The following is a 45,604-nucleotide window of genomic DNA, read 5'->3' as shown; positions in this document are numbered from 1 at the left end:
GCAGTGTTGCAATGTGTTCACGGGCCAGGTTGTTTCAAGTGAAGGGTTCAATTTCGAAATGGCTGCGGGTGTAGCAATCAGAAACTGTCTCAGGAGCGGGGTTCACTCTACGTCGCTGTAGTCGATTCTGTGGCGGTGAAAGCTTCCAGAATCACTTAGATTCAACAGCCTTCAAACAGCGGCCCGCAACAAGTTCCACACCAATCAGTTACGGCCAGCAGAATTCAACAGATTTCAATAGACGATGGAATCTGGTTCGGGACCAGGGGGTCGGAGGTTCAAATCCTCTCTCCCCGACCAATTTTTTCAAGCACTTGCAAAGGTGCGGACAGCCATCTGGTATTGGCCCAGGTACTCTAGCGTTGTTCACGGCGCTAGCTATTGGCCGCCGTTACGAGGTGGTGGGAACCAGCATCTACAAAACCACATCTACGCTCGCCCAAACTCGGCGACTGTCATTTCAGCTCGCGGCAATAGCTGCATCTGATCGCCTGCCCCCGCCCAGCGCCAGTTTATGGCAGGGCGCCTGAAACGCCGCGCGGTACGCCGGCACAACGACCCCTACTTGCGAGTCAGCTCCATTGCCCACGTTTCCAAATGACAAAAAATCCGGGATATGTCAGGGCCGGGAAGCGGTGGCATACCCCGGAATTGCGGATTCAAATTGTAGGGCCTGGAGCTAATAACACCTGCTCCTACCGCACGTTTGTCACCAATCCGGATCCGCGAAGCGAGCTGATCTCGAACGGCGTTCCATCCATCACATTCAGGGAAGTACACGCGTGCAAAGGTGAAATGCCCTCTATACGGTCGCGCTCCTCGACCGCATGTCAGAAAATCCCCAATGTGTCAGGAAATAAGACATGAACAAGGTACCCGGGGCTAGGCCTCACAACAGGTTGTGACGGCTATCACTGACCCGTGAGACATGTTCGCGGTTCCATGCGCCACACGCCCTTCTGGCGTTGGGAGTGAGCCCGATGGGCCGTCCTACCCGGCAGCGCAATTGGTTCTGGGTAACGCTGACACTGTCCAGCATCACCGTCATCGCGCTCGTGCTGGCGGTCTGGGAACTCCTCGAGAACCGTTTCTTTCGAAATCTCGACTACGTTACGCTGCACTACCTCTACATCAGCCGCGGCATCGCCGTTTCACTCATCCTGGCGTTCTGGGCCGCATGGTTTGTCCTCCGAGAACGGAAGGAAAAAGAAGAACACTTGCGACGTTCCAGCGAGCGCTATCGCGCCATCCTGGATGGCTCGCCCAGTGCCATCCTGCTGTTGGACAGTGCATTGCGGATTTCGGAATGCAATGCGGCCGCGGAACGGCTGTATGGCTACTCCAAGGACGAACTGCTTGACGAAGTGCTGCCGACGGTGCCCGAAGATTGCAGGGCAGAGTTGGCGACGTTCATGCGGCAGGTGGAGAGCGGCCAACCGGTGCTCGACGTCGAAACGCGGCGGCAGACCAAGAGCGGCAGCCCGCTGGAGGTGCAAGTCAGCCTGCTGCCGTTCCGGGAACGAGCCAACGAGAACTACTTCCTTGAGATCACCGACGACATTCGAGAGCGCGTCCGCCTTCGCCAGACTCTCCTTCAGATCGAGAAACTCACGACCATGGGACAGATGGCGGCCGGCACCGCTCACCACCTGAATACGCCCTTGGCAGCCATGTTGCTCCGCATGCGAATGATGCGGGAGGGAAAGTTCGAAGGCACTCTAAGTGCGGACCTGGAGCGGCTGGAAACGAGCATGGTGTTTTGCCAGCACTTCGTCCAGCAGCTGCTGCGCTTCAGCCGCAGTTCGCCGTGGCAAAAGCAGCCGGAATCAATTGCGGCGACGCTGCAGGCGGTGGCGAGTTTTCTGTCGCCGCAACTGATGGCCAAGCGGGTGCGGCTGACGCTGGACGTGGACGGCGTGGACGGCACGCGCGTTCTGGCGGACCGCAATCAATTGGAGGCGCTGTTCCTCATCCTGCTGAGCAATGCGGCGGATGCCGTTGGCCCCGAGGGCAAAATCCGGATAACGTGCGCGCGGACCGCGCGCGATTCGGTCGAGGTGCGAGTCACCGACAATGGCTGCGGCATCGATCCCGAAACTCTGCCGCGCATCTTCGAACCGTTTTTTACCACCAAAGGGCCGGGCGTCGGCACCGGCCTGGGCCTGGCGATCGCCAACAACATCCTGCAGGCTCACGGAGGTACGGTGCGCCTCGATAGCGTCCCGCGCCAGGGGACCACGGCTATCGTGAATTTGCCCGTTTACAGCGAAGCAGCCGTAACTGGAGCCAGCGGATGAAACCTTGCATCGGCAAACCGGGCAAGATTCTCGTGGTTGATGACGACGCCAGCCTGGCCCATACTCTGCGGCACTTCCTGGAGCAGGAAGGATACTCTGTGGAGGTGGCGCTTTCGGCGGCCGAAGCGCTGGAACTGCAGCAGTCGACGCGCGATCTTTGCCTGGCGTTGGTGGATTTGCTGATGCCGATCAGCGACGGGTTGACGCTCATGGACCGATTGCGCCAGCACGATCCCGACCTGGCAGTGGTCATCATGACCGGATTCGCGACCATTGAGACGGCGGTCGAGTCGGTGAAGCGCGGCGCCGAGGATTACATCACCAAGCCGTTGGATCCGGATACGGTGCGGAAAAAAGTCGGGCGGCTGATGGAGATGATGCAGTTGCGGACCCGCGTGGCGGAGCTCGAGGCCAACCTGCAGGAGCACACAACCCCGTTTGAATCGCTGGTATTCGTGTCACCGATGATGCAGCGCGTGGTCGAAGTGGCGCGTACGGCGGCGCAGTCCGAAGCGTCGGTGCTGCTGCTGGGCGAAACCGGCACCGGCAAGGAGATGGTGGCGCGAGCTATCCATGGTGCAAGCAAGCGCGCATCGGCGCCGTTCGTCGCCGTTAATTGCGGCGCGCTGCCCAGGGAGCTGGTGGAGAGTGAGTTATTCGGCTTTCGGCGTGGCGCATTTACAGGCGCCTACGCCGATGCCCCCGGTTTGTTCGTCAGCGGCCATCACGGCACAGTGTTCCTCGACGAAGTAGGTGAAATGCCGAAGGACGCGCAGGTCAAGATGCTTCGCGTGCTGCAGGAGAAGGAACTACGTCCGGTGGGCAGCACGAAATCCGTGCCGGTGGATGTCCGGATCATCGCCGCGACCAACCGTCCGATCGGGGAACTGCGCTCCGAGTGCCTGCGCGAAGATCTGTATTTTCGGATTGCGACCGTGGTCATCGAAATTCCGCCGCTACGCGCGCGGCCCGAGGACACACTGGTGCTGGCCCAGCACTTCGTGCGCCGGCTGTCGGAACGGTATGACCGCGATATCGTGCTGAGCCGTGGCGCGATGGAGCTGCTGCTGGAGCAGTCGTTCCCTGGCAATGTGCGGGAATTAGAGAACATTCTGGAGGCAGTCGCGGCGGTGTCGCGCGAGGACCCGCAGCGAGTTACCGACAGGGACCTGGCGCAGCTGCTTCGTTCGTCGGCTGTTCCAGAGCCACGCGATCGAGGTCTGGACCAGCCGCTCGGCCTGGAACAACTGGAGCACATGGCCATCCAGCGCGCGCTGCGGATTACGCACGGTAATCGGCGCAAGGCGGCCTCGCTGCTGGGCATTTCGCGCGATACCTTGTATCGCAAGCTGCGCGAGATGGAGCCCGAAATCGACGAAAACGCTTTCAAGAGCAATAAATCGCCACGTGTACGAGAAGCGGACACTCACTGAGAGCTGCCCGCGACCTCTCGCCAACGCCGTCAATTGAAATCCTCTCGCGTGCACTATCGTGTGCATTTGTTGTGGGCACATTTTGTGCCCGTATCTAGCTGCGTTACAGAGTGGTTACCGGAAGTTGACGATTCGCAGAGCCCACCGATGTACCTGCGGAAGCCCTTCGCCTGGACTGATGGCCATGAAACTGCACACGCTGGGGCGGAGTGTGGATTGTCATGACGAATAATCCTCGGCGGCGACCGGCAGTCTGGCTGGCAGCAGCGGTGATTGCGCTGACGATCCTTGCAGGCGTGCTGGCGTGGCAGCGGAAGCGCATGCCGCAGCGCAGCGTCAGCTTTCTTTCGGGCGATCCCGCATCGGGCGGGATGTTGTTCCAATCGAAGCGCTGCTTGCATTGTCACGCGATCAACGGGTCGGGTGGAAAGCTCGCGCCGGACCTTGGCGCAGGACGAAATACGTCACGGGCGAACCTGGGACAGTTGGTCACGACCATGTGGAACCACGCGCCCGAGATGTGGAAGCGCATGCAGCAGGAAAACCTGCGCGTTTCGCCCATGAGTCAGTCCGAGGTCAGCGACCTGTTCGCGTTTCTGTACCTGGCGCGCTACCTGGACGAGGCCGGCGACGCCGCCAAGGGCCACAAGCTGTTTGAAGCCAAGGGATGCATTCAGTGCCACGCCATACGCGGCGAGGGCGGCAGCGTGGGTCCGGATCTGGCGAAAATTTCAGGCGTAGATACTCCAATCCAGTGGGCACAGACACTGTGGAACCACGCTCCGGAGATGGAGAAGCACTTCCCCGCGACCGGAATGCCGTGGCCGCGATTTGACAAATCGGAAATGAGCGACCTGCTGGCCTACGTGCGTGAGGTTTCGAGTTCGCCGCGCTCGGAGTTCCGGTTGCTGCCCGCCGATCCTGTGCACGGCTGGCAACTCTTCAAAACGAAGTCCTGCATTGCGTGTCATGCGGTGCAGGGCGAGGGCGGCCACATAGGTCCTGACCTCGGAGTCGGGCGTGAGGCACCGATGACGATGGTGGAATTTGCGGGAGCGATGTGGAACCACTCTCCGCAGATGTACCGCGAAATGAACAGCCGTGGCATTCAGCGGCCAACGTTCAACGGGCAGGAGATGGCGGACCTGATGGCGTTCTTCAACAGCCTCCGCTACTTCGAACCGAATGGTTCGGTGGAGGCGGGCCGCGGGGTTTTCGGCTCGCGCGGCTGCAGCCGATGTCATGGAGCGAACGGACAGGGAACTTCGCTCGGGCCGGGACTGCGCGGCAAGCGAGTGAACTCGGTTTCGCTGGCGACGGCGCTCTGGCGGCACGGGCCGGAAATGTACCGGCGAACTCAGAGCCTCGGAATCGCGTGGCCCAAGTTGAATGAAAACGATCTCGGCGACCTGTTCGCCTTCCTGAATTCGCCTCCCGAGGAGGGCCGGCATTGAAGCTGCTCGGTTCGCAATCGCTGCTGAGCCATATCCCGTACGCGGCGGGAGGCTTTGTTCTGTTCTTCGTCCTGGGTGGAGCGGGCTTCGTTGGTTTACAACACGCGGCGACGCCCAAACAGCCGATCGCGTTTAACCACGCCAAGCACGTCAGCAATGGCGTGACTTGCACGGACTGCCACGCCGGCGTGCAAACACAGGCGAAGGCGACTCTTCCATCGGTTGACGTTTGCATCGGTTGCCACCAGGTAGCACTCACCTCCAGCGCGGAGGAAGAACGGATTCGTACTGTCGCGGCGGCCGGCCAGGAGTTGAACTGGGTGCAGTTGACGCAGACGGCTCCGTACGTTTTCTTCTCTCATCGCCGACATGTCGCTGTAGCACACCTGCCGTGCGCCGAATGTCACGGCCCCATGGAACAAGCAACCAGGCCGCCGGAGCGCCCGTTTCGCGTCTTCAATATGGCGGCCTGTATCAGTTGTCACCAGCAGAATCGAGTTAATGCGGACTGCAATGATTGCCATCGTTAAAGGCCGATCGTCGTGTGTGTTCCTGCTTGCCGCCGTGGCGGCGGTGGCCGTTGCCTGCGTCCTGGTTGTTGTTCCGTTGAGGGCGCAGGGCGGAGGCGGAAATTTCATTCCGGGCGATCCGAAGGCGGGCATGCGCAGCTTTTTCGATAAGGGCTGCGCGCGCTGCCACTCGGCGCTGGGCGAGGGAGGCCACAGCGCTCCTGACCTGGCGCGCGCTCCGGCGGGACATCTCAGCTCCGCCGAACTGCTGGCCGCGATGTGGAACCATGCGCCGGCAATGTGGGAGAAGATGCGGATCGAGGGCGTGGCTCCGCCGAAGTTCGCCGAAAGCGACATGGCGAACCTCTTCGCATTTCTTTATTCCGTGCGATCGCTTGACGAGCCCGGCGACGCTGATCGTGGCCGCCGCCTGATGCAGGAAAAGAAATGTCTCGAGTGTCACGGCGTGGGGGCGGAGGGGAGACGTCAAGCGCCAGATCTGCTGAAGTGGGCTGTGTATCGCAACCCGGTAAGCTGGATCCAGGCGATGTGGAATCATGCGCCGGCCATGCAGTCCGCCATGGCGGCGCGCGGTGTGAAGTGGCCGGTCTTTGATGGCAACGATGTTCCCGACATGATCGCGTATATTCGGCAATCGGCTCCCAGCGCAGCGAAGCCAACCTACCTCCACCCGGCGGATCCCGAGGCCGGACGCAAAATCTTTCGCGAGAAGGGGTGTGCCGTCTGTCACGCTGTGGGCGGCAGCCACGGGGCGCCCGATCTTCGTTCCCGCGCACTGCCCCGCACGCTGGGCCAGTTCGCCGCGGACATGTGGAATCACGCGCCGGCGATGCGGGCCAGCATGCAGGCACGGAACATCGCTCGGCCACAGTTCACCAACAAAGAAATGGCGGACCTGATCGCGTATCTGTTTGCCGAGCGATATTTCGAGCCGGCCGGTAGCGCGGTGCGGGGCGCCAGATTGTTTGAGTCGAAAGGCTGTGCATCGTGCCATCGCAGCGGCGGCGCGGGGCCTGACCTCGCCGGCACCTCGGTTTCACCGATCCACATCGCGACATCCCTGTGGAACCACGGCCCGGTGATGTTTCAGAGCATGCAACAGCAGCAGATCGCGTGGCCGAGATTTCAGCCGGGCGAGGTGGTGGATTTGATTGAGTTCCTCGGTTCCAAACCGGCGCGTGGGCACAACTCGGGGGGACGGCAATGAGCTTCACTTTCGATCGCCGGAATTTCTTGCGATTCGCAGCCGGCGGCGCGGTTGGCGTGGCGGCGTCAGGCGTGAGCCTGAAAGGCATCAGCACGCTCAATGCCGCGCTTGACAGCGAGCTGGTGAGGGTTCCTTCAGGTCCGGAATCATGGGCGACCGGAGTTTGCAACATGTGTCCCGGGGGATGCGGCCTGCGCGTGCGCTTGATCGGAAATCGCGCGGTCAAAATCCAGGGAAACCCGCTTCACCCCGTGAATCGCGGCGGGCTGTGCCCGAAGGGGCTGGCCGGATTGCAGGAGCTGTATCACCCGGACCGGTTGCGAAAAGCACTCCGCAACACCGGCACGCGTGACAACCCGCGTTGGAAAGAAATCTCGTCGGACGAAGCGCTGGGTCTGTTGACGGAGCGCCTGCGCAAACTGCGTGATTCGGGCGAGGCGCGGTCTCTCGTTGTGGTTGATCGCCAAAGAAGCGGCTTGCTGCCGCGCCTGCAGTCCCGGTTCATGTCGGCCTACGGGTCGCCGAACTACGTCACGATGCCCAGCGGAATCGATACGCTCCAAGCGGCGGTTCACGCACAACAGGGCATCAGCGCACCCGTGGCGTACGACTTCGCGAATTCACGCTATGTGTTGAGTTTCGGCGTCAACCTGCTGGAAGGCTGGGGCGCGCCGGTGGCGATGATGCGCGCGTTTTCGCGGTGGCGCGATGTCACTTCAGGCCGAAGGGCAAAGTTCGTGCAAATCGAGCCGCGGTTGTCCATGACCGCAGCTCGCGCCGATGAATGGGTGCCGATCCGCCCTGGAACCGAAGCCACGCTTGCCCTGGGAATGGCCTACGTGCTGATTTCCGAGGGACTGTACGACGCCGACTTCGTTCGCGAGCACACCTTTGGATTCGAAGACTGGCGGGACGCCGAAGGCAACTCCCACACCGGCTTCAAGTCGCTGGTGAAATCCGAGTATCGGCTGAACGATGCGGCCACGGCGACCGGCGTTCCGGCCGATACCATCCTGCGGCTGGCTCGCGAAGCTGCGCAAAACCGTCCTGTTCTCGCCATCGGCGACCGGCACAACAGCTCGCTGTCGGGCAACGTGTACGCGGCCATGGCGGTGCACTCCCTCAACGGGCTGCTGGGAAGCATTGACGTTCCCGGTGGAGTGCTGGTCCAGCAGCAGCTACCGGGACAGGCTCTCGTCTCGAATGCTAAGGACCCGCTCCTGCCCTCGGCACAAACACACGTAGCAAACGCTGGCGAATTGCCGCAGGCCATCGTGTCGAAGCGGCCGTATCCGGTGCAGATGCTGTTGCTGAACCAGGTTAACCCGGTATTCGCACTTCCCAACGGCACTGCTTTCCGGAGTGCGATGAAGGATGTCCCTTTCATCGTCAGCTTCAGTTCCTTCCTCGACGACACCGCCGTGCTCGCCGATCTGGTGATCCCGGCGCCGACGGGACTGGAATCGTGGCAGGACGGCGGAACGCCGCCTACTGTGGCCAACGCCATGGTCTCAATCTCGCCGCCGGCGGTTCGCCCGCGCCAAGATGTCCGTCACCCCGGTGACGTGATGCTCAAGGTCGCGGGTTCCCTGGGAGGTTCGGTCGCGGCGGCGCTGCCGTTTGCAGGGTACGAAGAGTTTCTACGCAGCGAAGTAAACGGTCTGTATGCCGCACAGGCCGGCGCCGTGTTCGGCTCGACACTTGAAGACAGTTGGAACCGGCTGATGGAGCGTTCGGGGTGGTGGGCACCGAGTTATTCGAATGCAGATGAGCTGTGGCAGCAAATCAAGAAACAGGGCGGGTGGTGGGAGCCGGCGTATTCGCATGGCGAGTGGAGCCGCGTGTTGCGCACCAAGTCCGGGCGCTTCGAGTTCTATTCGCAGGTGCTGGCCGACACGGCAAAGCAGCGGCGGAGCACGGCAAAGATCGAGGATCGGGAATGCCTGCCGCACCAGCCCACGATTCCGGAAGCGACCACCAACTTCCCCTTGTTGTTGATGCCGGTCGAGCAACTTCCACTGGCCGGCGGCGAGGGGGCACACCTGCCGTACTTGCAGCAGATCGCCGGCGTGCACGTATTCGCGAACTGGGATAGCTGGCTGGAAATTCACCCGGAGACGGCGCGCACGTTCGGCATTGGCGATGGCGATTCGGTTTGGATTGAATCAGGCCGTGGACGCGTGCAGGCGCGCGCTCGTTTTTATGAAGGCGCGCGGCCCGGAGTGGTGCACTTGCCGCTCGGTTATGGCCATAAGTCAGGGGGCGAATGGGCGTGCCGGGGCGTCAATCCGCTGGAGATCGTAGAGGGGCAGCCGGACCAGGTTACTGGCCTGCCATCGGCCCATTGGACATACGTTAAGGTCTATCGCGCATAACGAGGACGCAGCATGCCACGTTGGGGAATGGTGATCGATCTTGCGAAGTGTACGGCTTGTCAGGCGTGCACGGTCGCCTGCCAGACGGAAAACAACGTTCCGTGCGTCCCGCCAAAAGAAGCCGCGCGCGGGCGCATCATCTCGTGGATGAGCGTGCTTCCACAACTCGAGGGCGAATACCCACGGCTGAGCATGCGACCGACGCCACTGCCGTGCGTCCACTGCGACAACCCACCATGCATCCGCGTCTGCCCGGTACAGGCGACCGCGATCAACCCGGAAGGCGTGGTGCGGCAGATTTATGCCCGATGCATCGGCTGCCGATATTGCACCAATGCGTGCCCGTACACGCGGCGCATGTTCAATTGGTACAAACCCGAGTTTCCCGGAGAGTTTGCCGAAGCGCTGAATCCGGATGTTTCCGTGCGGCCGAAGGGCGTGGTGGAAAAGTGCACGCTGTGTCATCACCGGCTGCAAAAAGCTCGCGACGAGGCGCGCGCCGCGAAACGTGAACTGGCCGAAGGCGACTATGTTCCGGCATGCGTCGAGATCTGTCCCGCGGGCGCCATGTACTTCGGCGATCTCGAAGACCATAACTCGACGGTAGCCACATTGGCCCGCAGCCGTCGTGCGTTCAGACCGCTGGAAGAACTCGGGGCGCATCCCAAGGTCATTTATCTGGCACAAGGAGAGTGGAGCGGTGGAGACGGGCAAGGACCACGCACATAACGAACAGGACTTGGTGCTGTTGCAACCTGTGATCGCGACGCGCAGGCCGTTTTACTACCTGGCGTTGTTCTTCCTGGGGTTCACCTCCATTGCATTCTTCGCCTGGATGTACCAGTTAAAGCAGGGCTTGGGCGTGACCGGCCTCAATGTGCCCGTGTACTGGGGCTTCTACATCACCAACTTCGTGTTCTTCATCGGCATCAGCCATGCGGGCACGCTGATCTCGGCCATCCTCCGCCTGTGTCACGCCGAATGGAGGCGCTCCATCACGCGCGCTGCCGAAGTCATCACCGTGCTGGTGCTGTTCTTCGGTGTAGGCAGCGTGATCATGGACCTGGGACGTCCGGAGCGCGCGCTGAACGTGCTACTCCATCCGAATTTCCACTCGCCGCTACTGTGGGACGTGTGCAGCATCAGCGTCTACCTGACCGCCAGCACGATTTATCTCTACCTGCCGCTCATACCTGACATTGCCATCCTGCGCGACCATGGCGCCAGGCCCGCGTGGCTCTATCGCCTGCTCGGCGTTGGATGGTGCGCGAGCGAGAAGCAGAAACGATTGCTCAACCGTGCCATCTCGGTGATGGCCGTGCTGGTGATCCCGATTGCGATTTCGGTGCACACGGTGGTGTCGTGGGTGTTCGCCATGACCGTGCAGCCGATGTGGCACTCCAGCATCTTCGGTCCGTACTTCGTGGTGGGCGCGATCTTTTCCGGCATCGCGTCTTTATTGATCGTGATGGCGCTGATCAGGAAGATCTATTTGCTGCAGGATTACCTCAAACCAATCCACTTCAACAATCTCGGGCTGCTGTTGCTGGTAATGGCCCTGCTGTGGTTCTACTTCACATTTGCCGAGTTCATCACCACGTTTTATGGCAGCGATCCCAGCCACCTGGTTGTCTTCTATTCCAAGCTCAGTGGCCGTTATGCCGTGCCCTTCTGGACGATGGTGGTGACCTGTTTCATCATCCCTGTCGGCATTCTTGCCCGCCGGAAAACGCGCACGATCACGGGATGCGTGATTGCCTCGATCTCAGTGAACATCGGCATGTGGCTGGAGCGGTTCACGATTGTGGTGCCCACCCTGTCGCAACCGCGGCTGCCGTGGGCGAAAGCGAGTTATTCGCCGACATGGGTGGAGGTCGCCATCACCATCGGGTTTGGCGCCACCTTCATGTTCCTGTACATGCTGTTCACGAAATTCTTTCCCATCGTGTCCATCTGGGAAGTGCAGGAGGGCCGTGAAATGGCGGTTTCCGAGGTTGTCGCGCGCGTAGAGTCGTATTTTCCCGAGGAGGTTCTCCCCTCGGCCTGACCACTGGCGACGGGAGTGGCGCTGTACTGGTTGGTACCCAGAGGAGCGAAGGATGCACAAATTAAATCAGTTCTTTGCGCTGTGCGCGCTGGTCGTCGGCCTTCTCGGGTTCGTACCCGCGATGGCACAGGTGGATCGGTCGCTTAAAGGGGATCAGAATTGTACCGTCTGCCACGACGAAAGCTGGAGAGTGCCGGTACTTTCGATCTATCAGACCAAACACGGCGTGAAGGCCGATGAGCGCACCCCCGGCTGCCAGTCCTGCCACGGCGAGAGCGCCGAACACCAGAACGATCCGGGCAACAAGTCGCCGGATGTCGTTTTCGGAGCCAAGTCGAAGAAATTGTCGTCTGCGGAGGTGAGAAATGCAGCCTGTCTTACCTGCCACGAGTCCCGCATTCTTCCCCGGACGAACTGGTCGGGCAGCCAGCATGAAACCCGCGGCGTCGCATGCAGCGATTGCCATGAGGCACACGTCCCCGTCCAGAGGGTATTCAACAAGCTGACGCAGCCCGAAGTCTGCTTTGCCTGCCACAAAACTCAGCGGGCACAGATTCATCGCTTCTCGAGGCATCCGATCGCGGAAGGCAAAGTGACCTGTTCCAACTGCCACAATCCGCACGGCTCGACCGGTCCGACGCTGCTCGTGAAGAACTCGGTTAACGAGACCTGCTACACGTGTCATGCGGAAAAGCGCGGCCCCTTCCTCTGGGAGCACGCCCCCGTCGTTGACGACTGCACCAACTGCCACACGCCGCACGGCTCGAATCTGTCGCCGCTCTTGAAGATGCGGCCACCGATGCTCTGTCAAAGCTGTCATAGCGGTGACCACGGCAAGAATCTCTATAGTGGCGCAAACCTGCCGAGCGGAAACGTGACAACCGTCAATGGCCGGCTGCCGCTGGCGAGCCAGAGCCCGCCTGCCCAGGGGAACTCCCGAGGCTGCCTGAATTGTCACTCACTGGTCCACGGCTCGAATCATCCGGCCGGCGCCAAGTTCCAGCGATGACCATTATTAAATCGGGGAGGATGCAATCAATGAAAGACAATACTAAAAACGATTATGCCCCCCGTTCGGTGCGGGCTATGCGCGGCACGCTTACCGCCATCGTTCTGATGCTGGCCATGCTGGCCGGCTATAAGGTCAGCGCGGCTGCGCAAACTACTGCTGCGAGCCAGACCACGCCTGAAAAAAAGGTCGAAGTCGGTGTTGGCGGCGTCAGTGACAGCTCGTTTAAATTCGGCGAATACAACGGCCTGCAGAATCAAGGGCCCTTTGGCGTCGGCAACTTCGACCTGCGCGGCGGCGCCGCCTACGACAGTGGCAGTACGTGGCGCTGGCGCCTCAAAGGAACGAATCTCGGCCTCGAAACTCGCAATCTGTCCGCCGAGTTCGGGAAACAGGGCAAATTCCGGTTCATCTTCGCCTATGACGAGCTGCTGGCGAACCGCTCCGACACCTATCAGACGCCGTACCTGGGCGCTGGTACCAATAACCTCACTTTGCCGGCCAATTGGATAAAGCCGACGGTGCCGCAGGTCAACGCGAACAACGTCAATTTCCGCTCGTTCGATCCGATCGCGGGAACAGGAAGCGTCATCAACAGTGCAGGCGTGCTGACGCCTCCTACTGCGGCTCAGTTAGCCACGCTGGCCAATATACGTGCGAACGATCTTCCGGCGTTCCACAATGTCGATCTCTACACAAAGCGCACCCGGCTCGACGCCGGGTTCAGCTACAGCCCCGATCAACAATGGGACATCCCGATCAGCTTCAGTCATGAGCATAAGGCGGGCCGCAAGGCGCTGGGCGCCGTTTCATCGCAGGTCAGTGAAAATGCCGTCATCATTCCCGATCTAATCGACTTCGACACCGAGCAAGCCAATGCGAGCGTGAGTTACAAGCTGAAGAAGCTTTTCTTGACCATCGCGTATTACGGTTCGTTCTTCAACAACAACGTCAAGTCCATGACTTGGCAAGACGTTGCCGATCCGACGAAGTCCGCGACCATGGCGAGCGCGCCGAGCAACCAGTTCAACCAGTTGAGTTTCACCGGTGGCTACAAAATTTCAGCCAACACCAAGCTGGTCGTGACCGGATCTTACGGGCGCAACACTCAAAACGACGCTTTCCTGGGCCCCTCGACGGCGGCAAATGGGCAGTTGGCATTCGGCCTGCCGGCCGCGTCGCTGAACGGGCTTGTCGTGACGGGGACGCTTAATGCGAAGCTAACCGCCAAACCAACCAAGGAATGGAACCTCAGCGCGGCCTACAAGTACGACAACCGCGATAATCAAACTCCGGTCAACATCTACCTATTCCAGGACGCCAACGAAGCTAAGAGTGGCGTGTCCCCCTTCGCCGGCCTCAATGGATTGCCTGCAACCCTGGGAAGCAATACAAACATTTATGAGAATCGTGCCTATAGCAAGCAGATCAACCAGCTCAACTTGCAAGGTGAACGTTCCGTGGGGAAGAGGCAATATCTGCAGGGCGGATACGACTGGCAGAAAATCGACCGCAGTTGCTCCGGCTCGTGGATCAACTGCGCCGACGCGCCTACAACCAATGAACACACGCTGCGTGCCGAGTGGCGCAAAAGCACGGTGGGCAATTTTACGGCCAGACTGGGCTATGCCTTTTCCTGGCGCAGGGGGAAGTATGACGAGGACGCCTTCCTGGCATTGGTGCCCATGGCAAACGTCGTGCCCGCGGGCGCAACGCAGAGCGTTTTAAGCTATCTGCTCCAGACTGGGCTGACTGGGTTCGGCCCCATAGCGGGCCTGCCAGCCACGCCCCTCACCGGCAACGCAGCCATCTTCTCTCCCAACAACAACATTGTGCCGCAGGCCCTCTACGGCAGCCGCAACAACATTAATGAATTGGTCGGCATGAGAAGGTACATGGTGGCAGATCGCAATCGCCACAAGGTGCGCTCAAACTTAGAGTGGCAAGCGACCGAAAAGTTCTCGCTGCAGGGCACGGGCGACTTCAACGACGACGATTACCTTAACTCGATCTACGGCTTGAAGAAGGGAATGTTTTGGCAGGCAAGCGTTGATGCCAGCTATGCGGCGAGTGAAAACTTCGTTGCCGATCTGTTTTATACCTACGACAACCAGCGTTTCCTCAGTGCAGGCGATGCGTATGGCAGCAACAGCTCTGCGGCATTTCAAGGTCAAGCCGCCGATACGATCGTTTCCGGCGGTTGCTTCTCTACCGTCGCGGCGAAAAACGCCAGCGCCAAGATAGATCCCTGCCTGAACTGGTCCAAAAACAATCGCGACAAGATCGATACGGTCGGCTTCGTAATCAGGAGAAAAAACCTGATTTCCGGCAAGCTCGAACTGGCGGGGGAGGTTATGTTCACCCGGGCACGGACAGATACTGCGGTCAATGGCGGCAGTTATGTCAACAATCCTCTAGCTCTGGCAGCGCCTGCTCCACCCCTCCCCGCCGGGACGCCCGCGGTCTTTTTCATCCCCGCCTCCGATTACCCTACGCTAAGAAACGACGAAATTACGGTGCGACCGAGTGCCACCTACGCGCTCAGCAAATCGGCGTCGTTGCGGGCGTTCTACATGTTTCAGCGCCTGATGGCCACGGACTGGGCCTACGCTGGACTGCAGTTCGGGACGGGCACGAATTATCTTCCCACTAACGAAAAGTCGCCAAGTTACGGCGTGCATGCCGGCGGCTTTTCGCTGGTTTACACATTCTAGACACGGAGGTGGTGCTGAATGAACACAACAGCGATTGACGCAGTCTTGGGATCCGCCTTGATGCGCCTGTGCACCTCGAATGGAACTACACACACCCACAAAGGAGCAACCGATGTCCAACGCTAACGGTCGTTCAAAGCTGTTGTTCGCAAGTTTTGTCATCATAGTTGTGCTTGGCTTCTCGTTCGCGGCTTTCGGCGGGGATGCTGCGGCCACCTTCAAAGCGAAATGCGCCATGTGTCACGGCGCCGATGCCAGCGGGAATACGGCAATGGGGAAGAAATTCAAGTGCGCCGGAAATCCAAAAGCAAAGTAAAGCAGAGCTCGGGACTGCGATCGCAAAGGGCAAGAACAAAATGCCCGCGTTCGAAGGCAAGCTGACTTCCGACGAGATCAACGAACTCGCAACCTATGTTCGTCAATTGAAGAAGTAAACCGACGTTCGCTGCGGTACTTGCCTCTTCCTTGGCTGTTACTCAGCACGAGGAACTGACCTGATCGTCCAGGCTGTTGAGCGATCGGTGTGGGACGCTTGGCACGGGCCGGGCTGGAGCGTCCGGCGGATCGCCTCCGCGCAGACCGTATCTCAGATTGGCCGTGAGCAATCAAAACTCCTGCGGATCTTCGCCGTTTATCGATTCACATGGACTGACCCCCTAAAATGAGACACGGATAATTGCAACACTCCAGCCGGAAAGGATCGGCGAGTGGGCAAGAAGCGAGTCGGCAGGTATCCGGAAGCGTTCCGCCGAATGGCGCTGGAGCGGATGGAGGACTGCGCCAATGTGTGTGCGCTGGCGAAGGAGTTGGGGATTGATCGCACGGCGCGGTATCACTGGCACCGGCAAGCGGGGAAGCAAGGGACGGATTCAACCGCGACATCCCCGGTGCGAGAGCTTCGCAAACAGGTACGAGATTTGAAACGCCTGCTGGCGGAGAAGACCCTGGAGGTGGATTGTTTCAAAGGTGCCTTGCAAAAAGTCGAGGCTCGACGCCGGAGCAGCGGCGGCTCTGGCGGGACGGCATCTACGACGAGGTCCGAGAAGTGATGCCGATGCAAGGCAACCTGAGTATCGAGCGCATGTGCGAGTTGGCCAGAGTCAGCAGGGCTGGCTTTTACCGTTCCCTACAACAGCGCGTACCGCGGGAAGAGAGCATGGAAGTGCGGTCCGACATCCAGCGGGTTGCATTGGAGCACCGGCGTCGGTACGGCTACCGGAGGGTGACCGCCGAGCTGAGGCGCCGCGGGATGCCGCTCAATCGCAAACGGGTAGCGCGCATCATGCGCGAGGACAACCTGTTGGCGGTCAGACGCAAGCAGTTCGTGGCCACCACGGACTCCAACCACTCGCTGGAGAATTATCTCAACCTGGCGCGGCGGATGACGCCGACCGGGATCGACCAGCTCTGGGTGGCCGATATCACGTACGTTCGGCTGCTCACCGAGTTTGTCTACCTGGCGGTGATTCTGGACAGCTTCTCGCGCAAGGTTGTCGGCTGGACGCTGGACCGCACGCTGACCAGTCGTTTGGCAACCGAAGCACTGCAGAAGGCGATCCAGTCACTATCAAGACCCTGAAGCGCGAAGAGATTTACGCCAACGAGTACGAGAACCTGGAGGACTTGCGCGAGCACGTCGGGGAGTTCATCGAGCGGTATTACAACCAGACGCGGCTGCACTCAGCGCTGGGCTATCGCTCGCCCGATGAGTTCGAGCAACAGGCCAGCCAAGCAAGTGAAGCAAAGGCAATTGCTCCTACAGTGAGGTTTTTCCCGGAATCGAGAGAGAAAGCTTCGACAGGGATGACCGGGGAAGGGACTCAAACGCCGTCCCTTCCCCAGGCCCCTACCCTGCTCGGAGAATCAACGAGATGACTGCGCAGTGTTGCAATGTGTTCACGGGCCAGGTTGTTTCAAGTGAAGGGTTCAATTTCGAAATGGCTGCGGGTGTAGCAATCAGAAACTGTCTCAGGAGCGGGGTTCACTCTACGTCGCTGTAGTCGATTCTGTGGCGGTGAGAGCATCCAGAATCACTCAAGTTCAAGAGCTTTCAACAAGCAGCCCGCAACAAGTTCCACACCAATCAGTTACGGCCAACAGAATTCAACAGATTTCAATAGACGATGGAATCTGGTTCGGGACCAGGGGGTCGGAGGTTCAAATCCTCTCTCCCCGACCAATTCCTTTATTTGGAAGTGACGACTGACTTCGCGTTTGCCGTGTTGTTTGCGCCATCGTAGGCGGTTGCCTTCAAAGTGTACTGCACGCCCTTTTGGGACGGCACGGACCAGTTGCAGGCATAGGGGCTGATCGTGCTAGTACACTTCAGGACGTTGTTGACATAGAACGCAACCTTCTGAACGCTCCGGTTGTCCGAAGCGGCCGCGGAAATTGTAACGACCGTGCTTTTACTCACGTAACTCCCGTTTGCCGGGCTCGTGATCGCCACCGTAGGCGGTGTTTTGTCAACCACGCTTACCGATACCGCAGCGGACGTAGTGCTGTTACCGGACTGATCGTACGCCCTCGCCGTGAGCTTATGACTTCCCAGCGCAGCCGTGTTCGTGTCCCATGCCGCCGAATAAGGCGACGAAACATCGGTCGTGAGCAGCGCGCCGTCCGCGTAAAACTCAACCTTGACCACGCCGACGTTATCCGAAGCGCTAGCGGAGATGGTTGCGGCGCCCGAAACGGAAGCTTTGTTGGCTGGGCTGGTGATCGCCACGGTGGGCGCTGTCGTGTCTTTGATGGCTACGGTGACGGCCGAAGAGGGGGCCGTTTTTCCGTTGATGCCGTACGCCACGGCGGAGACAGTGTGGCTGCTGCCCTGGATTAACCCGCTTGTATTCCAGTTCACACTGTATGGAATCGCAGTGGCCGTTCCTATGAGGGTCGCGCCATCAAGGTAGAATCCTACGCGAGAAACCAGCGCCGAAGCGCTGGCGGCGACCGGGACGACTCCAGTCACCACCGCCCCGTTGCCGGGAGATGTGAGCGACACTGTTGGGGCACTGTTGTCCACCGCAACCGTTATGGGGCTTGAGGTTGCCTTATTGCCGGCCAAATCCGATGCGGCCGCCGTTACACTGCGGTTCCCATCCGCGACGGTGGTGCTGTCCCAAGCCATTGTGTACGGTGCGGATGGTATTTGGCCGCCTATATTTTGGCCGTCCAGCGCAAACTGCACTCCGACTGCGCCCCCGTTATCGGATGCGCTCGCGACCAGCGTCACCGTTCCGAAGATGGTGGCACCCGCCGAGGGGCTCGTGACGGATACCGTCGGAGGGATGGTATCCGGCGGCGGGGCACTGAAATCGAACAGAAACATCTGGCTGCCGGATGAGCTTCCGTAGTCAACATTGCGTTGGGTCTTCCACGTCGTGCCTGCGTCGGTGAACGTGATGAAGACTTTGCCGGGCAGGGAATCGGCGCCGCCGGTGCGGGCATCGGGGATGCCCGTCCACTTTCTTGTGCCCACAAATGCGCCGTTGACCAGCGGAATTCCCGGTTCTGCCGCGAGGCCTTCATGGTCGAGATAGATGGTGCCGTTCTGGTGGCCCAGGACACCGCCCCACACTCCCGAGAAGTTATTCGCGATCTGCGAACCCATGACACGATAGATATTGTCCGTGGTCGTCGCACCGGTCGTAGAATCGGTAAAGCTGATGTCGAACCGATACAGCCCAAGAGTATCCAGGTTCATGATGTAGGTGCTGGGGTCGCCGCCCGGCCATGGCTGCAACGACGATGCAGTCGTGAGCCCCATGGGCGCAGACCCAAAGGCGTAGTATCCGGCGGATGGGTTCTGGCTGGGTTGAATCGAGAGGCTGCCGGTCCAAACGGTGTTGCCGTTGTAATCCACCAAGTCGCCGTTGCCCTGCGAGCCGTTCAGATCGTAGTACACCCATTCTGAGCCGTCCCAGCATGCCCATTCGCTGCCGCAGAACATCGTATTCAGGAAAAACAAATTCTGAAACGCGAAGAATTGCGTCCATTGATAATCCTGAACCCTGGGGTAGATCTTCTCCCCGTACACCTTTTGGCAGTAGAAGATGTATTGCTGGTTGATCCATTGGTCGGCCGGCACGCCTTCGATCTGTGGCACCAGGGTCTTCACGATGCCAAGAATCAGTGCCCTCGTGGGCCGCACTGTCATCGGGTTGGCGTTGATGAGGCTGTAATACTGCTGGTTAAACGCCTTGTAGAAGCCCGGCGATTCGAGGTTGATCTTTCTGATCGCGGCCGCGCCCATTTCGTATTTCAGCCAGAAAATCCCCGTTCCCCCGCCGTCGCTCCAGAAATCCGTTCCCCGCAATACGAGCATGTTCTGAAAATCGTAGTCCCAATCGTTGCTCGATCCCCACAGGCTGTTCCCCGGCACGATGGGGTCGTTGGGGTAAGTCGCCACGTACTGATTCATCGCCTCGTAGCTCACGCCTTGGGCGAATCCTTCCTCAAATCCGTCCAAAGTCGGATCGAAGTTCCAGTTGTGGTCCATGGCCAAGATGTAGGTATCCCGGAAGGCATGCACCAATTCATGGGTGAACAGTTGCGGATAGAAACTGTCGTCTTTGAGCATCTGATTAAGAGAGGGGACGAACTCGTTGGTGTTGGAGTAACGCAGGTCTCTCACAACAGTCAGGGTGTAACTCACAGCCGGGGGGCCGTACAACTGAACAAGGATCGGGTACATCTTGTTGAAGAACGACGTCATCACCGCTTCCTCGTCGGCGGTGAAGGTCGAGGTCGGGTTGCCGTTCTTGTCATATCCCACAGTACCGAACTGAAGCTGTATGACATTTCCCGGCCGGCCGAGGTTTTGCCATATCGGTTGTACCGGATTGCTAATGACGACCGGACTCCACAAACCCGCTCCGTTCACGGCGTACACCGAAACATAGTAGATGAGGCTGGGATTAAGGACGATGTGGACGGATACGCTATTGGTGTACACAACCTGCCACCACTGCACGTTGGCCAGGGTGCTATAGCTACCCGAGCTGTTGGTGCCGATGCCGAAGATGTAGTAGCTGATGCCGGACTCCGGATCTGAGCCGCTATCCCACTGAGCGTTAAGCGTCAGTATTCCCTGGGCGCTGGCTGTGACCTGCGCCGGGGCTAGGGGAGGGGTGGTGTCAGTGCTCGCGGTGGCAGGGGTGGCAAGGGCAAGCGATTGGGATACAGACAACTTGCTGCGCTCCTGTCGAATCGTTTCCCCGGTACGATCATGTGGTTTCGATGGCATGACTACGGGAGCTTTGGTCTTGTGCTGCGGGGAAGTGAACGAGGAATCCTGGTTAGCGGTCTCCACTGGCTGCTGGGCTGCGGCGCAGAGGGCAGCCAGGAGCACCATGAAAAATCCCGCTCCGGTCGTCTGCAATACGCTCTTCATGCTGTTTCTCCTGATGACCGGCCTGAGCATCGGAATTTCCGGTGTGGAACACCGCGGCGGCAGCGAAGCCTGATTCCCTCGTACCTCGTCCGCTGGTGCGAACTTCGGCGGCGTGGAGCCGGCGGTGGACGAGTGCTGTACCGCATAGGAGAGATAGCACGCACCGAGCGAGAGGGAGCGGAGTAAAGAGGCAGGGAGATTCGGTGGTGCGCCGTTTTGGCGCGCGTTCCAAAAAAGGCAATGCGCGCATGAATGTCGTGACCGTAGTCGGCGGAGCCGTTTACCGCAGCCGCGCTCGCGCAACTCTGATGAGGCACAGGAGTCATCCGCAAACCCTGGTTGTGGTCATCATTGAATTCTTTCCGGGCCGAAAACAGGGGCGTCATCGGAACTTCCGGTGTGGAACACCGCGGCGGCAGCGAAGCCTGATTCCCCGGCGCCTCGTTCGCTCGTCCGAACTACCGTGCCTTCCCCGTACAACTGCGCTGATCTGGACGTCCCAGTGACCGCGGGCAGGTGCACCTCCAACTCCACATGCACGCCGGGTGGCGGCAAGTCCGTCGCAAGGACGAATACACCTCGATCGCTGATGTCCCGGGAGATCCCCTGCGCTTCCTGCAATTTCCCATCGGCACCCTGCCACCAAAAAAGGGCAGGCGCGCTTACACGGTAGCGTGCGGCTTTTCGAAGCTCCATCTGTGCCCCATCCGCTGCAGTGTCGTGACCGTAGTCGGCAAGGACATCGCCTCCGCTGGCACGGCCGAAACCCTACGCAGTTGATACCGTTTGCACAATGGACACAGCGTCTCTCAACCTTTCGTCCCGGTATGTGAGTGCGTCAGGCCCATGAGGACATTGGCTCAGCCGGTGAGAAGAACTTCTCACCGGCGCGGCGCATACCAAGAAAGGCCCGATGCTCCCAGGAGAGAAATCAAGGACTCAGCGTGAGCGACGACGTGAAGGCCCAATCGGACGGCGGCCATGATGCTTGCGGGCAGGTCTGCGAACGACGTTGGGTGCTGTCGCTTGAGATGCTCATCCAATGCAGGATTGTCCGCGAGCAGAAACGTAGGGGAATTACTTTTGCTCCGCCCTTGACAGCGCAGGGTCCGCGGTTACAATGCAAACCACTTCAACCATTGCCAACCGGTAACGGGCTAACCGGCCCCTCAACCGGCTGATCGTCCTCAATCGGCCCAAATAGACCCTGGAGACCAAAGGTGCAATTTTCCCGCCAGCCTGGGAAAAAGCCGATCCCTGTTATCGTCGCCGACGGCAACGTGATGGCTTCCCGTTTCGTTTGCGCGCAACTCAAGAAACACTCGCAGTTTGATTTGGTCGGCTGCGCCGCCACCGTTGGCGGACTGCTCGAGCTGTTCGAACGCCGCAAAGCGAAAGTAGCTTTAATTAGCACTAACCTCCAGGACGGTCGGCTGAGCGGCTTGGCGATCTTCCCGCTGCTCCGAGATAAGTACCCTGACGTTCGTCGGGTCCTGATGATCGACCACCCGGAACCGGAGCTGGTGCTGGAGGCATTCCGGGGAGGCGCCAGGGGCGTTTTCACCTGCTACGAGTCGCAGTTCGATGCCCTCTGCAAATGTATTTCCTGCGTGCACGGCGGCCAAATTTGGGCCAATGCGCAGCAGTTGAACTGTCTGGTCGATGCGCTGGCTCAGGCGCATACCGTCCGGCTCGCCGATGCCCAAGGCTCCAACCTTTTGAGCAAACGAGAGGAGGAGGTGGTGCAGCGGGTCGCCGAAGGCTTGAGCAACCACGACATCGCCCAGCAGCTTCATCTGAGTGATCACACGGTGAAGAACCACCTCTTTCACATCTTCGACAAACTGGGCATCTCCAACCGCGTGGAACTGGTGCTGTACGCCGTGAGCCACCCAAAGCGGACAGCGATGTCGATGTCCGGTGACGATTCTCCTGCTGTTATGCCCGGCAGACCTACGTTTGATTCGCCAAAATGAAGTGTGGCCAATTGTTGCCGTGGATCTGAATCACAGCAGAGTTGCGAGCCACGGCTGCCGGAACACAGGGGCGACCCGACATTGGGAGCGTGGCGCCTGCCCCCCGGCTATTTCTCGGGCGCTGGTTTGCTCATCAGTTCGACGAACCGGGGATCGGTAAGCACGATCGCAAACTCAGGGTCCTTGTTTACATCCTTGATATAGCTGGAGCCCTCATCCTTGGCCTTGCGGAGGCATTCCAGGCACCGCTCAACATCACCGCGCTTGGCGTACATCTTGGCGAGCACGTAGGAGTAATAGGCCTGATCCTCGGGGGAGAGGACTCTTGGATCGCATCTCTTCCCAATGTGGAACGAGCGGGGTGCGACAGACCCGGTCGGGCGACGATTCTTCTGCCGACAACCACAATGCGGAATATCGTAGTGTGTGGCAGGGCTGCCGATTGGCCAGCGCAAGTTTATGCAGGCAGCCACCCAACCCGCATGAACCGAGGTCAACTGTTCGCGGATGTCCGGGAGTGTGCGAACAAGCCGAGTGGCACAACCGGGGAGCCGCATGCTCATGAACCTCCCCGGACTGATCGTATCGACGCGTTACCCGGCGATGCCAGCGATTGGCCGATCGCAACTGCCGCCGCAAGCCTCAACCGGCGGCGCTTCCTCGAATTAGCTGCCATCCCCTGCGCCGCGTGTGCGGTAGCGGCTTGTTTGCCGCCGGTTTCCTCCGTGTCGCTGCATGCTTCGCTGCTTCCGCAGAGCGACAATGCCATGGAGGCCCGGTTCTATGACAAGCTCGCATCGAAAAATGTCCAGTGCAGGTTGTGTCCACGGCAATGTGTCGTCGCCAACGGACAACGCGGCTACTGCAATGTCCGCGAAAACCGCGGAGGAACGTACTACAGCCTGGTCCACTCGCGGTTGTGCACGGCGCACATTGACCCCATAGAGAAGAAACCATTCTTCCATTTCCGTCCCGGTACGCTCGCCTTTTCAGTGGCCACGGGCGGCTGCAATGTGAATTGCAAGTTTTGCCAGAACTGGGAGATCGCGCAGGTCGCGGTGGAGCAACTCCGACGGCAGTACGTTCCGCCCTCGGATTTGGCCGCTGCGGCCAAACAGAACGCATGCCCCACGCTCGCCTATACCTACAGCGAACCCATCATCGCGTCCGACTATTACCTGGAATGCGCCGAGGCCGGCCACGCGGTGCGGATCAAGAGCGTGTTCGTAAGCAATGGGTTCATTTGCGGCGAGCCGTTGAACAAGCTCTGCGATCGTATGGACGCGATCAAGATCGACCTGAAGGCGTTTTCCGAGACGTATTACAGGGAAGTTGTGAATGCAGAGCTCAGGCCGGTGTTGGACACGCTTTTGACCATCCGCAAGCGAGGTGTGTGGCTGGAAATCGTCTACCTGGTGGTGCCGACGTTGAACGACAGCGAGAGTGAGTTAAAAGCTATGGCGAAGTGGGTCAAGACTGAACTGGGGCCAGACGTTCCGGTTCATTTCACGCGTTTTTATCCCCTGTATCGTCTGAAGAATCTTCCGCCGACACCCGTCGAAACGCTGGAGCGAGCGAAAGCAATTGCCGACAGGGAAGGGCTCCATTTTGTGTACGTGGGCAATGTGCCGGGCAATCCTGGCGAGCATACGTATTGTCCGCAGTGCCACCACATGGTGGTGGAGCGCACGGGCTTCACCGTGCGCAGGCTGCAGTTGAAAGACGGCAAGTGCGAGTTTTGCCAGCAGCCGATACCGGGAGTGTGGTTGTGACGAAGTGACGTTGAGTCGAGAGGAAAGTGCTTATGTCGGTGTCTGCGCTTTCGCCGATCATATCGGGCGTGATGCTGCTAACGATGCTAGTGGTGTCGGCGAACGATGTGGGCCAAGTCAGGCCCGCGGCGGTCGCCGGTACTTTTTATCCCGCCGATCGAAGTGAGCTGGAAAAAACCGTCGACGGCCTGCTCGCTGGCGCGCAGGTAGCGCCGGTGCAAGGCCAGCTCTGGGCAATCATCTCTCCCCACGCCGGATATCCTTATTCCGGGGCCGTTGCCGCGCACGCGTATGCGCTGGTGAAGGGGCAGAAGTTTCGGCGTGTTGTCGTGATCTCACCGTCGCACTACGAGAGTTTTGACTTCGCTTCCATTTATGACGGTGATGCGTACGCTACTCCACTGGGGAAGGTTGCGGTGGACAAGAGCTTCGCGGCCAAACTGGCCGGGGCAAGTCCACTGCTAAAACTCTCCAGCCGCGGCCATACGCCTTCTGGCGATCGGCGCGAACACGCGCTGGAAGTGCAACTGCCATTTCTGCAACGCGCCCTCGGTGATTTTCAGTTGGTGCCGATTGTGATGGGCGAGCAGAGCTATGAAGTGAGCCGAGCGCTCGGGGTTGCGCTCGCCAAATTCATCAGTGGGCCGGACACGCTGATCGTTGCCAGTTCCGACTTGTCCCACTTCCACAACTATGAGGAGGCCACCGCCCTCGATCGCAAGCCACTGCGGGCGGTGCAAGCCTGGGACTACTTCAGCCTTTCACGCAACCTCGCGGCCGGCGTTTGGGAGGCGTGCGGAGGCGGTCCGATTGTGGCAGCCATGATTGCCGCTGAGCGCCTGGGCGCGACCGAGGCGGCTCTGCTCAAATACGCGAACACCGGCGACGTGACCGGCGACCACAGTCGAGTTGTGGGCTATGCCGCCGCGGCTCTGATTCAGCCGGCCGCACATGGTTCGGCGAAAATCGCGGATTACTCGCTCAGCAAGCGCGATCAGGCTGAGCTGCTGAAGATCGTCCGCCAGTCCGTCGAAACGGCCGTACGGCAGCACACGCTGCTGGAGCCGGTTGCGCCGTCCAAATCCGATTTTCTGCTCGACGAGCGAGGGGCCTTTGTCACCCTCACCAAGCGTGGCGCGGTGCGCGGCTGCATCGGTTACGTCAGCGCGCTTAAACCGCTCTACATGACGGTCCGTGACGTGGCGACGTTCGCCGCCATGCGCGATCCCCGTTTTCCGCCGGTGGCACCGGCCGAGCTCAGCGCCCTGGAATACGAGATTTCAGTGCTGTCTCCGCTCCGCCGGGTTACGGATTCAAAGCAGATTCAGATCGGGCGCCACGGTCTCCTCATCAAGAAAGGCAATCGCGAAGGAGTGTTGCTTCCTCAGGTGCCGGTAGAGCAGGGTTGGAATCGCCAGACTTTTCTTGAGCAGGTTTGCTTGAAGGCCGGCCTCCCGCCCAACGCCTGGAAGGATGAAGACACCGATCTGTTCATGTTTACGGCACTGGTTTTCGGAGAACGCAAAAATGCTAGCGACTCGGGCGAGTCGCTGCTGGAGAAGCAGGCAGCGCCGCCAGGATCGGGCCTAGGGCCACCGCGGAGATGAGGTATGCCGACTTGAGCATCCCGAAGACCGGAACCAGGTAAGCGCTCACCAGGATCGCACCGAGAAATGCTCCCATCAGGTCAATCGCGTACAGGGCGGCCAGGCTGGCAGGCTCGCCATCCAGCTCAGGAAAGTAAACGCGGCTTGCGACCTGGAACTGGCATCCGCCCAACGCACCGAAGGTAATCGCCATCGCCGGGAACAAGACTTGACTGGCCAGCAATAAGCCGCCGGTGTTGGTCATAGTTGTCAGCGTTCGGAGCACGGCATACAGAAGCAATGGTGAAATTGCCGCTGCCGCCTGCAAATAGGCGAGAGTGTAACCGTGCACCCGCACTTGCTGGTGATGGGCCGACGTTCGCAGTATCAGCCAGCTTCCTGCCGCCATTCCTGCCATGAACGCGGCAATCACGATGGCAAGTTGGTAGTAGACATAGCCGTAAATTGCCTGAAACCCAAGTAAGAGCAGGACCTCCAACGCCATCAGAACCATTCCCGTCGTTCCTGCACAGAGGCCCGCGATTGCTTTCTGCCTGCGACGGCCACGCACAAACCAGCGCACGCCGGCCGCGATAATCACAACCGGAACCACCGTGACCAGCGGCAGGTTGGCGAACTTGACGCCCGCGAACCAGGAAAACAGTTGCCGGTATGCGGCGCCGAAGTTCGTGCTCCACAGAGTCACCGCGAAATAGTAAGCAGTCGGCGACAAGTCGCTATTGATGGGCGTAGCGCTCTGCGACTGGAGTTCGCGCTCAAGTTCGCGCACGCGATCCGGCATCAGCCGAAACGGCAGGTAGTACTCGCGCACGTAGTTCGCCTTGATGTGCCGTTCACGCAACCGTCCCAGCAACGTTGCGGAGTCCACGGTCAACATCCCCGGCCGGGTTGCGGCCGAAAAATGGACCGTCTCGCCTGGAATCACCACGATGTCGGTGAACACGCTTCGCAGCGTGTTATTGATGCAACGCAGGAACTCGCCCAGGTCGGGACTGATGTAGTCCTCCGCGCCACGCAGCCGGAAGGAGAGAAGTCCTCCGGGATTCAGCTTGCCGGCTGCCTCGGCAAAGAACTCACGGGTGTAGAAACGATTGAGCTGCGCCGTTTGCGGCTCCGGCAAGTTCACGATGATCACGTCGAAACGTGAGGTGGTCGTCTTCACGAAGAGACGTCCATCGAGATTGTGGAGGTGAACCCGAGCCGAGTGCAGCGACACTGATTGGTCAGGAAAATAACGCTCGGCCAGGGAAATAATCTTGGGGTCGAGTTCGACATAGTCAATGCGGGTCAAGGACGGGTGTTGCAGTGCCTGGCCAAGGCTGCCATTCAGTCCGCCTCCGATCAGCAGCAGGCTCTTGGGCTGAGGATGCTGCAAGAGTGCGAAGTGGACACCTTCTTCCGCGCTGGCCGGGTCTTCAGCGTGGAAGGCGACCAGTCCATTTTCATAAATGCTGCGGGTCGCCTCCGTGTCCACGATGTCCAGGCGGCCATAGACCGAGTTGGCTGACGACACCAGGCGGAAACCGCGCCACAGCAGCGCCTGAGATGCGTTTCCCACCCGCGGGACGATCCATACGACCGACGCCAGGGACATGGCTGCCACACCGGCGATCATCATGAGCCGCGGCCGGCTGCGCTGGACTACGATGCAAGCAGCGCAAACAAAATTCACCACCAAGACCAGCTGTGCGATCTGCAAAGCGCTGCAGTACCGCAGCAACACAATGCTGGCAAGCAACCCACCAACGCAGGATCCGATTGCTTCCAGCAGGTACACAGTTCCACTCGCGGCCGCCGACGATGCACCGCATTCGTATGAGTAAAGACGACTGGCCGCTGCGAACAGCCACCCTGACATCGCGCAAAACGCTGCCAGCGCAACAACCGAAGTGAGCAGCATGGCTCCGGGACCAAGCAGTTCTCCGGGAGTGACGTGGTAGGGAATCCTGGCCGAACGCACGAGTACGATGGTGGCCGGAACGGATAATCCGACTGCGAGCTGCAGCATTCCCACCACCGTCCGGGGGGAAAGTGGGAATCGCAACTGACCGAGAATGCCACCGCCAAACGCGGTCCACAGAAGCCAGGTCGCGAGCATCAGGCCAAAGGAGATTTCGTTCCCGCCGAAAACCACAAGCAGTTCGCGCATGAGCACGATCTGCGCGATCACGGCAGTGAAGCCAATGCAGATCGGTGCAGCCCTTATCTCAGCCGCGACGCCTGCGCTGGAAAGGGCTGCGGCCGGCATTCCTGGTTGGCTCGCCTGAAGGTGCATACGAATTCCGACGAACGATCATATGCATTTGCAGGGAAGCGCGCTCATTTCATACGAACAGGCCGCCGCTTGGCCGGGGCGCGTCTTCCTATTGTGGGAACCTCGCCTGTCAACTGCCCGACTCGACCGTCCGGTGGGCAATTTCGTGACTAGAATTAATTGGGATCGCTAGGAGGGGATTATGCCCGAACCAAAACTGAAGATGATCTCCAAGAATGGTATCGCCCAGGCAATCGCGAAGGGCGAATTGTACCGCTACCTGGCTGAGCCGGAGGAAACGGAGTCGATCTGCCGCGATATCCTCGCAGTCGAAGGTGATAACCAAGCCGCTCTGCGCATGCTTGGACTCGCAATTTCCGACCAGCTTTTCGGGGGACGCTTCGATCGCTGGTCAGAGGCCGAGAGCGTTTTTCAGGCGTTGACGGATCCTTACGAGCGGTTTTACTACACCGGGTTGCTCCACGAACGGCGAGCGAAGGCGCAACTGCGAGCGGGCCAGCCGTTACGTACACTCGTACCCCTGATCGAAAATGCAATGCTCTGCTTCGAAAGGGCGGAGAAGATCCGTCCGCCCGGCAATGATGAAGCCCTTCTGCGATGGAACCGGTGCGTCCGGCTGTTGCGGAGCCTGCCGGGCGTGGAGCATGAAAAAGAAGCGCTTGCATTTGATGTGACGGATAGCGCTCCGGCCGCCTGAGAGCGGATACTGCATCTTTCGCCTCGAAGCGGCGGTAAATTAATGGAGGACAAGTCAGTCATTCCTCGCAAGTCCCGGGCCTGAATCGTGCGAAGCACAGCTCGTCACACAACTATGGGGATGAACCGATCCTTCACAGCTTCAGCGGACTCCCGGGCCAGGCGCGCCAGCGTGCGCCTGTTCGCTCGTTTCGCTTTCGCCCAGCATGGCACCAATCTCCGGCGGGAAGTGGTCGCCGGCCTGACCACGTTCCTGACCATGTCCTACATCGTCGTGGTCAATCCTGCCGTGCTGCGCGCGGCCGGCATTCCCCCTGGAGCGTCCATGGTGGCGACGATCGTGACTGCGATTTTCGGCACCGTGATCATGGCCCTCTACGCCAACCGGCCCTTCGCCGTTGCTCCCTACATGGGGGAAAACGCTTTCATCGCCTACACCGTGGTGCAGGCGCTCGGCTACCGCTGGCAGGCGGCGCTGGCGGCCGTGTTTGTTGGCGGCGCGCTCTTCTTGTTGTTGACGCTGTTCCGCCTGCGGCAGTGGCTGGTGAGTGCCTTGCCCGAGAGCCTGCGCTACAGCTTCGCGGTGGGAATCGGGCTGTTTCTCGCTTTTGTGGGATTCAACGAGAGCGGTATCGTGACGCTCGGCACGCCCGGATCTCCGGTCAAGCCTGGAAACCTGATTTCGGCGCCGGTGCTGCTTGCAATTGCCGGATTCCTGCTGATGGCCATGTTGCTCATCCGCCGCTTCCCGGGCGCCATCCTGGTCGGAATCGTCGGCACCACCATTCTCGGGTTCGCGACGGGCGTAACGCCGCGCCCGCATGCCTGGATCAGCGCTCCGCCCAGCCTGGCGCCGGTCTTCCTCAAACTCGATTTCTCCAGCGTCTTCAGTTGGAGCTTTTTCCCGGTGGTGCTGACCATCTTTGTAATGGCCTTCGTCGACACCATGGGTACGCTGATCGGGGTTTCGGCGCGAGCCGGCTTTCTCGACGAAAAAGGCGAATTGCCGCAGATCGAACGCCCCATGCTGACCGACGCGCTGGCCACGATGTTCGCGCCCTTGGTCGGGACGACTACCGCCGGCGCGTACATCGAGTCGGCGACCGGAATCGAAGCCGGCGGGCGCACCGGCTTTGCCGCCCTGGTGACAGCCGCCTGTTTTGCGCTAACTCTGTTTTTCTCGCCCTTTGTCGCTGCCATTCCGCCGCAGGCTTACGGCCCGTCGCTGATCGTGGTCGGCCTGCTGATGCTCGCCCCGATCACGCGCATGCGCTTCGACGACTTCACCGAGGTGATTCCCGGCTTCGCCGTGGTGGCGCTGATGAGCTTCACCTACAACGTCGGCATCGGGATCACCGCCGGCCTGGTGCTGTATCCGCTGTGCAAGGTAGTCGCGGGGCGCGGGCGCGAAGTTCGCGGCGGATTATGGGTGCTGGCCACACTCTCGCTCCTGTTCTTCATTTTCTACCCATATCGGTAACCCGCTCGAGGTGGCCGCTGAGGCTAGCGGCGCCATAGGGGATTGGCCGGGGGTACGAGACAGATCAGAGTTTTGGCGCGGCACAGTTCTGATCGTCCCCTAAAGCGCGTCGTGTCGGAAGAACAGGCGTTTGAGCGGCGCGAGTACCCTCCGCATAGCAAGCACCGGAAGAGCTTGGAGTTTGAATGTGAAGTACGGATCCATGGCCGTCAGGCAGGCGAAACACCAGTCACTGAACGCACCCGCTTCCTCAATCAGGTCCAAAGATTTGATATAGACTTCGTTCACATTGATCCAAGGATCGTACGGCAACCTATCACCTACCCAGTCGATCCTCTCTGGGCGTCCAAACGCCTCAATGGCGAGAGGGAGAAAACGTCCAACCCCCGGCGCATCCGGATCGAGGCCCATCTTCTTGGCGCCGACCCAGTCCACTGCAATTAGGCTTTCTCCAGCGATCATGGTTTTGGTATGGTTGGGATGAGGGTCCACAATAACCCCGAACTGCCCATCCGCGCTCCATATCGCGTCGATCAGCCCAAAGTGCACCGGGAAGTGTTTCATGGTCTCGATTGTCGGCCAATCATACTCACGCTTTGTATGGTACTCCTTCAGTTTGTTCTGTAGCGGGAGTGTGCCGTAGATGTTCTTGAGCGTGAGGGTGTAATGACAGAACACATGTGTTTTGTTCTTGGCAAATGAGATTCGGAAATCTGCATCGCGCCACGTGGGGCCCACGAAATGCTTCCCGAGGCGCCCTCCATAATCGAATGGCACCATTTCCTCGGTCAGATCGACAATGTGGTAGTTCTTCTTTGTCGAGTAGCCGATGTACTCTGCGACTTTCACGACTTCACGGTTGTTGTAGTAGTTGCCGTACGTGCTTTGAGCTTCAACAAGGGCAACATTTATAAATCCACGGGCTACAATGCGGTCGACGAGAGACTCCACCAACCCAGGATCCGTATATGTTGAGTGGTCCCGTTTCGAGTGCATGTACATGAAATTCGGCTTGATCACCACCCGGAAATCGTCTCTCGATTTACCCGACGCGACGAAATGTCGTTCAAGGACATCGAAAAAACCGGACTCATCTAGGACTTGGCCCAGCAATGCCATCTTGTCGTCGCCGCTGCGAACGACGACGGTAGTCGGTGGGGTCGTACGGACCACCGCCGGTGCACGGTGCAGAAAGAAAGTCTGCTCTTCGAAGAACGCTTTGTTAGCGCGAATATAAAACAGAAGTGTCATCCAGAAGATAGTTCCATCGACCGCAAATATCCCAAGATAGCTTAAGTAGCGCGTCGAGAGCAGAAAGAGAAACACCGCCGACAACGACGACGCACACTTCGAGAGCAGGAGGAGGATCACCAAATGTTTCCTCTTCCTGATGTTGCGCTGGGCAACGAAACAGATTCCTGTGATGGTCATCATCATGGAAAAAGCTAGGGCAGTCCAGAAGCGCTCCATGCCGATCGGCGTCAACGGCAACGCAGGAAGCATTCGCATTGAAACCCAGTTGAATGCCCAAAGGAGGCGCCCCGGCACTATGAGGAAGGCAAAACCCACAGCGAGATAGACAAAGGCGCTGATCCTTAGAAAGAGAGCGAGCTGCTTCTCCTCTCTGCGCACGTGAGTCATTCTTCTTCTCCTAGTTGATGCGGCTCCGTTGAACATGGGACCATAAGACACGCGAGCGAATACTGCGCAACGATCTCAATGGGCCAGCATGCAACGAGCAGGAATACGGGAGGATAGCTCGGATGCCCCCTAAACGTCCAAATGCCACTCCCGACGGAACCCGCATACTCGCTGATATTGCCCACGATCCACGACGCGATCACTAGGCCGACAAAAAGGGGGTACTCCAGAGCCTTCGAGCGCAGCAGCGCGACGAGCAGAAGCAAACCGTAGAAGGCCCAGTACAGCCATGTAAGCTCGTTCAAATGGTTGCGCAAGAAGACCATGCCTACCGCGGCCAGAATAACCAGAATAACCGGATTCAATCGGCTTGACACCGGAGGAAGTCTACTCAGGCTTGGCGTCACAACTTTCGTGCTGACAACAAAACAGGTGATTCCCGCCAGAACCCATGCCCAGACGCCAAAGATGAACGAGCCGTTCGTACCGTGATAGGTCCAGAGGCCGCAACGTATGCCTATCCCCTCTTTCATGTACTCAATGACAAAAACAGCAACGATGAGCGACAGTATCCTTGCTGTCGATTCTGTAAACGCAAGCCACACAGCCAAACCGAAGCCGCCGAGCAGAATCCCCCAGAAAGGCAGGGTGATCATCCCCAAATAGCTCTCGTAATACGCGGCAAACAAGAGGCTCGCACCTAGAACGCCGATGACGAGGAGGTTGCGGCATAGGTCGGTACTGAGAGGCCGCCCAAGCGCGATCTCCCCTGCGCCAGCGGAGCGCTTAGACTCAGCCAACGTGCGGAGAACCCCCATCAGTTTCACCCCTCTCTTAAATGAAACAGAATAGCGATCATACCTGAATACCACATTGTTATACCACTACTGTCCGGCTAGAAGACGAATAGAATGAGCTGGTTAGAGTGATCGCGCAAGTCCGATTGGGCGTCGAATATTTCGAACACCAACCGGGATCCCTTCAGGGGCACGCATATTGTCGCGTTGCGGCGCAATGCAATTTATGGGTGGTTGAAATGGTATCATCAGCCAACGAAACGTCAAAGCTTGTTGGCATGACGCGCAAGGACGCTCGGTATATCGGGGGGAATTCGACGTTAGGAACGTGAGGAGGAAGGCAATGCGGGAAAGGGAGGCAGAACGGAACTTGAAAATTCTCTTAGTAATACTTGTTCTCTGGGACCTAGGTTTGTCGGTTTGTGCGATCGGATTTGCTCCGCAGCTCGATGCGTTTATCCGCTTTCCACCGCAGCCGGAGCCACTCTTCACCCGTGGGGTGGGCGTCTACTGGCTTTTTGCAGCTTATATTCAATTGCTCGGATTTCTTAACCCGCGGAAGTTTGTTGTAGCGCTGCAACTGGCGATTATCTTCCGATTGTCAGCTGCAGTTATTGATACGGTGGAAGTCGTGTTCCTGCTCCCGCGACCTTTTTACTTCTTCCACTACACACTCCTGTTCTTCGTCTGCATGAACGTTCTCATTGCAATTCTTTTATCGCACTTCATGAACAGGCTCCAACTGCGCCGGTTCGATGTTTCGAGCGCATAAGGCGCAACTTCCAGCAGGCTGACTCTGGCGGGTGGCGCACCCTTTCCCTGCTACCAAAATGTGGGCACCCCACCTTTCGCGGTTTTCGAAAGGTGGGAATAGCGAACCTCGACACCCATGCTGCTTCGGTCCCAAAAACAAAGTGCCAAGGCTGGCCCAGGCTTCGTGCCGGATTCTTAGTTCTGACTTCTCCTCCGGCATGTACTTGGCGAACCAGTCCAGCATGCGCCGCACGACGTCGCGCTGGTGTTCGAGCCGGGCCACACTCTCGCTGCTGTTCTTCATTTTCTACCCATATCGGTAACCCGCTCGATGTGGCCGCTGAGGCGGATTCAGGCCGGACGTGCGCTGCCTGACTCACTTGACCATCTTCAACCGGGCACGAAAAGTTGCGTGATATCGATCGACGTTGGCAGCAACGGCGCGCGAAAATGACCGCCAGGGATCCTGATCGCACTGGATGATGCGCGCCAATTGCGCATACAGCGGGTTCAGGCTGTCATGAACAGCCTCCACCCTGACGCGGTAGTCTTTCTGATTTTCGGCTTCGTTATACATGCGCACCGAGGCGACGTTCATCTGCTCGTCAACAACAACCATGGCGGCCCCGTGATTCTTCTCGGTTGTTTCGGTGTCAACCACCCACCCTCCGGTGTTGTAGACGGCCATACCGGGCGGGAAATGCGTATAGTCGATCGGCTCGGAGAACGGTTTGTGCGTGTGGCCGAAGACGAACGCGGCCGGCGCTTGAATCGGCTGCTTGTGTTCGTCCATGATTTGTAATGCCAGTGGACCCTCGATATACGTCCTGAGGCCTTCACGTGCATCAGGGGTGAGCGGGTCGTCGCCACGCTGGCTCTTTTCCAGTCCTCCGACTCGGTCCAGTAATTTTGAAATGAATGGAACGGACAGCAAACCCAGCCACTCACCCAGCTTTGGCGCCGAGTGAAACCACTGGTGTCCCGCAGCACGAGCCAGTTTCCGGATGAGCCGGCCTCGTGCGTCCGGGACCAGCAACATGTCATAGATCTGCTCAATATCTTTGCCGACGTCTCCCGAGCGGCCCATCGCTGACCAGAAGAAGTCGATCCAGGCAAAATTTTCGGTCTCAATGTCCCAGATTCTGGTTGGGACCGTGCGCTTCGGAAAAACGGAAGTTCCGAGCGTCGTCATTAACATGTAGATGGACTCGACATAATGGCCGTGGCTGAAAATGACACACCTGCTCTGGTCAGCATTCAACACGCATAGGTTTGGATAGACCGTTCCCACATGAACCTTCTGCGATGCCATGTTGGCGTGGCGGCCAATGACGGCGTTGAGCAGCGACGAGTCCACCAAGTCCGGGTTGAACATGTTGGTCGCATGCCAAGGCCGAGGCAGCTCCCGGCCCGGCTTCGTCGTGCGCTTTCCCTGCACAAACTCGGCATATTGGGTTTCGCGCGCGGTCTCCCACAGATGGTGATCGTGGTTCCCCGGATTGAAGATGATCTTTGAGTCAATGAGCGCGTCCCCGTTCGACGGGAACATAAGTTCCAGAAAGCGTTCGAAGGCCATTAATGCAACATTGTCTTGTGCGAGGGCCAGTTCCAAGGCGTCTCCGTTAAGGATGAGCGTGGGCTTCGCAGAACTTTTGTTGTACCCAACCAGTTCACCAAGGCAACGAGCCAGCGCTTCCAGGACTTCGCTCGGCCGATCGGGATTAACTTCGCCCGGCCCAGTTCCCAGTTGCGTCAGCAGGCTGTTGTCGGCGCCCAGGTGCAGGTCCGAAATACATATGTAACGAATGTCCGGCATGACATCGGCGGAGTTGGACATTGGGCCTCTTCGTTCATTGCTCCTTGGAGTCGTCGTAGACGCCGACGACGATCATTTCGTAGGGCAGCTTGACCGTGACCCGCTGGCCGACAGCCATCTTCCCGACCAGATTGGCAATCCGTTCCAGGTTCACACGCGGAATGCCGAGCAGGTGCAAGGTCGCGCCGGCCTTCGCCTGCTGCAACAGCGTCTCGGCGGGCGTGCCCTTGACGAACGCCAGGCGCACTGGAGACGCGGCCACGCTGTTGCCCTCCGCATCCTGGATCTGCGCCAGCACGAGCGTGCCATCCTGCACGGCAAGACGCTGGCCGAGCTTTACATAAAACTGGGCGTAGTTGTAGCCGACCATCGGCGCAGTGAGCGTCACCGCGGTCGCACTCGGCTGAACCGTGATCTGCATGCCCTCGTAATGGCCAAATGCAGTGGCGGCATCGTACGCCTCATATTCAGCGGGAGGGCTATTGCCGCGCGCTTTCCCTGTGATCGGATGGAAGGCGTTCTTGACGTCCGTACCTCCGATGCTGCTGATGGGGTGAATTTCAAAAACATGCAGCGGGTTGGTGTCTTCGGCGACGGCGACAGGCTGGCCCTGGATTTGTGGATTTTTGGCGGGGTGTTCGAACCAGAGCCGCCACGCACCGGAGATGGCAATCGGCGCGCCCGATTTGGCGTTTTTCGCGACTTTGACCGCATCGGCTTCCTCGGCGGCGTTGACGATCTCCGAGACGAACGGCAATCCAACGTCGTCCGAGCGTGATGCCATGTGGAGGTCGCCATCGGCGGATCCTTTGGAGACCGGGTTCGGTTGCGGCTTCACCTCGTCAACGTTGACTTTTGCGTCGATCGTCGCCCGGTTCTTGTATGCGTCGATCCAGGCGCGCTTGAGCACGACAGTGCCCGCTTGTGCTGAGGCGGCGAGCAACGCCAGGGAGCAGGCAACCGACAGTGGCTGATGGAATCTCATATCTGCTCTCCTGCCGCGGCTGCCCGCGCGCGTGGCTGCGCAGACTTCGACTTCTCCTCTGCGAGGGTCGGCTTCACGCCTGCGTTCCGGATGTTCATGAAGCGCTTCAGGAGGTCGAACCAGAACGGCGCACCCAGCGACACCGCAAGAGCGGTGAGGATCCAGCCGACCAGGTGTGTTTCCACGAGGGCGGTGTATTGCCCACTACTGATCAGGTTCGCATCCTGCGCAGACTTCCAGCCGAGCAACTGCGCAACCGGCCCGCTGGGCTCGGGGATGCTTTTGACCGAGATCGGCGGTGACGGCACCGGGCTGTCGCCATCCTTGTATTCAACGAGCAGGTTGGCCGCTTGCGGCGAGGCGGCTTGCGATGCCTGCTGTGCCTGCTGCACAACTTGGGCGCGCAATTCCGGCTCGCTCCACAGGGCGTTGGTCACCTGCACGGTGTCGGCGTTCGCGAAAATCGTAATCACGACCGCGGCAGCAAGGGCCACCACTTGTGCCTTTCGCTTATACCAGCCGGACACGCGCTCCATGCTGGAATCGAACCACGCAGCGATTCGTTCTTCGGCCGATGCGAGCGAGCGCCCGCTGACGACGGCTTTGAGCGAGCTACGTAGTTCGGAGTCCGGCATCTGGTCAACGGCGGCGGTGATCTCGGCCTCCGTTGGCGAGCGGCCCGCCTGCCCCGGCGAGATGATATCCACCAGCACGCGCGCGAACAGCTGCGGGGAAATATACGAAGGCAGTCGGCCCTTGTCGCTGATTTTCTTAATCAGCGGATGAGAGAGGAATTGTTGCGCGACCTTCGCGCCGGCGGGACTGCCTTCGTCCAGCAGGCTGGTGATGCCTTTTCCCAACGTCTTGCTGCGCAGCTGGAACACGCCTGCCACCGACTCGGTTACCGTGCTGCAGATCAAGGCGAGAACGAGGTACACCAGGGCGAGGCCAATGGCGACTTCGAGAACGGCAGATCCAAACATGATCCCACCTCCAACCGGCAGCGGAGCATAGTTTCTTTTCGTGTGCTGTCAAGGACTGAGTTGTTCTTGTTCTGAATTTGGAACAAAGGCTGCAGTTTGCCGCTCCATGGCGCCGGAGATCGCCCTAGACATAATGCAGGTTTATACGTGCTTGTTTCGAATTCAGAACAATCACCAAGGAATTTGCCGGCCTCCGAAAGAAGGCGCAGAATGCCACACCCAAGTGGGGACTTTCAGTTTGCGTACACTCTCGGATCGATAACAGACTCAGCGCGGTCGGGCGCGGCGCTCAAGGCCCTCGACGTAGCAATTCCCGGTTTTCACTCAACGCCTAACGTGGACGCAGTTTCGGCACGCGATAGTTCTTGTCCGGAGATTACAGCGCAAGGAGCTCTCGATGCCAACCTCCGCATTTGGAAGCAGTCCAATTGAATTTACTAACACTGCGGGCAGCCAGCTCTCCATCCCGATCAGCGGAATGCAATTTTCCGGCACGGTTCCGAGTGTCAGCGCCAACTGGACTCCGTTCACGAAGTATGCGCCGGCAGACCAGAACGTGCTGAAGGCGCTGATGGCCTATCTCGCTGAGCGTCAGATCATCTTCCCTGCGGCGGCAGCGAGTCCGAAGCCGGCAATGACGGTCACGGCGGCCGACCCCGGCTCGGCGGGCAACAACGTGACGGTGGCGACGAAGATTTCGGCTCCGAGTCTCGATCCGACACAGGTCAAATTCGACGTTACGGTGACCGAGACGGAGACCTACACAAGCCTGACGGCCGCCACCATCCAGCAAATGCTGGGAAGCGACAAGGCTCCGGGCACTTCACCGGGAGCGGTCCACGTCGTGGATGGCACCGTTAAGGCGAATGATGTGCCGGATCCCAACGTGTCGAATTACCCGCTGACCGGCGGCGGCGCGGCAGCAGCCTCGAGCGTGGACGTAAAGAACAGCAAGTCGCAGCCGGTATTCACCCTGCAGGCCAGAAAGAACGGCGCCGATGGCGACCGGACGACGGCCAGCATCTCCAATGTCGATACCGGGAATAAGACCTTCGATCTTAAGGTGGTGTTCACCAAAACGAAGGCCGGCGCGACGCTGGGAACGCTGCAAAACGATATGGCCGAACTCGGGTACGAGATCACGGTGTCCCCTCCGGCCAGCGGAATTTTCTCCGTGCCTACGAATGGAACCATAACGCTCAGCGGCGGCGCTGATGGGAGTTCACCGAAGGCCGCAACCGGGACGCTCTTCGCAAACCAGTAACGCGTCGAACTTGTACACCGTCCGAACGTGGAGGGCACGTCATGCCGATTACTCCGACTTATCCGGGGATCTACATCCAGGAACTGCCGAGCAGCGCACATACGATCACCGCGGCAGCGACTTCCGTCACCGCATTCGTGGGCTACACCCATCCGTTCAAGACCAATCCCGCGAATTGGCTGAAGGCGGTGCGCATCTTCAGCTTCACCGACTACGAACGCGAGTTCGGGGGACTGTACGCAAGCGGCGCCCTTGAGTCGCACGTCGCGAATGCCGTGAACCAGTTCTTTCTTAACGGCGGATCGGATGCGTACGTGATCGCCTTGCAACCCCATTTTTACGACATGTCGGTTACCCCGCCCACGGACCAGGGCGCGGTCAAGGCGGCAAGCTTGCCGCTCGGCGGTGGAACTGGAATGACGTTCACCGCATTGGAGCCGACCGACCTGATCCCGATGACGCTGACCATCAGCAATTTGCAGAAGACCGCAGCCGCGAACGACACGGCGGATATCGTCATCACGTACGGATCGCGGGCGGAGACCTTCCGGAAGGTGACGCTGATCCCTGCGGGGCCGAATTACATCGACAAAGCGATCAATGGAATTTCGCAGTTGGTGAAAGTTGCGCCGACAACGCCGCCGAACTATCCGACGACGTTTACCGCTGTCAACCAGGCGAATTTCGGGTACAGCGCAGGGTATCCCGGCGCGACGTGGGCCACGTTCAATGCCGCCGATTTTGCGCCGGTATTCCAGCAGGACAGTTCGTTGGACAAGGCGGATATTTTCAATCTGCTGGTGCTGCCGGGCGTGGCCGATCAAAGCGTGTGGAGCGAGGCCCTGGCGTTCTGCGAGCGCAAGCAGGCGTTTCTCATCATGGACCCGCCGAAACAGGACTCTGCCGATGGGATGAACGGCTTGCCGCTGATTCACGACGACATGGATGCGCTGGTGCCGAAGAGCGCGAACGGAGCGCTGTACTTTCCCTACTTGCGCACCACGGATCAGGTGACCGGTGGCGCAGCGGAATTGCCTCCGAGCGGTTACGTCGCGGGGGTCTACGCGCGCACGGACGTAAACCGCGGCGTCTGGAAAGCTCCGGCCGGACTTGAGACGACCCTCCTGAACACGAGCGGCGTGGTCGAGCGCGGCCGGATGACCGATCCGCGTCAGGGAACGCTGAATCCCAAAGGCGTGAACTGCCTGCGCGATTTTGCGGGCATCGGCACGGTGGTGTTCGGGGCGCGAACCCTGGTCACGGAAAATCCGGCATTTCAGCAGTGGCGGTACGTGCCGGTACGGAGAATGGCGCTGTTCTTGGAACAGACGCTGTATCGCAACCTGGGATGGGTCGTCTTCGAGCCGAATGCCGAGCCGCTGTGGGTGGCGATCCGCACCACGATTGAGAACTTCATGTTGTCGCTGTTCCAGCAGGGCGCTTTCCAGGGAGTCACCCCGAGCCAGGCGTTCCAGGTGAAATGCGACAGTTCGACCACGACCCAGCAAGATATCGACAACGGAATCGTGAACATCGTCGTCGGATTCGCGCCGCTGAAGCCGGCCGAGTTCGTCATCATCAAAATCGCGCAACTGGCCGGGCAGACGCAGGCATAGGAGGAGCGCCATGGGCAAACCGTTCAGCGTGAACGTCAACCGATTCGATCCGTACAAGACATTCCGATTCCTGGTGTACTTCGGGACATCGACGCAGCCGGTGGCCGGGGTGAGCAAGGTCACGGGCTTGAAGCGCTCGTCCGATGCGATCGAATACAAGGAAGGGGGCAACGGGCTGATCCGCAAAGGACTGGGGCGCACCAAATACGATCCCATCACTTTGGAGCGCGGCCTCACGCACGACAGCGACTTCGAAGACTGGGCCAACGCCGCCCAGGTGCTGGACAAGGGCAGCCCGACACAATCGCTCAAAAGCCTGCGACGCGAAGTGCGGGTCGAGCTGCTGAACGAGGCGGGACAGCCGGTGCATCGCTGGCTCGTGCATCGGTGCTGGGTATCGGAGTACCAGCCGGTTTCCGATCTCGATGCCGGCGGAAATGCCAACGCGATTGAGCACATCAAGCTGGAAAACGAAGGCTGGGAGCATGACAAGAGCCTGGCGGAGCCCACGGAGACTTAGCCGCCATGTTCAAGCTCCCGGTCAGCGGATTCGACGTTGCCGTGCGGCAGCCCACGGGCGCTGACGACCTGGCGTTAGCCGACGCGCGCTCTCTCAACCTGGCGCTGGCATTGACCGTCATCGGGCGCCTCGCCACGCGCGCCGACGGGGCGCCGGTCGATGCGGCCGCGCTGGCGATCACCGACCTCGAGGTCATCCTGTTGCTGATCCGCAGCGCTGTGTTTGGCGGGCTGATCGCGACGGACGTGGTATGCCAGAACGCCGATTGCGGCGCAAGAGCCGATATCTCGTTCCGCATCGCCGACTATCTGGCGCACCATCCGGTGCGCATGCGCGGCGGCGTGGAGCGCGACGAACATGCCGGCTGGTTCCGTTTGCGCGGTTTGGGAGCGAGATTCCGTGTTCCCTGCGGCGAAGACCTCATGGCGGTGAACGGCGCGCGCCATCCCGGCCGCGAACTGCTGCGCCGCTGCGTCACGCCTGCCGAGGTGGACGCGCCGACGCGCCGCAAGGTGGAGCGTTCGATGGAATCGCTGGCCCCGAGCTTGTCCCACGAGATTCAGGGCTCGTGCCCGGAATGCGGGACCAAACTCACCGTCTTCTTCGATGTGACGCAGTTTGTGCTGCGGGAACTGAAAGACCAGGCGTCATATGTGTACGAAGAGGTCCACCTTCTCGCCCTGAATTATCACTGGCCGGAGGCGAAAATCCTGGATTTGCCGCGCAGCCGCCGCACGCAGTACGCGGAAATGGTGCGGGAGCAGGGAGGATTGTGATGCGTCGCGCGTCGTATCTCCAGCGGATCTCCGGGCAGAGACTGACGCTGGCGCCGGTGCTCAAGCCGGCCACACCGCTATTTCGCCGCTGGGAAATGACGCAGTTCGCGCTGCGTTCGGAGGAGCGCCCACGGCGGCTGGAAACTTCGACGATTGCAGGCGAGCTTGAGCCGCGCCGCCCAGGCGATTCCGAGAGCGATGCCTCACAAACCGCAGCGGGGTCACAGGAGAGTTTTGGATCAAGTCTTGCGGCTGGTGGGTTGCACCGGTCTGCCGAGCACGTCGTGAACGCTGCACCGAATGCCGCCGCGCCAGCCGGCCGGACAACATTGATGCACCGCGCACAGCCGGAAAAGGAGTCTGGTTCGCCCACCAGCCGCGCACGTACCAACAGTTTTCCGATTCAGACGCTCGACCATCGCTTGGCGAGGCCGTCGTCACGCACCGCGGCGAATCAAGATCGGCGGGAAATCGCGAATTCGGGTTCCGTCTCGAACGCGGACACGGCGATGCCAGGTGCCGATGCGGGCGAACGCGGCTCGCCAGCGGAGTACCTGCGGGAGCAGCGTTCGGTTTCCGCGCACCCGACATGGCGCAGTGAGCCGGCGCGGAGCGACAGCCACTCACCCGCGCTGTACGCACACCAGCGTGTGATCACGGCTCCAGTTCCGAGCACTGAGCCGGGCGTGCCGCCCAAGCCGGGCACAAGCGCTGCGGCATCGGTTCGCATCGGCTCGATCGAAGTTCGGGTGCTTCCATCAAGCGCGCCTGCGCCGCCGCGAGCCGTAAAACACTCCACATCGCCGGGACTGTTGTCGCGAGGGTTCCTATCGTGTTTTGGACTGCGACAGGGTTGAGGGGGAAACGATATGCCGCCGGCCCTGCTGGGATTGCTGGATCTCTCGGTGGTTACCGACCTGCTGGTTCAGAAGCTGAAGGACTGCCGAGACCAATCGCCGATTTGGAATCCCAACAACCTGCCGCACAATCCCGGCCCCTCGTACACCATCAACATCACGGGCGTCGCTCCAGACGAACTTCGCTCCACCGGCGACTGCGAATTGACGCTCTACCTGTTCCACGTTTCCCAGGACAAATTCCAGCGCAATATGCCGCCGTTTACTCCGCCGCCTCCGGGGAACCATACCCCGGTCGCGTTCCAGCCGCTGACGCTGAACCTCTACTACCTGGTGACGGCTTACGCGAAGGGAGATTACGTGCACGAGCAGCAGGCCATGAGCATTGCTCTCCGCTGCTTCCATGAGGACCCGATCCTGACGACAACCGTCGTGCTCGGCGGCCAGGGGGTGAAGCAGGAATGGACGCTCACGATGGAGATTGAATCGACTGAGGAACTCGGCCGGCTTTGGCAGGCAACCACCGTGGCGATGAGGTTGAGCACTATTTACCGGGTCAGCGTCGTGATGCTTTCGCCGGAAACTTCCGCATTTCAGCTGGCGCCGAAGCCGCGTCAAATCGGCCTCGCGGTGGATGCGACTGCACTCCCGTTCGCGGCGGCGGGGCAGGTGATCGGCACGTTTCGCACCGTCGCGTATCACTCGCCCGACAGCACGGCGGGGAATCCGGATATCAAATCCTTCGATCTTTCTCCGGCGACGGTGGCGCCGGGAGAAACCGTCTTTCTTTACGGCGCAGGACTGAAGGATCGAGTGTACTTGCTTGCGCCGGATGGTACGGAGTCCAACATCACCGCTTGGTTGACGGCGCCGGCGCCGCCGCAAAGCGAAACTCGCTTCACGCTTAAGCTCCCGAGCGCGGTGGGAGCGCTGCCCGCTAATTCGCCGCCTGCGGGCGTGTACCAGTTGCGTGTCGGCAACAATCTGCCGGCGACGGACCCCGGCGCGGTGCGCTCGAACGCGACGCCGTTCAGCATTGCCGCCCGCGTGGACGCGACCGATCCGCCGGTCCTGTCCGGGGCCGGCCCGTTCACGATCCAAGGGGCAGGGTTCGTGACCGGCAAGACCGAGTTGCTGCTCGATCCGGTCCCGCTTGCCGAGGGACCAGCGGCGGCGGGCAAGTTCACTGTCAATCCGGGAGGAACCGCGATCACATTTCAACCGCCCGCGAATCTGGCGACAGCACGATACACCATACGAATTCGCGTGAACGGCGTGGAATCGGCGCCGGCATGGTGGCTTCAGGTTTGAACATGAGATTGAAGAAAGAGCCGAACAACGGAAGGGCTGCCGCGATGGAGCGACCAGCGGCAGGGCCGGCGTTCACCTGGCGCATACGGGTGCGCGCGCAGCGCCGCGTCTTGTGGATGCGGTCACTGTGGGCCAACGGGCGCACGGAGACGGAACACGGGTTGGTCATTCCCGACAGCGAAATCGACCGCATCCTCACCGATCCTGCCGAACTGAGAGAAGCCGAAGCGCTGTTTTATGAAAACGATTCCAGCGCGCGGGAGCTTGCTCCATTAATTCTGGCCGCCGACGCGGCGTTTGCGCTCGATCCGCCGTGGGCGCACTTGCAGCAGGCATTCGAGCTATCGCAGGCGGAACTGGATCTGCTGTCGCTCACGGTTGCGGTCGAAGTCGACCCGATGCTGCGGCGCGTTTACGGATACCTGCACGATGACGCCACTGCCGGCAGGGCAACGCCTTGGCTGGCTGCGGCACTGTTTGAATCGCCGCTCGGCGTGAGCTTCGGGCCGGACTGCAACCTGATTCGCTGGCGCATCGCTTCGCCCGCTGACAACGTTTCGGATAGCGGGTCCGTGGCGACTGCATGGGTGGCCGATCCGGGTGTCGTGCAGTGGCTCACCCGGTTGGCGCCCATCGATCCAATGCTGGGATCGGCGGCCGCGTTTATTCCCGCGGCCGAGAACGCAACCAAGACCTGTCTATATCCGGCGGAACTAGCCAGGATGCAGGCATTCGTAGCGGTGGTGCGAGACGCATGCCAGGACAGCGGGGATTCGTGTCCGCTCATCGAGTTGGAGTTGGTCGGACCGGATGGGTCGGGAAGAGAAACACTGGCTGGACAGCTCGCCGCGGCTTTGGGCTGCAACTTGGTTTCAGCGGACGCTGCTTTGTTGATGGGCAGCGACGTCCCGCCGGCGACCGCCACGGAGCGAGCGGTGCGCGCGGCACGGTTGGCAAAGCTGGTGGGCGGCGTTCTGTACTGGCGTCACGCCGAGCGCGCGAACCCCAATGTGTGGGACCTCGTGATGCAGCCGGAACTTACGATCTTCGGGTCGCAGCTGCCGCTGTCGCAAACTACACGTCCAGCGGTGGCACGCCTATCGATTCGCTTGCCGCGGCTCACGCGCGACGCGCGGCTCTCACTTTGGACACAACTTTCCGATTCGCCGGCCCCGGAGCCGATCACCGACTGGACACTGGTTCCGGCGGAGATCGTCAATGCCGCCCGCGTGGAGGCGGCCGGAGCAGACGCGGTCGCCAATGTCTGCCGGGGAAATCTTCACCAGGGCCCGCATGAGCTGTTGACGCCCATGCTCTGCCCTTACACGTGGAACGACATCGTGCTCCCCGCCGGCGTGCGGCAGCACCTCGGGGAATTGGAGCAACAGGCGCGGCTGCGCTGGCCGGTGTACGAGGACTGGGGATTCGAAAAACTTGTTCCCATGGGCCGCGGCATCACCGCCATGTTCGCAGGCCCGAGCGGAACGGGAAAAACCATGGCCGCGCAGGTGATGGCAGCCTCGCTCGGCATGAAGCTCTACCGCGTCGATCTGGCGGGCGTGATGAACAAGTACATCGGAGAAACCGAGAAGCACTTGAAGCAGGTGTTCGAATCCTGCGAACGCACCAACGTGGTACTCCTGTTCGATGAGGCGGACGCGCTCTTCGGACAACGGACCCAGGTCAAGGACGCGCACGACAGGTTCGCGAACATTGAAATCGATTATCTGCTCCAGCGCATGGAACAGTTTGATGGCATCGCCATCCTGGCGACGAACCGTAAGGGCGATCTGGACAAGGCCTTCGTGCGCCGGCTCAGGTTCATCGTCGATTTCATCCAGCCCGGTCCTGCCGAGCGCCTGGCTTTGTGGAAGCGCGCTCTGCTCGCGCACTCGCCCCGGGGCGAGGCTTTGCTGCAGGACATTGACTGGGATTTCCTTGCCGGCAAGCTGAACATGAGCGGCGCCGATATCACCTTAGCGGCTTTGTCAGCCGCGTTTCTGGCGCGCGCTGAGGGTTCG

Annotated in this window: 34 protein-coding genes (1 of these 34 only partly in view); 27 read left to right on the top strand and 7 right to left on the bottom strand. The window is 59.9% G+C overall.

The features are described from left to right. Nucleotides 1-980: 980 nt before the first annotated feature. From LAN70_07580 to LAN70_07515, 14 genes are all read left to right on the top strand, one after another. A complete protein-coding gene (locus LAN70_07580) occupies nucleotides 981-2,297 on the top strand; it encodes a PAS domain S-box protein (protein ID MBZ5511018.1) in 1,317 nt (438 codons plus the stop codon). After that, entirely contained in the window at nucleotides 2,294-3,730 is a 1,437-nt protein-coding gene (locus LAN70_07575; protein ID MBZ5511017.1) for a sigma-54 dependent transcriptional regulator, read from the top strand. The genes LAN70_07580 and LAN70_07575 overlap by 4 nt, the downstream gene beginning before the upstream one ends. Nucleotides 3,731-3,951: 221 nt before the next feature. Next, nucleotides 3,952-5,184: a cytochrome c gene (locus tag LAN70_07570; protein MBZ5511016.1), complete on the top strand. Its 1,233-nt coding sequence runs from the start codon at nucleotides 3,952-3,954 to the stop codon at nucleotides 5,182-5,184. Further along, nucleotides 5,181-5,714, top strand: a complete 534-nt coding sequence (locus tag LAN70_07565) for a cytochrome c family protein (GenBank protein ID MBZ5511015.1) — start codon at nucleotides 5,181-5,183, stop codon at nucleotides 5,712-5,714. Before LAN70_07570 ends, LAN70_07565 begins: the two co-directional genes overlap by 4 nt. Then, nucleotides 5,698-6,921: a c-type cytochrome gene (locus LAN70_07560; protein ID MBZ5511014.1), complete on the top strand. Its 1,224-nt coding sequence runs from the start codon at nucleotides 5,698-5,700 to the stop codon at nucleotides 6,919-6,921. Before LAN70_07565 ends, LAN70_07560 begins: the two co-directional genes overlap by 17 nt. Beyond that, nucleotides 6,918-9,296 (top strand): molybdopterin-dependent oxidoreductase, encoded by a 2,379-nt coding sequence (locus LAN70_07555; GenBank protein MBZ5511013.1) that lies wholly within the window; start codon nucleotides 6,918-6,920, stop codon nucleotides 9,294-9,296. The genes LAN70_07560 and LAN70_07555 overlap by 4 nt, the downstream gene beginning before the upstream one ends. Nucleotides 9,297-9,308: 12 nt before the next feature. Then, a complete protein-coding gene (locus LAN70_07550; GenBank protein ID MBZ5511012.1) occupies nucleotides 9,309-10,025 on the top strand; it encodes a 4Fe-4S dicluster domain-containing protein in 717 nt (238 codons plus the stop codon). Continuing rightward, complete coding sequence (gene nrfD / locus LAN70_07545; protein ID MBZ5511011.1) at nucleotides 9,997-11,343, top strand: polysulfide reductase NrfD; 1,347 nt, start codon at nucleotides 9,997-9,999, stop codon at nucleotides 11,341-11,343. The genes LAN70_07550 and nrfD overlap by 29 nt, the downstream gene beginning before the upstream one ends. A gap of 52 nt (nucleotides 11,344-11,395) precedes the next feature. Further along, nucleotides 11,396-12,352 (top strand): DmsE family decaheme c-type cytochrome, encoded by a 957-nt coding sequence (locus tag LAN70_07540; protein MBZ5511010.1) that lies wholly within the window; start codon nucleotides 11,396-11,398, stop codon nucleotides 12,350-12,352. Nucleotides 12,353-12,381: 29 nt separating this feature from the next. Next, nucleotides 12,382-15,066 carry an MtrB/PioB family decaheme-associated outer membrane protein gene (locus tag LAN70_07535; protein ID MBZ5511009.1) on the top strand — a complete coding sequence of 895 codons (2,685 nt, stop codon included), beginning with the start codon at nucleotides 12,382-12,384 and terminating at the stop codon, nucleotides 15,064-15,066. A 112-nt stretch (nucleotides 15,067-15,178) separates the two neighbouring features. After that, nucleotides 15,179-15,382, top strand: coding sequence for a hypothetical protein (locus LAN70_07530; GenBank protein ID MBZ5511008.1), 204 nt, complete (start codon nucleotides 15,179-15,181; stop codon nucleotides 15,380-15,382). Nucleotides 15,383-15,818: 436 nt separating this feature from the next. Continuing rightward, nucleotides 15,819-16,115: a hypothetical protein gene (locus LAN70_07525; GenBank protein ID MBZ5511007.1), complete on the top strand. Its 297-nt coding sequence runs from the start codon at nucleotides 15,819-15,821 to the stop codon at nucleotides 16,113-16,115. Further along, nucleotides 16,115-16,645, top strand: coding sequence for an IS3 family transposase (locus tag LAN70_07520; protein ID MBZ5511006.1), 531 nt, complete (start codon nucleotides 16,115-16,117; stop codon nucleotides 16,643-16,645). The genes LAN70_07525 and LAN70_07520 overlap by 1 nt, the downstream gene beginning before the upstream one ends. After that, nucleotides 16,564-16,941 carry an integrase core domain-containing protein gene (locus LAN70_07515; GenBank protein MBZ5511005.1) on the top strand — a complete coding sequence of 126 codons (378 nt, stop codon included), beginning with the start codon at nucleotides 16,564-16,566 and terminating at the stop codon, nucleotides 16,939-16,941. Before LAN70_07520 ends, LAN70_07515 begins: the two co-directional genes overlap by 82 nt. 310 nt (nucleotides 16,942-17,251) lie before the next feature. Here the strand turns inward: LAN70_07515 and LAN70_07510 are convergent, their stop codons facing one another. Next, nucleotides 17,252-20,458 carry a hypothetical protein gene (locus LAN70_07510; GenBank protein MBZ5511004.1) on the bottom strand — a complete coding sequence of 1,069 codons (3,207 nt, stop codon included), beginning with the start codon at nucleotides 20,456-20,458 and terminating at the stop codon, nucleotides 17,252-17,254. 516 nt (nucleotides 20,459-20,974) lie between these two features. On the opposite strand from LAN70_07510, the gene LAN70_07505 reads away from it, so the two are divergent. The 4 genes from LAN70_07505 (at nucleotide 20,975) to amrB (ending at nucleotide 25,813) form a co-directional block, all read left to right on the top strand. After that, nucleotides 20,975-21,238, top strand: a complete 264-nt coding sequence (locus LAN70_07505; protein MBZ5511003.1) for a hypothetical protein — start codon at nucleotides 20,975-20,977, stop codon at nucleotides 21,236-21,238. A 440-nt stretch (nucleotides 21,239-21,678) separates the two neighbouring features. Continuing rightward, a complete protein-coding gene (locus tag LAN70_07500; protein ID MBZ5511002.1) occupies nucleotides 21,679-22,434 on the top strand; it encodes a response regulator transcription factor in 756 nt (251 codons plus the stop codon). A gap of 89 nt (nucleotides 22,435-22,523) precedes the next feature. Beyond that, a complete protein-coding gene (gene amrS, locus LAN70_07495) occupies nucleotides 22,524-24,206 on the top strand; it encodes an AmmeMemoRadiSam system radical SAM enzyme (GenBank protein ID MBZ5511001.1) in 1,683 nt (560 codons plus the stop codon). 32 nt (nucleotides 24,207-24,238) lie between these two features. Then, nucleotides 24,239-25,813, top strand: a complete 1,575-nt coding sequence (gene amrB / locus LAN70_07490) for an AmmeMemoRadiSam system protein B (protein ID MBZ5511000.1) — start codon at nucleotides 24,239-24,241, stop codon at nucleotides 25,811-25,813. Here the strand turns inward: amrB and LAN70_07485 are convergent. After that, nucleotides 25,737-28,061, bottom strand: a complete 2,325-nt coding sequence (locus tag LAN70_07485; GenBank protein ID MBZ5510999.1) for a fused MFS/spermidine synthase — start codon at nucleotides 28,059-28,061, stop codon at nucleotides 25,737-25,739. The two genes, amrB and LAN70_07485, sit on opposite strands and share 77 nt — an antisense overlap. A gap of 208 nt (nucleotides 28,062-28,269) precedes the next feature. Here LAN70_07485 and LAN70_07480 point away from each other — a divergent pair, with 208 nt between their 5' ends. After that, nucleotides 28,270-28,785, top strand: a complete 516-nt coding sequence (locus LAN70_07480) for a hypothetical protein (protein MBZ5510998.1) — start codon at nucleotides 28,270-28,272, stop codon at nucleotides 28,783-28,785. 120 nt (nucleotides 28,786-28,905) lie between these two features. Further along, nucleotides 28,906-30,264: an NCS2 family permease gene (locus LAN70_07475; GenBank protein ID MBZ5510997.1), complete on the top strand. Its 1,359-nt coding sequence runs from the start codon at nucleotides 28,906-28,908 to the stop codon at nucleotides 30,262-30,264. Between the two features lie 99 nt (nucleotides 30,265-30,363). Here the strand turns inward: LAN70_07475 and LAN70_07470 are convergent, their stop codons facing one another. Both LAN70_07470 and LAN70_07465 read right to left on the bottom strand, forming a co-directional pair. Beyond that, nucleotides 30,364-31,905 carry a DUF362 domain-containing protein gene (locus LAN70_07470; GenBank protein MBZ5510996.1) on the bottom strand — a complete coding sequence of 514 codons (1,542 nt, stop codon included), beginning with the start codon at nucleotides 31,903-31,905 and terminating at the stop codon, nucleotides 30,364-30,366. Beyond that, entirely contained in the window at nucleotides 31,902-32,723 is an 822-nt protein-coding gene (locus LAN70_07465) for a hypothetical protein (protein MBZ5510995.1), read from the bottom strand. The genes LAN70_07470 and LAN70_07465 overlap by 4 nt, the downstream gene beginning before the upstream one ends. A gap of 349 nt (nucleotides 32,724-33,072) precedes the next feature. Between LAN70_07465 and LAN70_07460 the strand changes: the two genes are divergently transcribed. Further along, on the top strand, nucleotides 33,073-33,474 hold the full coding sequence (locus tag LAN70_07460; protein MBZ5510994.1) for a hypothetical protein: 402 nt from the start codon (nucleotides 33,073-33,075) through the stop codon (nucleotides 33,472-33,474). A 357-nt stretch (nucleotides 33,475-33,831) separates the two neighbouring features. Here the strand turns inward: LAN70_07460 and LAN70_07455 are convergent, their stop codons facing one another. The 3 genes from LAN70_07455 to LAN70_07445 form a co-directional block, all read right to left on the bottom strand. After that, entirely contained in the window at nucleotides 33,832-35,292 is a 1,461-nt protein-coding gene (locus LAN70_07455; protein MBZ5510993.1) for a hypothetical protein, read from the bottom strand. 13 nt (nucleotides 35,293-35,305) lie between these two features. Continuing rightward, on the bottom strand, nucleotides 35,306-36,181 hold the full coding sequence (locus tag LAN70_07450) for a hypothetical protein (GenBank protein ID MBZ5510992.1): 876 nt from the start codon (nucleotides 36,179-36,181) through the stop codon (nucleotides 35,306-35,308). A gap of 71 nt (nucleotides 36,182-36,252) precedes the next feature. Beyond that, a complete protein-coding gene (locus tag LAN70_07445; GenBank protein MBZ5510991.1) occupies nucleotides 36,253-37,239 on the bottom strand; it encodes a hypothetical protein in 987 nt (328 codons plus the stop codon). Nucleotides 37,240-37,636: 397 nt separating this feature from the next. Between LAN70_07445 and LAN70_07440 the strand changes: the two genes are divergently transcribed. From LAN70_07440 to LAN70_07415, 6 genes are all read left to right on the top strand, one after another. Continuing rightward, nucleotides 37,637-38,503 (top strand): hypothetical protein, encoded by an 867-nt coding sequence (locus tag LAN70_07440; GenBank protein ID MBZ5510990.1) that lies wholly within the window; start codon nucleotides 37,637-37,639, stop codon nucleotides 38,501-38,503. A gap of 41 nt (nucleotides 38,504-38,544) precedes the next feature. Next, nucleotides 38,545-40,119: a phage tail sheath subtilisin-like domain-containing protein gene (locus LAN70_07435; protein MBZ5510989.1), complete on the top strand. Its 1,575-nt coding sequence runs from the start codon at nucleotides 38,545-38,547 to the stop codon at nucleotides 40,117-40,119. Between the two features lie 10 nt (nucleotides 40,120-40,129). After that, the gene (locus LAN70_07430; GenBank protein ID MBZ5510988.1) at nucleotides 40,130-40,639 is read left to right on the top strand and encodes a phage tail protein; all 510 of its coding nucleotides are present in this window, start codon (nucleotides 40,130-40,132) and stop codon (nucleotides 40,637-40,639) included. Nucleotides 40,640-40,644: 5 nt separating this feature from the next. Beyond that, the gene (locus tag LAN70_07425) at nucleotides 40,645-41,415 is read left to right on the top strand and encodes a hypothetical protein (GenBank protein MBZ5510987.1); all 771 of its coding nucleotides are present in this window, start codon (nucleotides 40,645-40,647) and stop codon (nucleotides 41,413-41,415) included. An 869-nt stretch (nucleotides 41,416-42,284) separates the two neighbouring features. Further along, nucleotides 42,285-43,583, top strand: coding sequence for a DUF4255 domain-containing protein (locus LAN70_07420; protein MBZ5510986.1), 1,299 nt, complete (start codon nucleotides 42,285-42,287; stop codon nucleotides 43,581-43,583). Nucleotides 43,584-43,585: 2 nt separating this feature from the next. Beyond that, on the top strand, nucleotides 43,586-45,604 hold the 5' portion of the coding sequence (locus tag LAN70_07415; GenBank protein MBZ5510985.1) for an ATP-binding protein. 90 nt of this gene lie beyond the right edge of the window; 2,019 of the gene's 2,109 nt are visible here — the first part of the coding sequence; its start codon is at nucleotides 43,586-43,588; its stop codon lies beyond the right edge, outside the window.

It is taken from the genome of Terriglobia bacterium (assembly GCA_020072845.1).
In the GTDB taxonomy this organism is placed as follows: Bacteria; Acidobacteriota; Terriglobia; order Terriglobales; family Acidobacteriaceae; genus JAIQGF01.
Note: the sequence above shows the minus strand (reverse complement) of the source record. Positions and strands in the feature narration are given on the sequence as shown.

What these genes read in the sequence shown, in the direction of transcription:
- LAN70_07580 (MBZ5511018.1), top strand. Translation starts at nt 981, where the DNA reads ATGGGCCGTCCTACCCGGCAGCGCAATTGGTTCTGGGTAACGCTGACA.
- LAN70_07575 (MBZ5511017.1), top strand. Translation starts at nt 2,294, where the DNA reads ATGAAACCTTGCATCGGCAAACCGGGCAAGATTCTCGTGGTTGATGAC.
- LAN70_07570 (MBZ5511016.1), top strand. Translation starts at nt 3,952, where the DNA reads ATGACGAATAATCCTCGGCGGCGACCGGCAGTCTGGCTGGCAGCAGCG.
- LAN70_07560 (MBZ5511014.1), top strand. Translation starts at nt 5,698, where the DNA reads ATGATTGCCATCGTTAAAGGCCGATCGTCGTGTGTGTTCCTGCTTGCC.
- LAN70_07555 (MBZ5511013.1), top strand. Translation starts at nt 6,918, where the DNA reads ATGAGCTTCACTTTCGATCGCCGGAATTTCTTGCGATTCGCAGCCGGC.
- LAN70_07550 (MBZ5511012.1), top strand. Translation starts at nt 9,309, where the DNA reads ATGCCACGTTGGGGAATGGTGATCGATCTTGCGAAGTGTACGGCTTGT.
- LAN70_07540 (MBZ5511010.1), top strand. Translation starts at nt 11,396, where the DNA reads ATGCACAAATTAAATCAGTTCTTTGCGCTGTGCGCGCTGGTCGTCGGC.
- LAN70_07535 (MBZ5511009.1), top strand. Translation starts at nt 12,382, where the DNA reads ATGAAAGACAATACTAAAAACGATTATGCCCCCCGTTCGGTGCGGGCT.
- LAN70_07530 (MBZ5511008.1), top strand. Translation starts at nt 15,179, where the DNA reads ATGTCCAACGCTAACGGTCGTTCAAAGCTGTTGTTCGCAAGTTTTGTC.
- LAN70_07525 (MBZ5511007.1), top strand. Translation starts at nt 15,819, where the DNA reads ATGGCGCTGGAGCGGATGGAGGACTGCGCCAATGTGTGTGCGCTGGCG.
- LAN70_07520 (MBZ5511006.1), top strand. Translation starts at nt 16,115, where the DNA reads ATGCCGATGCAAGGCAACCTGAGTATCGAGCGCATGTGCGAGTTGGCC.
- LAN70_07510 (MBZ5511004.1), bottom strand. Translation starts at nt 20,458, where the DNA reads ATGAAGAGCGTATTGCAGACGACCGGAGCGGGATTTTTCATGGTGCTC.
- amrB (MBZ5511000.1), top strand. Translation starts at nt 24,239, where the DNA reads ATGTCGGTGTCTGCGCTTTCGCCGATCATATCGGGCGTGATGCTGCTA.
- LAN70_07485 (MBZ5510999.1), bottom strand. Translation starts at nt 28,061, where the DNA reads ATGCCGGCCGCAGCCCTTTCCAGCGCAGGCGTCGCGGCTGAGATAAGG.
- LAN70_07480 (MBZ5510998.1), top strand. Translation starts at nt 28,270, where the DNA reads ATGCCCGAACCAAAACTGAAGATGATCTCCAAGAATGGTATCGCCCAG.
- LAN70_07475 (MBZ5510997.1), top strand. Translation starts at nt 28,906, where the DNA reads ATGAACCGATCCTTCACAGCTTCAGCGGACTCCCGGGCCAGGCGCGCC.
- LAN70_07470 (MBZ5510996.1), bottom strand. Translation starts at nt 31,905, where the DNA reads ATGACTCACGTGCGCAGAGAGGAGAAGCAGCTCGCTCTCTTTCTAAGG.
- LAN70_07465 (MBZ5510995.1), bottom strand. Translation starts at nt 32,723, where the DNA reads ATGGGGGTTCTCCGCACGTTGGCTGAGTCTAAGCGCTCCGCTGGCGCA.
- LAN70_07455 (MBZ5510993.1), bottom strand. Translation starts at nt 35,292, where the DNA reads ATGTCCAACTCCGCCGATGTCATGCCGGACATTCGTTACATATGTATT.
- LAN70_07445 (MBZ5510991.1), bottom strand. Translation starts at nt 37,239, where the DNA reads ATGTTTGGATCTGCCGTTCTCGAAGTCGCCATTGGCCTCGCCCTGGTG.
- LAN70_07440 (MBZ5510990.1), top strand. Translation starts at nt 37,637, where the DNA reads ATGCCAACCTCCGCATTTGGAAGCAGTCCAATTGAATTTACTAACACT.
- LAN70_07435 (MBZ5510989.1), top strand. Translation starts at nt 38,545, where the DNA reads ATGCCGATTACTCCGACTTATCCGGGGATCTACATCCAGGAACTGCCG.
- LAN70_07430 (MBZ5510988.1), top strand. Translation starts at nt 40,130, where the DNA reads ATGGGCAAACCGTTCAGCGTGAACGTCAACCGATTCGATCCGTACAAG.
- LAN70_07425 (MBZ5510987.1), top strand. Translation starts at nt 40,645, where the DNA reads ATGTTCAAGCTCCCGGTCAGCGGATTCGACGTTGCCGTGCGGCAGCCC.
- LAN70_07420 (MBZ5510986.1), top strand. Translation starts at nt 42,285, where the DNA reads ATGCCGCCGGCCCTGCTGGGATTGCTGGATCTCTCGGTGGTTACCGAC.